This is a genomic window from Hyunsoonleella pacifica, assembly GCF_004310335.1.
In the GTDB taxonomy this organism is placed as follows: domain Bacteria; phylum Bacteroidota; class Bacteroidia; order Flavobacteriales; family Flavobacteriaceae; genus Jejuia; species Jejuia pacifica.
This window is the reverse complement of record NZ_SIRS01000002.1, coordinates 1-57,671: the sequence shown is the minus strand read 5'-3', so window position 1 is coordinate 57,671 and position 57,671 is coordinate 1. Positions and strand designations below refer to the sequence as shown.

The following is a 57,671-nucleotide window of genomic DNA, read 5'->3' as shown; positions in this document are numbered from 1 at the left end:
AAAAAGTGAAACAAATCATAATAGATCAGCAATGAAAAAAGCTATAATCCTTTTAATATTTAGTTTTAGTAACATATTACTATATGCTCAATCTAAAGATACAGAAAAAGATCCTGTCTACAGAGTCTCCTTAAGTGATTTAAAGTTAAATATTTATGAAAAAGATTCAACTGCAAACGCTCTAGTACTCTATGAATATGGAAAAAGTCATGTTGATAGAAATGATTATGATTTAAGAACCCACATTAAACGTAAGATTAAAATTTTTAACAAAGAAGGTTTTGATAATGCTAATGTTTCCATCTATTTATATAAAGGCAACAGCAATGATTATGAAAAAGTAGATGATATTTTTGGAGCTACCTATACGCTTGAAAATGGTAATGTAAAAACAACAAAATTAAAACCAGAAGACATTTATAGAGAGGAATATAACGAAAACTACACCATTGTAAAATTCACACTCCCAAACATTAAGGAAGGCGCTGTAATTACATATAGCTATAAACTACAGTCTCCTTATATGAGAAAGTATCATGGATGGGAGTTTCAAGACGATATACCAAAAAAACATAGTGAATATAATACAAGTATTCCAGCTAATTGGTTGTACCACATTAAACTCACTGGAGGCAAATCGCTAGCAACCAATGATGTAAGTCTAGAAAAAAAATGCTTAATAATGTATAGTGGCGCCAGTGCAGACTGTACTATTGCGAAATATGTCATGAAAGATATCCCTGCATTTATTGAAGAAGATTACATGACGGTAAAAGACGATTACCTTGCTAGAATAGACTATGAGTTAGAAACCTTCAAAGGAATGGATGGTAGAGTTGTAGATTACACGAAAACCTGGAGTGATGTAGACAAAGAATTAAGAACAGAAAAGGACATTGGAAAGCAATTAAAAAAATCTATCAATATTGAAGAACTGTTGCCTTTAGATTTGCAGAATGAAACTAACCTCTTAGAAAAAGCAAAAGGCATTTATAATTACGTGCAAACCAATTATACATGGGATGAGTCTTTTCATATTTTCAAAGACGTTTCAATTAAAAATATCTTAAAAAATAAATCTGGAAATGTTGGATCTATCAATATTTTACTGCATAATCTACTCAAAGAAAGTGGCATTGCGGTAAAGCCAGTATTTCTATCTACACGTGGTAATGGACTTGCTACAAAAATATATCCAGTAATTACAGATTTTAACTACCTTATTGTTCAAGCAACGATAGATGACAAAACTTATCTATTGGATGCGACTGATAAATATTTATCCTTTGGAGAAATACCATTTAGATGCCTCAATCAGTATGGGAGATTGGTTGATTTTAAAAAAGGGAGCACATGGATTGATATAAAACCCAAAGATAAATCATCAACACTTTATAGCCTTAAACTTCATTTTGATGATACAGAAAAGCTTTCAGGTTCTGTTAATACTAGAACAACAGGATATCACGCTTTAAGCTCCAGAAAATCATATTTCCCTAACCCAGACAGTTATGTTGATAGACTAGAAGACAGAAATAAAGATATTATGGTTTCAAATTATAACATAAAGAATTCAACAAAAACCAGTCCTCAATTTGCTGAAACTTACAGTATCGATTATGAAACTGAAAACATCTCAGAAACCATTTATTTAAACCCTTTTATATTTACTTACTTTAAAGAAAACCCATTCAAATTACAAGAGCGTACTTATCCTATAGATTTTGGATATAAAGACAATTATGTTTATATGCTTAATTTAGATTTAGGAGATGTTTATCAAGTTGCCGAACTACCTAAAAACACCAGATTAGCTTTACCCAATAAAACAGGTAACTTAAATTATGCTGTAAATGTAGTTGGCAATATCATAAATATGGTATTTAGCTTAAGTTTCAATAAAGCTGTATATGTGCCAGATTACTATCCTTACCTAAAAGAATTAATGAATCAAGTTGTAAATATCCAAAATAACTCACTAATCGTACTAAAAAAGAAATCATAAAACTTTAGTACTTTTGATACTATGAGTAAAACAGAATCTAACAATAATTGGAGACATAAACTTCATGATATTATCTATGAAGCAGATACCCGAGCAGGGAAAATCTTTGATGTTGTTTTATTCATAGCAATTATAGCTAGTATCATTTTTGTAATGCTGGAAAGCATTAAAAGTTTTGACGCTAAATACCATAAGTTTTTAAATATTGCAGAGTGGGTTATAACCATTTTATTTACCATAGAGTATATAGCTCGAATACTTACTGTAAAAAAGCCTTACAAATATATTTTTAGCTTTTATGGCATAATTGATTTTTTATCTACAATTCCAAAATATATTTCACTCCTGTTTGGTGGTATTCATGCCCTAGCTGCCCTAAGAGCACTTAGGTTATTACGTATTTTTAGAATATTAAAGTTAGCACGTTATTTAGGTGCTTCAAATTTATTGGCCTCAGCAATAAAATCAAGTAAAGCAAAAATTTCGGTATTTCTTTTTGCTGTGCTTATTTTATGTATCATTTTTGGTACCTTAATGTATCTCATAGAAGGAGAAGAAAGCGGTTTTACAAGTATTCCCGTAAGTGTGTATTGGTGTATAGTAACCCTAACCACAGTTGGTTTTGGTGATATTGCTCCAGTTACTCCGCTAGGCCAGTTTATAGCGGCCCTTATCATGATTTTAGGTTATGGCATAATAGCAGTTCCCACAGGAATAGTATCAGCAGAATATACAGCTCTAGGCAAAAAGAAAGACAATACACAAACACCACTCGTAAGTTTAAACTCCCAATCCTGCGAAAACTGTCTGGCTGAAGACCATAGGGATGGCGCAGAATATTGCTACAACTGTGGAGAAAAATTACATATTTAATTTTTGGGCGCAACCACAAGGGTCGGGCTATCACTAGTCGCTCCTCCTTAGGTCGGGAGCTCCAACATACAGTTCAATCCCTTGCGCAACAGTCAGCCAAAATCATTTTCAAATCCATAGTTTGGTGTAATTTATTTTAGGTAGTACCTTTACATTTCATTTTTTAAATCACTATTCAATAGAAATAAAACCTAAATATCTTATATCCATTGTTGGTCCCACAGCTATTGGTAAAACAGCTTTGAGTATTAAGCTGGCGCAGCATTTTAATACGGAAATAATCTCTGCCGATTCCCGTCAATTCTACAAAGAAATGCAAATAGGCACGGCAGCCCCCTCCACAAAAGAATTAGCAACTGCAAAACATCACTTTATTCATCATAAATCAATAAAAGACACTTATAATGTAGGTGCTTTCGAAAAAGATGCCATAACATGTTTAGACACGCTATTTAAAACTAAAGATATCATCATCATGGTTGGAGGCTCTGGCCTGTATGTTGATGCTATTACAAATGGATTAGATGATTTCCCTAAAACAGATCCATCAATAAGAGAGAACCTCAACACCCAACTAAAAGAACAAGGTTTAGAACACCTTCAACTTCAGCTAAAACAATTAGACGAAGCAAGTTATAAATCCATTGCCATAGATAATCCTCATCGTGTCATTCGTGCGTTAGAGGTTTGTATTGGTACAGGTAAACCTTATGCTTCATTTTTAAACAAGAAAAAGGATAAAAGACCATTTAAAACAATTCATATAGGATTAACAGCAGATAGAGAACTAATATATTCACGTATCAACCAACGTGTGGATATTATGATAAATGAAGGCTTATTAGATGAAGTTAAATCTTTAGCTAAATATAGTGATTTAAATGCCTTAAATACCGTAGGTTATAAAGAACTATTCAAATATTTTGATAATGAATGGACATTAGATTTAGCTATATCAGAAATTAAAAAAAACACAAGACGATTTGCTAAACGGCAACTCACTTGGTTCAGAAAAAATGAAGATATCATTTGGTTTAACTACAAGGACGATATCTCAAAAATAATTGAGGCAATAGAAATACACACAATATGACCACTGAAGATATATTAGCTAAACTCGTTTCTTTTCCTGTTTTGGGAGGAGATAGTAACTTATCCATTATCCAATGGATAAAAAACTATATTGAATCTTTTGGAATTACTTGTACTTTGGTTCCTAATAAAGAAAATACGAAAGCGTCATTACATTGTCGTATTGGTCCAGCAGAAGATGGTGGCATTATTCTATCCGGACATACAGATGTTGTTCCTGTTGAAGGACAAGATTGGGATACTCCCCCTTTTACACTTACCGATAAAAATGATGGGAAATTATATGGACGTGGCACATGCGACATGAAAGGGTTTTTGGCGTGTTGCTTAAGTATGCTTCCTAATTTAAAAGAAGCTAAACTTAAAAAACCTATCTATTTTGCATTCTCTTATGATGAAGAAATTGGCTGCTTATCTGCTCCTGAATTAGTTGCACATCTTAAAAATCATTATCCAGAAACACCAAAGTATGCTATAATTGGAGAACCCTCTTTATTACAACCCATTATTGGTCACAAAGGCATTTGTTTATATACCACCAGTGTAAATGGTTCTGCTGGGCATAGTAGTAGAATAAAACAAGAAGTAAGTGCTATACATGAAGCAGCAAAGTTAGTCCTGTGGTTAGAAGACAAAATGAATGCGTTTGTTAAACATGGAAATACTGATGAACGTTTTTCTCCACCATATTCCTCATTACATACAGGCATAATTCATGGAGGCATTGCCCCTAATGTTATTGCAGATAAAGCCTATATTTCATGGGATGCTAGGATGGTCCCTAATGATAGTTTAGATGAAGTTATTAAAGAGTTTAAATCGCATTGTAAAAATAGGATGCTAGAACTAAAGCCTATATTTCCAGATTTTAAAATTGAAACAGAAGAGATTCATCCTCCTGTGATACCTTTTGATAGCAAAGCTGACAGTGATATTGTAAAACTAATGTCAAAAATAAACTCTAATGAAAACATTGGCACAGTAGCCTATGCCTCAGAAGCAGGACAATACAACGAGGCTGGTTTACAAAGTATTATCTGTGGTCCTGGATCAATAAAACAAGCACATAGAGCCAATGAGTTTATTACAAAACAAGAATTGAAAAATTACGAGCAATTACTAAAAAACCTAATAGAATTATGTTCTTCGGATGATATAGATATACTGTTTTAAACCTTATAGTTTTATTTCAGCCAAAACAGGTTCATGATCGGATAGGTTGATGTTAAAGTTTTTATGACTAACAACTTCAAAAGTTTCGTCTACTAAAATATGATCTATTTTAAAAGGGTAATTAAAAAGCTCGTATGTAGAGCCAAAACCATTACCTGCTTCAACAAATGTATCTTTCCGTAAGTCTTTTAAAATAAGATATGCAGGGGTATATTGCGTACAATTAAAATCACCTAAAATGACAACATCACCATTATAATCGGCAATATGTTTTTTAACAATTTTTGCTTGAGAAATTCTCGTTTTATCTGCTTGAGAAACTATCTTCAATAAAGGCATAAAACTTCTTACACTATTTATATTATGTTGCAAAGTGGTTCTATAAGATTCTAAATGTACATTATATACCCTAATTACTTTTTTCGAAATTTCAACATCTACAAACATAGTATTGTTAAGACTGTTAGCAAACTCTACATAACCTTTGTCTACAATAGGGTATTTTGAAAAAATTGCTAAAACTGATTTTTGATTTGGTATCATCAAATTAGTTTTTACCCAATAAGGATATTCATCAACAAACAGCTTAAACTTAATGGCTGAAAACTCTTGAAAACAAACAATATCTGGATTATTTTCCCTTATAAAATCTACAACGTTTTCATCACTGTAATTTTGATTTCCATGACTTGGCTTAAATCCATGTACATTATAGGACAATAGTGAGATAGAATTTTCCTGAGTTCTTTTAGTTATATTAAAGTTGAATTGAAAAAAAGAGTCAAAAAAGAAAAAAAATAATATCAGGGATGCTATATTAAAAAGTATAAGGCTTTTCCGTTTTAGCATAAAAAACACTAATTGGATAATATTGATAACTACCAGAACAGGCATAGCAATTGAAAAAACAAAAGACAAGTCCCATTCATAAATTATGGTTAAGACTCCTATAAACAATAAAGCAGGAAATAATAAGGTAAAGAAGTATCTTAGCCCTGTGTAAAAACCTAATTGTTTCACTTAAAACAGAGTTATCTGTCCTTCATCATCAATTTCCTCATTAGAATCTTCAGTACTATTATTATTTTCATTACCATCAGATTTAGCTGGTAATTCTTTTTCATCAACAACTTCTAATTCGTCAGCATGTACTTCCTCAGGGGCTTGATATGGTAATGACTCTAGCAAGTTAATTTGATTAACCTTGTATTTTGTTAATTGATTACCTTGTGCAGCAATTCCCTTTATATCAATAAACTCTTCTAGGTTTATCTCAAAATTTTCTCTCCTTTCTTTCCCGCGTTCTTTGGCAAAAACAACCTCAGCCATGGGTTTCCAATCCGTAGAAATAATTTCTAATTGAGAATCTGGATGATCTGAGATAAACGATTCGTCTTTACCTTCTTGTTCTATGAGAAAACGCTTTACGTAATACAATTCTTTTTCGCCATTATAATAAATTGCTGAAATTGGTTTTTTGGGCACCCACTTTTCTAACACAATCATATCACTATCAAAATGCATAGTAACTTCTGGCGTAACAGTTTTAACCATACCCGACTGACTAATAATTAGCAATTTATCTTCGCCTCTAAATTCTCCTATAAGTTCGCCTCTACCATCAACATTTATACGCTGTACTGTTTCATCAAACCATATCTTACGCGGTTTTAATGTAGAAACACCTTTTTCCTTAAGCTCTACACGTTTTACAGGATACTTAGTTACTAAATTACCTTTTGAAGCACGTCCCTTAATTAAAATATCTGCAAAATCAATATCCCATTTTAGCTTTTTGATACTTCCAGCTTGACGTAAATTGATCGAAACAATTTCAGCTTCTCCATTAGGGTTTGCAGAAAAATACAGTGTTACCGAACCTTTGCTGCCATTAGTTAAATCGTATTCTCTATCTCTGGTAATGCTAGTAACCGCAAAACGCTTAATATAAGATGGTCCTTTTCTACCATCTCTATATATCATATTATAAATTGTGCGCTTATCTTTCTTCTTAAATACAGCAACATGTATGATATCTTTCCCAACAAAAGTTTTAGAGTCAACTTTAGTTACCATCATTTTACCTTCTTTAGTAAAAACAATAATATCATCAATATCACTACAGTCACACACATATTCATTTCTACGTAAGGAAGTCCCAACGAAGCCTTCTTCACGATTTACATAGAGTTTGGTATTTCTAATTACTACTTTCGTAGCGTCTACATCATCAAAAGTTCTTATTTCTGTTTTACGCTCCCTACCCTCTCCATATTCTTTTTTAAGCCTTTGGAAATAAGCAATAGCATAGGCTATCAAATGCTCTAAATGATGTTTTACCTCAGCAATTTGTGCTTCTAAAGCATCTATCTTTTGCTGTGCTTTATCTATATCAAATTTAGAAATACGTTTAATTCGGATTTCCGTTAATCGTACAATATCATCTTCTGTAACCGCTCGTTTTAGATGCTTAATATGTGGTTGCAATCCTTTATCTATGGCAGAAATAACACCTTCCCAGGTTTCTTCTTCTTCAATATCACGATAAATTCTGTTTTCTATAAAAATACGTTCTAAGGAAGCAAAATGCCACTGCTCTTCAAGCTCACCAAGCTTAATTTCAAGTTCTTGTTTTAATAGCTGAACAGTATTATCTGTAGAACGTCTCAACATTTCAGAAACGCCAATAAATAATGGTCTGTTATCTTCTATAACACAACCTAAAGGAGAAATAGAAGACTCACAACTTGTAAATGCATAAAGTGCATCAATGGTTTTATCAGGAGATAAGCCTGATGGTAAATGCACTAATATTTCTACTTCGGCAGCAGTGTTATCTTCAATCTTTTTTACTTTGATTTTCCCTTTGTCATTGGCCTTTAAAATTGAATCTATTAAAGACGATGTTGTTGTACCAAAAGGCAATTCTGTAATTACTAGTGTATTTTTGTCTAATTGAGAAATCTTTGCTCGAACCCGAACTTTTCCTCCTCTGTTACCATCGTTATAATTTGAGAAATCTGCAATACCTGCAGTTGGAAAATCTGGCACAATTGTAAAACGTTTTCCTTGTAAATGCTTTACAGAAGCATCAATAAGTTCTATAAAATTATGCGGTAATATTTTAGTGGATAAACCTACAGCAATACCTTCTCCTCCTTGAGCTAGAAGCAATGGAAACATTACTGGTAAATTTACTGGCTCTTTTCTACGCCCATCATAACTCGCTTGCCATTCTGTAATTTTTGGATTATAAACAACATCTAACGCAAACTTAGATAGACGTGCTTCTATGTAACGTGAGGCAGCTGCACTGTCTCCTGTTAATATGTTACCCCAGTTTCCTTGGGTATCAATTAACAAATCTTTCTGCCCTATTTGCACCATGGCATCTGCAATACTGGCATCGCCATGTGGATGGTATTGCATGGTATGCCCAACAATGTTTGCTACTTTGTTATAACGCCCATCATCCAAATCCTTCATGGAATGCATAATACGGCGTTGCACAGGCTTAAAACCATCTTCAATAGCTGGTACGGCGCGTTCTAGAATAACATAAGATGCATAGTCTAAAAACCAATCTTTGTACATGCCCGTAACCCGGGTTATGGTCTCTTGAGGCTCGTCGTTTTGTCCGTTTGTAAGGTCGTCGTTTTCTTCTTCAATCATATATAATACTTCCTAAAATTCAGGAATACATCTCTTATTTTTCCTCAATTAAATCAAGTTCTACCTTTAAGTTATCAATGATAAACTCTTGTCGTGTTGGTGTATTTTTGCCCATGTAAAATGATAATAATTCTTCAATAGACATATTATCATCTAACATTACAGGATCCAAACGAATATCATCTCCTATAAAATGTTTAAACTCATCTGGAGAAATCTCACCTAATCCTTTAAACCTCGTAATTTCAGGCTTTGGCTTTAATTTTTCAATTGCTGCTCTTCGTTCCTCTTCGGAGTAGCAATAAATCGTTTCTTTTTTGTTTCTTACCCTAAACAAAGGGGTTTGTAATATATACAAATGCCCTTCCCTAATAACTTCTGGAAAAAACTGTAAGAAAAACGTAATTAGCAACAATCGTATATGCATACCATCTACATCGGCATCAGTAGCTATTACAACATTATTATAGCGTAAGTCTTCAAGTGATTCTTCTATATTTAATGCCGCTTGTAACAAATTAAACTCTTCATTCTCGTATACTATCTTTTTACTTAGTCCGTAGGAGTTTAGAGGCTTTCCTTTAAGGCTAAAAACCGCCTGAGTATTCACATCTCTAGATTTTGTAATACTTCCTGAAGCTGAATCTCCCTCTGTAATAAACAGTGTTGTCTCAAGGTTTCTTTCATTTTTAGTATCTCCAAAATGCACGCGACAATCCCTAAGTTTTTTATTATGCAGACTCGCTTTTTTTGCTCTGTCTCTTGCTAGCTTTCTTATGCCTGATAATTCTTTACGTTCCCGCTCTGCTTGAAGAATTTTACGCTGTAACTTCTCGGCTGTATCAGGGTTTTTATGAAAAAAGTTATCGAGATTGGTTTTTACAAAATCGTTTATATACGTCCTTACAGTAGGATAATTGCCTCCCATTTCGGTAGACCCCAATTTTGTTTTTGTTTGACTTTCAAAAACAGGTTCCATCACTTTAATGGCGATAGCACTAACTATGGATTTTCTAACATCTGAAGCATCATAATTTTTGCCATAAAACTCTCTTACCGTTTTTACAATAGCTTCTCTAAATGCATTTAAATGCGTTCCGCCTTGGGTAGTATTCTGTCCGTTTACAAAACTATTATATTCTTCGCTATACTGAGTTTTACTATGTGTTAGCGCTATTTCAATATCATCTCCTCTTAAATGAACAATTGGATATAATAAGTCTGTATCGCTAATTTTTTCAGCTAATAAATCCTTTAAACCATTTTCACTATAATATTTCTCACCGTTAAAAACTATGGTCAATCCAGGATTTAGATACACATAATTCTTCAGCATTTTCACTACATATTCACTTCGGAATTTATAGTTTTTAAAAATAGTTTCATCAGGAATAAACGACACTTTTGTTCCTTTGCGCCTAGTGGTATCGTCTAGTAATTCTTGGTTAGTTAGGTTTCCCTGTTCAAATTCTGCTGAAGCAGATTTCCCATCTCTATTAGATTCAACTCTAAAATAATTAGAAAGTGCATTAACTGCCTTAGTACCAACTCCATTTAATCCAACTGACTTTTTAAACGCTTTAGAATCGTACTTCCCGCCAGTATTCATTTTGGAAACCACATCAACAACTTTTCCTAAAGGGATTCCCCTACCATAATCACGAACAATAACTTTACTGCCCTGAATAGATATTTCAATAGTCTTACCTGCTCCCATGACAAATTCGTCAATAGAATTGTCTAAAACTTCTTTTAAAAGAATGTAAATACCATCATCTGGAGAAGACCCATCACCAAGTTTCCCAATATACATTCCTGGTCGCATACGAATATGCTCTTTCCAATCTAACGAACGTATATTATCCTCAGTGTATTTTGTTTCTTCAGCCATAAATTAGGGTACAATGTTGTGATAGCACGCTAATATAGCATAACATATCAAAATATAAAACCACTGCCAAACAAAGTAATTAACAATAAAAGGGAAATATTGTTGAGAACGTTTCCTTATGTAGAATTTGATTTTTTAAGAGATACCCATAATATACCAACTATAACTATTAAAGTGCCAAATAGTTGCAAAACCGTAAGTGTTTCTCCTAAAAAAATTGCAGCCAAAATAATAGTTGAAATAGGCCCAATACCTGCTGCTATTGCAAAGTTTGACGAACTAATGATCTTTATAGATTCCGACACTAAAAACGAAGGAATTACCGTAGCAAAAATTGCAATTAAGAACCCTATTACATATACTTCCCATGAAAAACTCCACAAATCGACTTCACTAATTATACTATAATGCACAAATACACAAATACAAGACACTAACATAGCATAAGCTGTAAATTTCATTACTCCAAATTTTGGTATCAACCAACCACTACCTACTAAATAGGAAGCATAAGTTAAAGCACTTAAAAAAATGAAAAAACCACCTGTTAGCGTTCCTTTTCCTGAGATGCTTAACTCATCCCCAAAAGCCACTGCAATGCCTAGATAGGTCAATGCTACGGCAATACTTTGAGTTTTAGTAATTTTTTGCTTCAAGAAAACCCTGTTGAGTAATAATACTAATGTTGGATACACAAACAAAATAATACGCTCTAAGCTAGCTTTGATATATAAAAGCCCAACAAAATCAAAATAACTAGCTAAATAATACCCTATAAATCCAAAAAATACCAACCAACCATAATCTTTTAGCTGTATATTGTATTCTTGCTTTTTGTTTTTAATCAAAAATGCAATAAAAATATAAAATGGAAAAGAAAACAGCATGCGAAGTAGTAAAATACTAATAGCATCAACATTGTATTGATACGCTAGTTTTACCATGACTGCTTTTGATGAAAATAAGACAATGCCTAAAACACCTATAGCTATTCCATACCAAAATGATTTGTTCTTTTGCATGGTACGAAAGTAAAAATATAGCTTCTTGTCTTGAGAGAATTATTATAATGAATTACGATATTCAAAACCTTAATTACAACAACCAGGATAGAGAGAAAAACAGAGTAATTTAAAGTACTACCATCTCTTTTTTAGCAGAGGCCTTAGAAGCTAATGTCTTTTTACATAAACGTTCTGCTTCTTGTTTTAAAATTTTATTTCTGGTTTTCAGAAGTTTAGACATATAGCGTTTTAAAAATAGAACATTTGCTAAGTGACCTAAAAGTCCGTGTGGAGATTCAAAATAAAGCTTATCAGTCATTAATGTGCCTCCATTAAATTTTCTAAAAAAATGCTCATGCCTAAGGGATTTAAAAGCACCCAATACCATTTCGCCAACAAAGAAATTTGGCTTATCAAATTCAATTATTTTTGAAGTTAAATGTTGTACAAAGCCTAAATGTTTAGCCTCCCAACTTACCCATTCCCCAAGCTCTATAAGGCCTGTAGTTTTACCTGATATTGGTATTTCACTTGTATGCTGTAGAGATTTTTTATGAATATCAATACTTCTAGCTAGATCAAAGCAAGTCTTGATATCACAATTTATGTGAGTTTTAATCTCTATTGAAGGCATTTGACAAGATTTGTATTAAATTTTGGTCTACAAATAAATAAAACCTTACAATATTAGTCAAAAATACACATTACACAAAAAAATTACACATTAAATAAGAAATGCATCACATCGCCGTCTTTAACAATGTAGTTTTTTCCCTCCACTCTCATCTTGCCAGCTTCTTTTACTTTTGCTTCACTTCCGTAGGATACATAATCATCGTAAGCGATAACTTCTGCACGTATAAATCCTTTTTCAAAATCGGTATGTATAACTCCGGCAGCTTGTGGTGCAGTGGCACCAATATCCACAGTCCAAGCACGTACTTCTTTAACACCCGCAGTAAAATAGGTTTGTTGATTTAATAACTTGTAAGCACCACGAATTAATTTAGCAGATCCAGGTTCTTCTAATCCAATATCTTGTAAAAATAGTTGACGCTCTTCATAATCGTCCAACTCATTAATATCAGCTTCTGTACCTACTGCTAAAACTAAAACCTCAGCATTTTCGTCCTTAACAGTTTCTTTTACTTGCTCAACATAACTGTTGCCAGAAACAGCAGCTCCTTCATCCACATTACACACATACATCACAGGCTTATCGGTTATAAATTGTAGCGGCTTTACAAAGTCCAGATAATCTTCATCACTAAATCCCAAAGCTCTTACCGAAGTTCCTGCCTCTAAACCTTCTTTTATTTTTAATAAAATAGCTTCTTCGGCCTGTGCTTCTTTATTTCCAGTTTTAGCGGCTCGTTTTACTTTATCCAATTTCTTCTCTGCAGTTTCTAAGTCTTTTAACTGCAACTCCATATCAATAGTTTCCTTATCTCTTATAGGATCTACACTACCATCCACATGCACAATATTATCGTTATCAAAACAACGCAAAACATGTAAAATAGCATCAGTCTCTCTAATGTTTCCTAAAAACTGATTTCCTAATCCTTCCCCTTTACTTGCGCCTTTTACCAATCCTGCAATGTCTACAATCTCTACTGTAGCAGGAATTACTTTTTCTGGATTTACCAAGCTTTCTAATTTTTCTAATCTAGGGTCTGGTACATTTACCACACCTATATTAGGTTCTATAGTACAAAACGGGAAGTTGGCACTTTGCGCCTTGGCATTTGATAAACAATTAAATAAAGTGGATTTTCCAACATTGGGTAAGCCTACGATACCTGCTTTCATAACTAATTTTATTTTGTTATTCCTGTGAGACAGGAATATTTAGCGAGTGCAAATGTAGACAATAAATAAGAAATTTTTCATCTTAAAACTTTAAGAATATTTAATAAAAACAACCTGCTTTGTTATAATTAAACGTTAAATAGGTTTTCTGCTTATATGTTATGCTGTAACAATACCTAACTTGCATCGTTTTATAAAAAACACATCAATCATCACATCAAAATGAAATCCATTTCTTTTATTCTTTTTGTATGCTACTGCGCAACACTTACATCACAAAACGTAACAGTAAAGCTTCTTGATGAGCATACAAAACAACCTATTGCTTACGCTAATATTAAAACAGGGGAATATACTGGTGTTATTTCTAACGACGAAGGTTTTTTTACAATATCCACGAAAAATGACACAAAACCCATTACCATTTCCTGTATGGGTTACGAAAACAAAACACTTACCATTAAAGAGATTAAAGCGCTTAATTATGTTATTGAACTCACAGAAGCCATTAACCAATTAGATGAAGTATTTATTAGCACAAAAGCTCCAAATGCAGATACTATTATTGCGAAAGTAAAAGCTAAACTTACTGATAATTACAACTTTAAACTACAGCAATACCATATTTTTAAACGCACTACAGATCGTGTGGATTTTAAAAGTTTAGAGTTTGAAATCGATAAAGCATCAAACGTCAAAAAGAAACAATTAGAAAGCGTAAACAACAGCTTAACGGCTTTGGGTAACCAAATAAAACAAAGCAATATGGTACAGTTTGCTGACTTTAAAGGCATAGTATTTACTTTAGATAAGGATAGCATTAAACTAAAGGTTGAAAAAGCTACAGAATTATTGGATGCCAAAAACAATTTCTCTATAGATAACGTTCAGGAGAAAATGCAAACCATTATTCTTACCTATTTAGACACCACAAAAACATATAAGTTAAAAACCGGACTCTTTAAAATTGAAGATTCTTTAGCTCTAAATGATAGTAATTTTAAAGATGATGATAAAAATGAATACAAGGTTTCCCATTTAAATAACGATACGAAATCACTTTTAAAACATGCCCAGTTTTACGATGCTGCTTTTTTAAACAAGATATTAGATAACAATTTATACGAATACAATGTTGAGGATGTGGGCTACAATAATGGAGAACTTACCTATGTAATTGCATTTATCCCAAGAAAAGGAAAAGCAAAATATACGGGTAAACTTTATATCGCAGAGGATACCTATGCCATAACCCGAGTAGATTATAGCTACTACAACAATAGACGCGGACAAAAGTTTAACCTAAAATTACTATTAGGCATAAAATACATTGAAAATGTGAGCGAAGGCACTTTAATTTTTGAAAAAGACAACACTAGTCTCTACCACCCAAAATATATTAAACGTGTGTCTGGTAGTTATTTTTATGTAAGCCGCCCTTTAAAATTTATAGAAAATAGTAGCGAACGCCATAAAGTAGCTTTTGAGTTTACGCTAGAAGGTAACAACAACACTAAAGAAGAATTGCTAATTACTACAACAAAAAAATTAACATTCTTAGATTTTCAGGCTGAACGACAAGTAGAAAAAACACCCGTTACTAAACTAAGCACTTACCAAAAAACAATTTGGGATAACGAAGGGGTTTTGGAACCTTCTTTGGAGATGAAGACGTTTGATAGTGGAGATTGAGATTTGGATGTGTTTATCTTTTTAGGATATGCTCTAACAGATTTTCTCGGGTTGTCCCAAGTTCTTTTTGCCTTTCCGCTGATAATATATTTTCTTTTTTACTCTCAAATAAACCAACAGGGTTGTTTGCTGTAATTGTACCACTAAAATCTAGCTTGTAATCTGATATTTTTAGTGGTGACTTTTTTCCTGCAAATGTGAGAATCAAATCCATTTTATAATTATGGTTATCTGCTAAATCCTCCATGTTAAATACTAGTCTTTGAGTATTTCTATCGGGAGCACCAAAATGGAGAATATCATTTAAATCTTTATGAACATACATATGTCCTTCCATTGTATAGTATTTTGCAAGTTGAGAATTTCGACTACCTGCAAAAATTGCTGGACCACACATTAACCTATAAGTCAGATTATATTCATTTTGGAGTTCAGAAAAATTAATCATTAGAATTGATATGTCAAGAAAAGCTTCTCCTGTTGGTAGATACCCAAATCTGTCAAGATTGATATAACCTTCAATATTTGGATAAGATATTTTTTTAAATAGTGCTTCAACTAGATAATGTGGAGCAGGTTTGGTTTGTCCGTCAAGTCTAGTCCAATATGTATTTTTAAATTGGTGCGGGCTATAGTTACTGATTTGAGTTTCAAAAGCGTATAAATAATTACCTTCTTGTTCAATAATATTAACGTTAATATTTACAGGTAGGGGAGTAATTGAATCAGATATTTTACTAATTAGAGAATCTTTTTCTTTGAGTTCAGTAACAAGGGAAAGCTTTCCTTGAAAAACAACTCTTTCTTCTACTTTTCGTCCTAGTGGAGCTCCCCAAATCAATATTCCACCATTCGAATTTAGAAATGCACAAATTCCTCTGATTACACCCTCTAGGTTTTTATTGAAATTACCAAAATCAGGATGAAAAGCTTTGAATTCAATCTTATCTGATTCTTCTTTCTCTTCTATAAAGAAATTTAAAATGTCCTCATATGTAAGGTCATTCAAATCTTTTCCGAAGTATTGTTGTGAGTAGTTGGTCATAATGCACTATAACGTGTAGATAAACAAATTTCGTATTTTCCTACTAAAAAAGCTATACATACGCACAAACAATTATCAATAATTATAAACAAAAAACCCAAGTTTTCACTGAATATCATAACAATCCATTATTTTATTCATAAAAAGTATAAATGTATTTTTTATAAACCATAAATGAATATTTCGTAATTTTACACGTAAATAAATAACAATATTTAAATTATGAGAAAGATAATTAGATTATTCGCAATAATTGCGATTTTTTGGAGCACTACAGCTATTAATGCACAAGAAAACACTGCATTAGATAACAGTGACTTTTATGCAGAAACTTTAAAGGAAATGCCTTCTTTAGATTTTAATGGCGATTATAAGTATTACAGTGAAACAGATGTATTAGGTAAAACAATCTCACAAAAAAAGAATAACACTATAGGATCACAGTTTTACAGAGATTTATATGAGGAAATGCCGTCTCTTAACTTTTTTGGAGAAGATAAATCCATATCGCCTTTAAACAAAACACAGGCATCTACATTAAAAAAAGATAAAGCAACAGAAAAAAAGACTTTTCTAGATGAATTGACAGAAGAGCTACCTTCTATACGGTTTTAAGTAGATGTGCGTTATTAACATAAAAAAGTCTCAAATACGCTATTAACGTAATTGAGACTTTTTTGGTACTTACAAAAAACCCCAAGCTTTCACTCAGGATTTTAATATATTTTACTGTCGATTATCGCCTACCCATCAGGATGCATAAACTTCTGTTTTGCTAAAAGCTCCTCTTCGGTTTCTACAACATCTTCATCAGGCACACAACAATCTACAGGACATACCGCCGCACATTGTGGCTCATCATGAAACCCTTTACATTCCGTACACTTATCTGGTACAATGTAATATAACTCATCGCTTACAGGCTCTTGGGCTTCATCAGCATCTACTTCTCTTCCATCAGTAAGTACTACTGTTCCCTCTAAACTGGTACCATCTTTATAGCGCCAATCGTCTGCTCCTTCATATATTGCTGTGTTTGGGCATTCTGGCTCGCAAGCACCACAGTTTATACATTCGTCTGTTATTATAATTGCCATAGTAATTTTTATTTTTTAAAATTCAAGAACTCTATATGAGTTTCATTAAATTTGCAGTCGCAAAAATAAAGCCAAAACCATTCATAACCAAATTAAGGATGCAATTACAAGATAGAATTAACGCTTTTGTAAAATTAGGAGATTTTATACGGCAATTTTCTAACACAAACATCCAAAAAGACAATAAAGTTGAACATAACGATCTATTCTTTGACGGTTTTAAACACCAATTAAAATTAGCCGAGGAACACAACGGGTGGTTTACCACCGAAAACTTGCGTTATGCTCTAAACTCTTGGGCTATAGCTTTAACACAAGAGCAACTTACTAAATGGCTACAACCTTATAAAATTTCAGGATTAACCCCTAAAACAGTTGCTGTAATAATGGCAGGAAACATTCCACTAGTGGGGTTTCATGATTTTTTAGCGGTGCTTATTACAGGACATCAGGTTTTGGTTAAACAGTCCTCTAACGACAAACATTTGTTACCGTTTTTAGCCAAGTATTTAGAATATGTGGCACCAGAGTTTAAAGGATACATAAATTTTACCGAAAAGAGACTTGAAAATTTTGATGCAGTAATTGCTACTGGTAGTAATAATACAGCAAGGTACTTTGAATATTACTTTAAAGACAAGCCATCTATTATAAGAAACAATAGAAATTCTGTAGCAGTTTTAACAGGAAATGAATCTAGCGAGGACTTAAAAAACCTTTCAGAAGATATTTTTAGATATTATGGTTTGGGCTGTAGAAATGTATCTAAACTTTTTGTGCCAAACGGCTATGATTTTAAGGCCTTTTTTGAAGCCATGTATCACTGGCACCCCATTATAGAAAAGGCAAAATATGCCAATAATTACGATTACAACAAAGCCGTGTATTTAATGAGTGAATTTGATATGCTAGAAAACGGTTTCTTCATGATTAAAGAAGACAAAAACTATGCATCTCCAATAGCTACAGTGTTTTATGAATATTATGACACCGCCGAAAGTATAAAAACAAAATTAATCCAAGATCAAGACCAAATACAATGTATAGTTGCTAACGGATGTATTAAAAATGAAGTGCCCTTTGGAGCTACCCAAAAGCCACAACTTTGGGATTATGCCGATAGTGTAGATTCTGTTAAATTTTTATTATCGATTTGACGAAAAAATTATTGATTTTTTAGTGAAAAATATTGAATTAATTACCAACTTTGCATCTTTAAATTTCACCACATAAAAAGATGAAAAAACACAACTTTAGCGCAGGACCAAGTATTTTACCCCCAGAAGTATTATTAAAAGCCTCACAAGCACTAGTAGATCTAGATGGAAGCGGATTATCTTTAATAGAGATATCCCACAGAAGCAAGGCTTTTGTTGATATTATGGAAAACGCTAGAGCTTTAGCTTTAGAACTTTTAGGTCTTGAAGGTAAAGGTTATAAAGCATTATTTCTGCAAGGTGGAGCAAGCACCCAATTTTTAATGGTTGCATTAAACCTTTTAGAAAAAAGAGCGGGATATTTAAACTCTGGTTCTTGGTCTGCAAAGGCAATTAAAGAAGCAAAAATTTACGATGACATATACGAAGTTGGCTCCTCTAAAGATGCCAACTACAACTACATACCAAAAGGTTACGAGATTCCAGAAGATTACGATTATTTTCACTGTACCTCAAACAACACTATTTATGGTACACAAATGAAAGAGTTTCCAAACTTACCAGTGCCAATGGTTTGCGATATGAGTAGTGATATTTTTTCAAGAGTTATTGATTTCTCTAAATTCGATATCATTTATGCTGGAGCTCAAAAAAATATGGGACCAGCTGGAACAACTCTAGTGGTTGTTAAAGAAGATGTTTTAGGAAAAGTATCTCGTAAAATTCCGTCAATGATGGATTATAAAGTACATATCGATAAAGGCAGTATGTTTAATACACCACCTGTTTTCGCTGTGTACACTTCTATGTTAACTTTAGAATGGTTAAAAGAGCAAGGCGGAATAGCTGCTATAGAAAAGGAAAACGAAAAGAAAGCACGCTTAATGTACTCTGAAGTAGACTTAAACCCATTGTTTAAAGGGTTTGCTGCAAAACAAGATCGTTCTATGATGAACGCCACATTTACGCTAGAAAATGAAAATTTAAAAGAAACGTTTGATACGATGTTGAAAGAAGCTGGCGTTAGTGCCGTAAATGGACATAGAAGTGTTGGTGGATACAGAGCATCTATGTACAATGCATTACCAATAGATAGTGTAAAAGTATTGGTTGAAGTAATGAGTGAATTAGAAAGTAAAGCTTAAAATCAGTGTACAGTAAGTAGTAACAGTTTTCAGTACTTACTCAAAATAAATTTGTGGATTCCTGCGAAAGTAGGAATCCACAAAACAAACAAAACTTAAAAAAGATTCCTGCCTTCGGGGGAATGACTAAAAAAACTAAAAATGAACGTATTAGCAAACGACGGAATTTCTCAAAGTGGTATTGATGCTCTAGAAAAAGCAGGATATAATGTAAGTACAACTACTGTAGCTCAAGAACAGTTAATAAACTACATCAACGAAAAAGATATTGCTGTACTTTTGGTACGCAGTGCTACCACAGTACGTAAAGATTTAATCGATGCTTGCTCTGGACTTAAAATTATTGGTCGTGGTGGTGTTGGTATGGATAATATAGATGTAGATTACGCTAGAGAAAAAGGACTTCATGTAATTAATACCCCAGCTGCTTCATCACATTCAGTTGCAGAATTAGTCTTTGGGCATTTATATGGGTTAGCACGTTTTCTTCATAATTCTAACAGAGAAATGCCGCTTGAAGGCGACAGTAACTTTAAAGGTTTAAAGAAAGCTTACGCAAAAGGAACAGAATTAAAAGGTAAAACCATAGGTGTACTTGGTTTTGGTCGTATAGGGCAAGCCACTGCAAAAGTAGCTTTAGGTGCAGGAATGAAAGTAGTAGCATTTGATCCGTTTTTAGAAAAAGCCAATTTAGAATTAGAGTTTTTCGATGGACAGAAAGTAAACTTTGACATCAAAACTATATCTAAAGAAGAGGTTTTAAAACAATCCGATTTCATTACACTACATGTACCTGCTCAAAAAGATTACGTAATAGATGAAGCAGAGTTTAACATCATGAAAGATGGTGTAATTCTAGCAAATGCAGCGCGTGGAGGTGTGGTAAACGAAGTAGCATTAGTAAAAGCTATTGAAAGCGGAAAAGTAGCCAGAGCTGCACTTGATGTTTTTGAAAAAGAGCCTAAGCCAGAAATTCAATTATTAATGAACTCTGCATTATCATTAACGCCACATACTGGTGCTGCAACAAATGAAGCACAAGATAGAATTGGTACAGAACTAGCGTCACAAATCATAAGTATTTTAGGATAGTCGTCTTTGATGTGACCTAATCATAAAATTTGAGTCCTAACTATAACAGTTAGGGCTTTTTTTGTACATTATGCCTCCTTACACAAAACATTACTAATTAAAAAAACATATTATCATGTCTGGAATTTTAGATTTATTAAACAGTGACCTTGGAAAAACTATTATTAATGGTGTTTCTGGATCTACAGGAACCGATCAAAATAAAACAAGTAGCGTACTTACAATGGCGTTGCCTGTATTAATGAAAGCAATGCAACGCAATGCATCAACGCCACAAGGAGCAGAAGGATTAATGGGTGCTCTTAGCGGAAAGCATGACGGAAGCATTTTAGACAATCTAGGCGGTTTATTTGGTGGCGGTGTAGATGAAAATGTGAAAACCGATGGAGATAAAATTCTTGGACATGTTTTAGGTGCTAAAAGACAAGGTGTTGAACAAGTTATCGGACAAAAATCTGGACTTGATGCAGGCTCTGTTGGAAACATCCTAAAAGTTGCTGCACCTTTATTAATGGGTATGCTAGGAAAACAAACACGCCAAAACAATGTAAGTTCAGCTAACGGCTTAGGAGATATGCTTGGAGGGTTGCTAGGTGGTAGTTCAGCAAAACAAGAGCAAAGCTTTCTGGAATCTATATTAGATGCAGACGGGGATGGTAGTGTAGTAGATGATGTTGCCGGGATGTTATTAGGTGGTAGTAAAAAGTCAAGTGGTGGTATAGGTGGCTTACTTGGTGGCCTTTTTGGAAAATAAAATGTATTTGAACATACTTCTTAAAATGCCAAATCGAAAGATTTGGCATTTTTAATTAGTAACTAATGATAAATCATAAAATGTTAAGGAATGATTTTTGTATTTTTAGATAAAAAGCTATTTCACTAAACAAAAGGCTACTAACACTCATTCATACTTTTTTAATAGTGTACCCTAGCTATATATTTGAGATATAAAAACATAGATATCATGAAAAACAGTATTTACTTATTACTCATAGTTGCAAGTATTTTCTTTTTTAACTGCAATACTTCAAAAAAGCCTGTTTCAAAAAAAAATGAAAAACAAATTGCAACTACTCAAAATGATACCATACGAATTGCCAATGATGAGTTGGAATATGAAATCATCATCATCGATCCTGGATTTAATTTTTGGTTAGCATCTAATGCAAGACAAAGAGGATTCTATTCTCAACAATACATAGAAAACCGGAATAGAATATATGTTATTGAATGGAATCAACGTGTAATGCAACCACAACGTTTTAATCCTCAATTATACGAACTTCAAATAGATTATCAACAAAATATAGATTATGGATACGAAGTAAATTACATGTTATATAACTACTTTATTTACTTTCAATTGAAATATAATCAAAGATTAGGGCCTTTTGTACCACGAATTTAATTTCGTTTTCATAATTTTGCAACCAAATTGCAATTTTGAAGAAATTAAAAGAACGTTGGGGAATTGAATCCAATACACAAATCGTTTTGATATTGATTGTATTTGCGGTAACAGGTTCTACTGCTTCTTATATAGGCAAACCCATACTTGCTTTTTTTAATATTACCCCAGAAACATTCACAACATTTGGCTACTGGATTATTAGAATACTAATCCTTTTCGTGATGTACCAGTTTCTGCTAGTGTTTTTTGGCTGGATATTTGGTCAGTTTAAATTCTTTTGGAATTTTGAAAAGAAGATGCTTACTAGACTTGGGTTTAAACAATTTACAGAGTAATTGGAGGTAAATAGAAAACATATTGCCTTTAGAATAATATCTACTTTAATTGTGGTAACATTATTGTTTCCTACAATTATAAAACTCGTACATACTCTAGAAGAGCATCACGAACACACTTTTTGTGAAAAAAGAGATAGTGCCAATTTACATGAATGCGAAATTGATTGCCCTATCTTTAAATACAATCTTCAACAGTATTATATAAAATCTTCAAACTATAATGTAGATTTTTGCTTTAGTGATAATTTTGAGATTCCTTCTCTAGGATATCATTTCTTTAATAATTATCGCGTTTTATCCTTTTCTCTACGCGGTCCCCCTGCCCTAGTTTAATTCCCCTATTTAAACTAAAAACAATTACGATAAAAACATAACACAATGAAGCTCAATTTATTGATTGTGGTAATGTGTATTTTCAGCACTGTCCATACTCAAAATTGTAACTATACATTTATTGGCGAGGTAATAGATTTTCATGACAACACTCCAATGTCTGGTGCTACCGTGCACATAGAAACTCTAAATCGTTACACCGTGGCAGATATTAATGGGAAGTTTTCTATTAAAGACCTTTGTAATGGGAAACTAATACTTGTTATCTCTCATATTGGGTGTGAAACAAAACGTGTAGAGATACATATTATTGGCGATTCGTATGAAAAGATATTGATGGAGCACCATACAGAAGAGCTTGATGAAGTTTCAGTGAAATCTAATGCCGTTGCAAAGACCACAATTACTGGGCAAGAAACCGTTATTAAATCAGAAACACTAACACGGTATTCAAGCCTAAGCTTAGGCGATGCTTTGAAGGAAGTACCTGGTGTATCCTCAATAAATACTGGAAATACCATTGTAAAGCCTATTATTAACGGTATGCATAGTAGTAGAGTAATGATTCTCAACAATGGCGTACGTTTACAAGACCAAGAATGGGGTATTGAGCATGCTCCTAATATTGATATAAATAGTGCCAATCAAATTTCGGTAATTAAGGGTGCTGGAGCCTTAGCTTACGGTGGTGATGCTATAGGAGGTGTTGTGGTAATAAATCCTAGTAGAGCGCTAAGAAAAGACACACTTTATGGACGTACTATTTCTAGTTGGCAATCCAATGGATTAGGTTATAATACATCTTCAACCTTAAACAAAAATTACAAATCTGGGTGGTTTGCCCAAGTTCAAGGATCAATAAAGGGAAATGGTGATTTTAAAGCAGCAGATTATAATCTTACCAATACTGGTTCTCAATCTAAAGGTTTTACTGCTAGGTTTGGAAAAAATAAGTTTCAATCGGGGTTTGAAGCATATTATAGTTATTTGGATAATGAAATCGGAATCTTAAGATCTGCACATATTGGTAGTATAAAAAGTTTAGCGAACTCTATTAATGCCGCAAGACCACTGTTTGTAGAAGACTTTAGCTACAATATTAGCCAACCCAAACAAGAGGTAAGTCACCATCTTTTTAAGGCATCCTATTACAAACGATTTAAGAACTTTGGTAAAGTAGATGTGCAATACGACTATCAGAACAATCATCGATTTGAATTTGATATAAGAAGAGGCGGAAGGAGTATAAAACCAGCTATCGATTTACAATTACAAACGCACACCATATCGCTTAATGCAAAAAAAGACAATAATTTAGAACGTAAATACAGTTTTGGACTTTTAGCAAGGTATCAAGATCATTTTGCGAATCCTGATACAGGAGTGCGACGATTGATACCAGATTATGACAAATACGATTTTGGAGGCTATTTAGCTACAGAATGGAAGCTTAATGATCGTTTTATAGTAGATGCTGGTTTACGATATGACTTTAGTAGAATAGATGCAAAAAAATTCTACAGAACGTCTGCATGGGAAGATCGTGGGTACGACATCGAATTTCCAGAACTAGTAATTGAAGTTTTAAGAAATCAAGTACTTACTGATCCGACTTTTGATTACCATAATATTTCTGGCGCCTTAGGTGTTAAGTATAATTTCAATGCTAATAATTACTTTTTGGGAAATTATACGCGCTCCAGTAGAGCACCAAACCCTTCTGAATTGTTTAGTGATGGCTTACATCATTCTGCAGCAAGAATAGAAATAGGAGACCTTCGTATAGACAGTGAGCGTTCTAACCGGATTTCTGGGACTTATGGTTATGTGAGCTCAAAACTGAATTTTCAGTTGGAATCTTATTATAATCAAATCAATAATTTTATATATATAGTTCCTAGCCCACTAGGCATCGTTCCTTTAATTAGAGGACCATTTCCTATTTGGGAATATATACAAACAGATGCTTGGTTTTTTGGTATAGATATGAATTTAAACTATCAAATAGCTGCGCAATGGAATGCAAGCCATAAATCATCTTTTATTAAAGCCTATGATAAGATAGCAGATTTGCCATTAATTGACATTCCTCCATTTACCACTTTAAATAGCATTACATACTCCAATAAAAACTGGCATAAATTTAACGCTAGTTTAAACTCAGAATGGGCATTTGAGCAAAATGAATTTCCTTATGAATTTAATTATACTGTACCTATAGCCAATGAGGATGATATCGATGTTGATCTTAGTCCACCTCCTGGATATCATTTAATGCATTTTCAAAGTGAAATAACATTACCCGTTTTCAAACAATCTAGTTTAAATATTCGGTTTAGTGTCGATAATATATTTAATAAGAGCTACAGAAATTATTTAAACCGTTTACGATTTTTTGCCGACGATTTGGGAAGAAATTTTAGACTACAATTACAATTAAATTATTAATTATAAATTTTTAAATACAATTACTATGAACATCAATTTTTTAAACATTAAAACTATGAAAACAATTAAATTTTATGCTATGACAGTAATGGCAATAGCTATGTTAGCATCATGTTCAGATGATGACGATACCCCAGAGGTAGTTGAAGAAGAAGAGGCTATAACAAGAATAGTGCTCACTTTCATAAATCAAGCTGATGCTAATGATACTGTTGTATTAACTTGGGATGACACAAACGGAGATGAAGAAGTTGATGACAATGAAAAAACTGTTGTAGGCGAATTTACCGCAAATGGAACTTATGATGCTGAAATTGGATTATTTAATGAAGATGAAGATTTTCTTGATGAAGATATCTTAGCAGATCAGGCAGGAATAGATGCTCACTTTTTCGTTTATGCTTCTACTCTAGACTTTACCTCAATGATGAGAGCTAGTGACGATTATACCAGAACAGACAACAACAAACTAGGTGTAAAAACTGTTTGGACTGCTGGTGCTGCTGGAACAGGTAGTATCTCAATTGAATTACACCATGAGTCTCCAAATGTTGATGATAGTACTGGTTTTGGTACAGCAGCAGGAGATGATACAGATATTGATATCTCATTTAATGCTGAAATTCAGTAATCACAAATTATTTATTAAATAAAAAATCCCTTTCAAAAATGAAAGGGATTTTTTTGTGTTTCATTTTTAAAACCCAACTTTTTTTATAAAACACTAAATTGCAAATCCATAACCATATCATTTTATAGTGTTAAAGAAGTATTGTCTTTTTGTTATTTGTGTGTTTAAACTGTGTAACACTAATGCACAAAACCATGAATTCTTGAAAACACTTGATAGTATTCAAGAATTAAGAAAGCTATCCAAAAACCAAAATTTAGATACAAGTACTAGATTTTTTTATGCTAAAACTGCCAATGAGATTTCAGAAAAGACCAAAGTAGATTCTACTATTCTACTATCAAACAAAAATTTAGCTGTATTATATTTTGTGAGCGATAGTCTAAAGGCAGGAAGAAACATTAGCCATAAAACCTTAAAGATGGCCAAAAAATTAAACGACTCAACCAATATTGGATACTGCCAACACCTAATTGGGTGGAGTTATCTTATTGAAGATAAAGAAATTGATAGTTCATACATATTCTTTCGCAGAAGCATTAAAACTCTCAGAAAAACAGATGCTGCAAAATCCCTATCAGATGCATTAACTAGTTTAGCGTATTTGCAATACTTTAACTGCGATTATTCCAGTAGTGTTTCCAATCTATTGAGTGCGTCTAATATTTTACAAAAACTCCCTAAAGATGATATTGTAAATTCACAACTAACTAATCTATATATTACTTTAGCTTTGAATTCAAATGCGTTAAAAGATTTTAATAAGGCTGTAGAATATTATCAAAAAGCATTAGAAACAAACAAAAAAGTACGAAATTCTAAAAAAATACTACAAGTAAAAAGTAATTACAACCTAAAAGATTCCCATTACCTTGATATAAAAATTAATCTAGCAGAAGTTTACAAAGAAAAACAAGATTATGTATCTGCTATTGGCATCTATAAGGAGTTATTAAATGAAAACAGCATTTACAATAGCAAAAAACTATTAAACAATGACCCTTTATCATATATAGCTATATTAAACAATCTAGCTTACAATAAGTTTTTATCCAAAAACTATGATAAAAAAAGTATCTCACAATTGTTTAGCAAAGCTTATCAGCTTGCAGATAGTCTCAATGTTTCTTATATGATTGCAGCTTCCGGTAATGATATATCAGAATTCTATGCTTCAACTAATAAAAAAGACTCTGCTAAAACACTTGCCAAACGTTCTTATGTAATAGGAAAACAAATAAAAGATTATAAAGAGATTTCTAGAGCTCTACTCATGTTGTCTAAACTAGAAACTGGAGAAAAAGGCAAAGAATACCTTTACGAACTTATTAAATTAAACGATAGTCTTTTAGATGTTGAAAGAAATACTAGAGATAAATTTGCCAGAATTAAATTTGAAACAGACGAATATATTCATGAAAATAAAAAGTTAGCTACTCAAAACATACTAATTGTTATTATTGGATTAATAGTTATATTAATTATGATGTTAATACATATGGTTAGAATACAAATAGCAAAAAACGAAAAACTTAAACTAGAAGGAGAACAACAAAAAGTGAATGAGGATATCTATAGACTAATGTTACGTCAACAATCTAAAATAGAAGAAGGCATATTACAAGAACGTTTTAGAATCTCTGAGGAACTTCACGATGGTGTTATTAATAAACTTGTTGGTTCTAGATTAGGTATAGAATTTTTATCATTTGAAGAAACAGAAGATGTAAAGAAAAAATACAGCTTCTATATTAAAGAAATACAAAAAGCTGAGAAAGATATAAGAGATCTGTCTCACGGTCTTAGAAATACTAAACTTGATAACGACAAAGATTTTATGATGTTACTAAAAAGTTATCTTACCGAACAAAATAAAATTTATGATATAAATTGCCAAATACACCAAGAAAATCAGATAGAATGGCCTGAAATAAATGACCAAATAAAGATTAACTTGTTTAGGGTATTACAGGAAGCAATGCATAATATTATGAAACACGCCAAAGCCAACTTGGTAAATGTTAATTTCTCATGTAAACTGGGAGAGATTTATATGACAATTACAGATAACGGTTCTGGTTTCGATACCGAAACTAATGATAATACAGGAATTGGACTAAAAAATATAGCCGCCAGAGTGTCTAAACTAGGTGGAAAATTTATGATAGATTCAAAATTAAAACAAGGCACCATACTAACTGTTATAGTCCCAATAGAAAATAAGGGGTTATAATTTACACCTTAATAATGGTTTCTTTGCTTTTAAACACATAACTGTACAGCCACATTAAAGTAAATGTAGGTATCACATCTAACCCTGGTAGTGCCTCTTCAATAAAAGACACAGCCGCAGCAATTTTTCCTGTTCTACCTTTGTATAATTTTGTCATTATATAAGCAGAAAGTGGGGCCCAAGCTATATCAAAAGGTGGGAAAATAAACGAAATATACCCACAAGCATCCAATACTAAGCTTAAGGCTAATTTTTTGTATTTATTCATTCAATAATTAATTTAATAAACTGAAAGCAAGAAACATACCAAAATTTACTTCCCTATTAGTTTTAAAAATTCATTACGTGTTTCAATTTTTTCAAACTGTCCTCTAAAACCCGATGTTGTAGTTATAGAGTTCTGCTTTTGTACACCACGCATCATCATACACATGTGAGACGCTTCTATAACTACAGCTACACCTTGGGGCTTTAAGGTATCATTAATACAATCTAAAATTTGTTCTGTTAAGCGCTCTTGTACTTGTAATCGTCTTGCATAAACATCTACTATTCTTGGTAATTTGCTCAAGCCTACAATATACCCATTAGGTATATAAGCAATATGTACTTTACCAAAAAACGGCAAAATATGATGTTCGCAAAGTGAATACAATTCAATATCTTTTACAATTACCATTTCGTTATAAGATTCCTTGAACATAGCCCCCTTTAATATTGCAATAGGGTCTTGATCGTATCCTTGAGTTAAAAATTGCATTGCTTTTGCTGCACGCTCAGGGGTTTTTACTAAGCCTTCTCGTTCAGTATCCTCACCTAAATCCTCTATAATACTTTTGTATCTTGCCTTAACATCTTCAGTTACCTTAAGATTATATTCCTCTAAGTTCTTATATGCCATTTTAATTTTTTTGAGCTAAGGTAGCTCGTGCTTTATGCAATTTATAGTATTAATGCCTAAAATCATAAAAGAAATAAAACAAAATTGTGCAACACATTCTAAAATGGTAAATTCACACCTGTTATTTTATTTTGAATGATTACAGCAAAAAACATACATAAATATTACGGCGATTTAGAAGTACTCAAAGGCGTAGATATTGAAGTGGAAAAAGGAGAAATCGTTTCTATTGTTGGGGCATCTGGTGCTGGAAAAACAACCTTATTACAAATTTTAGGCACATTAGACAGAGCTTCTAAGACTAAAGATTTTAACCTACAAATTAATAATATTGAAGTAAAAGGCTTAAACGATAAAGCGCTTGCTAAATTTAGAAATGAACATATTGGTTTTATTTTTCAATTTCATCAATTGCTACCAGAATTTACTGCTCTAGAAAATATTTGTTTACCAGCATTCATTAAAGGCACAAAAAAAAGCGAAGCTGAAACTCGCGCCAAGGAATTACTAGACTTTTTAGGATTATCGCATCGTTACAATCATAAACCAAATGAGTTATCTGGAGGGGAACAACAACGCGTTGCTGTTGCTAGAGCTTTGATTAATAAACCAGATTTAATTTTTGCAGATGAACCATCAGGTAATTTAGATAGTGAATCGGCTGAACACCTCCATAATCTATTTTTTAAATTGAGAGATGAGTTTGGGCAAACGTTTGTAATTGTTACCCATAACGAAGAACTTGCAGATATGGCAGATAGAAAATTAGTAATGGTAGATGGTAATATTAAGGTTTAGCATAAGACTTGTAAAGTCCAATCAAGCCTATTATGGGACCAATAGCCAAAACCATAAAAAGAAACCTTACTTCTACAGTATTTTGAAGAGTATTTAGCAATTGAATACTTAATATAGTAATTGCAAAACCAATAGAGTTCACAATAGTTAAAGCAGTTCCTTTTGATGTGTTTGGTACATTTTGAGCCACTAATGTTGAAAACAAAGGTGAGTCTGCAATAACTACCATACCCCAAAATACAAGAAAACAAAGAAACACTATTTTAGACGCTACCATAAAAATTAATGGAGACATTAAACAACATATAGCTGATAAAGACAAACCTATGATCGCAACTTTTTTAGGAGTAAATCTTTGAGATAGATAACCTGAAAGTACACAGCTTATAGCACCTGATGCAATAATAATAAAACTATATAAAGGCACATTAAATTGAATATCTTCATGAAAGTTTATATAACCATGTAAAACTATAGGAACAAATGCCCAAAATGCATAAAGCTCCCACATGTGCCCAAAGTAGCCAAAAGCAGCAGTTCTAAAATCTCTAATTTTAAAGACACTGTAAAATAAGCTAATATTAAACTTTTCAAGTTTAGCTTTGTATGGTCCATCACCTACAAAAAACATAATCATACTACCTCCAATAAAAGCAATACCCGAAGTAAGGTAAACAATAGCTGTCCATGATATGCTTTGGTTGTAAAAATTTAAAAGATGAGGAAATGCAGTACCCAGAACCAAAGCACCTACCAAAAACCCAAGTGATTTCCCAAGTCCTTCTTTAAAATAATCTGAAGCTATCTTCATACCTACTGGATAAATACCTGCTAAGAAAAACCCTGTACCCAAACGGATAAAAAACAAACTTTGTAAGGTATTAGTTTCTAGTATGGTTAAGGAATTTAATAATGCAGCTATTAAAGCACAAACAAAAAATACTTTTGATGGCGAAAACCTATCCGCTACAGTCAAAATAGCAAATACAAAAGTACCTATGATAAATCCAAATTGAACTGCTGAGGTTAAATGTGCTAGTGCAGAATCTTCAAGTCCAAAATTTGATATTAAATCGGCAATAATAGCATTACCTGCAAACCATAACGATGTACAACAAAACTGAGAGAAAACAATAATAGAAAGAATATAGTTTTTATTAGGCATTAATGCATATTAGTTATTAAAACGTTAAGTCTACTTTTTGTTTAGCTAATTACAAGTATTTTTGCTGAACTACGAAAATTAATATGAAAAAATTGCCAAAGGCTGAATTGAAAGAATTTCTAGATGCTAAAACTATTCAATATAACAACATTACGTTTATTGAAAGCGATCCTATACAAATACCGCATTTGTTTTCTAAAAAAGAAGATATTGAAATCTCTGGTTTTTTAACAGCCACCATAGCATGGGGCAATAGAAAAAGTATCATAAACAATGCGAAGCGGTTGATAGAATTATTAGATAATACCCCTTATGATTTTATACTAAACCACAAAGACACAGATTTAGAAAAATTACAACCTTTTGTACATCGTACATTTAATGGAACGGATTGTATTCAATTTATAAAGTCATTACAGTATATTTATAAAAATCATGGTGGGCTAGAAACACTATTTGCGCTACATGCCGAAACAAACTCCTTACAAAAGGCTATTTCAAAATTTAAATCCACTTTTTTCGAAATTGAACATTTGCAAAGAACACAGAAACATGTAAGTGATCCGTTAAAAAATTCAGCAGCCAAACGTATCAATATGTTTTTACGGTGGATGGTAAGGCAAGATAATGCTGGTGTTGATTTTGGAATTTGGGAACGCCTCTCCCCAAGCCAATTGTCATGTCCTTTAGATGTACATTCAGGAAACGTAGCCAGGAAATTAGGTTTATTAAAACGTAAGCAAAATGACGCCAAGGCATTAGCTGAACTTGATAAAAGCCTAAGAACATTAGACGCTAAAGATCCTGTGAAATATGATTTTGCATTGTTTGGACTTGGAGTTTTTGAAAAATTTTAACAATAGATTTCATTATCTTTAAACAAAAAAATAAATAGTTATGATGAAACAACTTCTTTATGCATTACTATTAAGTGTTACACTTTTTGGCTTTTCTCAAAAAAGAATGATTCCTGTGGATACAACAGTAGTAACTACTCATTCTGCAACCATAAAAGGACAATCTATAACTTATAAAGCTACAACAGGCACGCAGCCAGTTTGGAATACAAAAGGAGACCCAATAGCTACTTTGTTTTACACCTATTACGAACGTAATAATATTAAAAACAAAGCCGAAAGACCGTTGGTTATCTCTTTTAATGGCGGACCTGGTTCAGCTTCTGTCTGGATGCATATAGCCTACACAGGTCCAAAAGTACTTAAGATTGATGATGAAGGTTATCCTGTACAGCCTTATGGTGTTAAGGACAATCCAAATTCTATTCTAGATGTAGCGGATATTGTATATGTAAATCCTGTAAACACAGGGTATTCTAGAATGATTGAAGATAAGGACGGTAAATTACCAGAACGTAAAACTTTTTTTGGTATAAATGCCGATATAAAATATTTAGCAGAATGGATTAACACCTTTGTAACAAGAAACAACCGATGGGAATCGCCAAAGTATATTATAGGAGAAAGCTATGGTGGCACTAGAGTAATGGGATTAGCTAAAGAACTACAAGAAAACCAATGGATGTATTTAAACGGTGTTATTTTAGTAAGTCCTGCTGATTATAAATTATACAATACAAATCAGCCTGTATATTCTGCATTAAACTTACCCTATTTTACAGCAGCTGCTTGGTACCAAAAAGCATTACCAAATACGCTACAGCAGAAAGATTTATTGGATATTTTACCAGAAGCTGAAGATTTTGCCATTAATTCACTCATGCCAACTTTGGCCAAGGGAGGTTTTGTCTCTCAAAAAGAAAAGCAAGAGGTAGCTGAAAGAATAGCGTACTATTCTGGATTAAGTAAAGCATCCGTTTTACAAAATAATTTAGATGTACCTACACGTTTTTTTTGGAAAGACTTGCTACGTAACAAAACTGGACAAATAATTGGGCGTTTAGATTCAAGATACTTAGGTATAGATAAAAAAGAGGCTGGAGATAGTCCTGACTATAATCCAGAGTTAACATCCTGGTTGCACTCCTTTACACCAGCCATAAATTACTATTTAAGAGAGCATTTAAATTTTAAAACAGATGTGAAGTACAACATGTTTGGAGATGTACACCCTTGGGACAGACGTAACGACAATGTACGCGAAGGTTTAAGACAAGCCATGGCACAAAACCCCTACTTAAAGGTGTTGATACAATCTGGTTATTATGATGGAGCTACCACCTATTTTGCGGCTAAATATACCATGTGGCAGGTAGACCCTAGCGGTAAACTAAAAGATCGCTTTACTTTTAAAGGGTATCGAAGTGGCCACATGATGTATTTACGTAATGACGATTTGATAAAGGCTAATGATGATTTGAGAGATTTCATAAAGGGGTCACTAGCTAAAGGGAAGGCTGCTAAATATTAATATTGGAGTTAGAGTTTCACTTAACTTTGTGAAAAATTTCTTCTAAATTCGTTTACCGGCGGATATAAGCCATTAAAACGGCACACGTTACCTGCAAACAAAAACAATAAAAATGAATAATTTAATAGCTCTATTTAACTCTATTCTACCTCTATCAAAAAAAGAAGAGCTGATAATAAACAAGTATCTAACCTTAGATAATTATTCAAAAAAGGATTGTTATAATGAAGAGGGGAAAATCTGTAACAAATTAGGATTTGTTGAATGCGGCGTATTCAAAGTTTCTAGTTTTAAAAATAATGGAGACGAATATATTAAGTATTTCGTTAGTGAAGGTCACTTTTTAATTGACTTAGATAGTTTTTTTCATAAAACTATTTCTACCGAAAACATCGTAGCTCTAACAGACAGTGAGATTTTTACTATTTCACGTTCTTCATTTAACATATTAAAAAATGAAGTTTCTAATTTTTCGGAAATAATTAGCGAATTAAAACAAAGAGCATTATTAGAAAAGCTTTCAATAAAAAATGAAATGTTAGTTGATGATGCATTAACTAAATACACAAAATTTATTCAAAGATATCCAACTGTAGCTCAACGAATTTCTCAGAGACATATCGCATTACATCTGGGTATATCCGAGTACACTTTAAGCAGAATCAGAGCAAAAAAAACATTTCTTGCCTTATAGCAAACTTTTCTACAATTGAGTCATTTACATTTGTTGAAATGTTAAATATCAATTATGAAAAAATTAGATGATAAAGTAGTTTTAATTACGGGAGCATCAAAAGGCATAGGTGCTGAAATTGCTAAAAATATGGCAAAAGAAGGTGCTAAAGTTATTGTCAATTACAATAATGATAAAGTTGGAGCTGAAAGAGTAGTATTAGAAATTGAAAAACAAGGAGGTAAAGCAATAGCTATAAATGCAGATGTAACAAATAAAGAGCATATTGAAGTTCTTTTTAAAAAAACGAAAAGCATATTCGGCGAGATTACCACTTTAGTAAATAATGCTGGCGTATATAAATTTGAACCAATAGAAACAATTACCAAAGATGAATTTCATAATCATTTTAATACTAATGTTTTAAGTGTGTTTTTATTAATTCAAGAAGCCATTAAGCATTTTGATAATAACGGTGGAAATATTATTAATATTAGTTCTATTGCAACTGTCAAATCTACCCCTTTTACTTCACTTTATTCTGCTTCCAAAGGTGCTATTGATTCTATTACTAATGTATTATCTCAAGAACTTGGACCAAAAAACATCAGAATTAATTCCATATTACCAGGCCCTACAGAAACCGAAGGAAATCAAATGAGTCAAGAAATAAAATCATTCGTTACAAGTAATACACCATTAGGTAAAATTGGTAGAACAACTGATATTGCTCAATTAGCTGTATTTCTAGCTTCTAATGATGCTTCATTTATTACTGGTCAAAAAATTGGAGTTTCTGGAGGATTTGAATAGCTCAAATGGTAAATCAGTTATGAAGAAGCCAGCAGGTAACAACGTATAAAAACAATGTGGGTTTTGTGGATAAGTTCGAAGTTTAGTTTTCTTTAGTATATCTGTTCATACTTATTTACTATTTCGGTTACTGATAAATAACAAAACTTAAACAAGTATAAGCTCAGTTTGGGATTTGAAAATTCTTGATTTCCTAATCCCAAACTGTTCTTATGCAAACCCAATTAAACGAACCTCTCCAAAAAAAGCAAAACTCTTAAGCTTAAACCTATGCCAGCAAACACACCCGCGTTAAGGATTGCAGAGGAAAGCCCACAGCGCCCCACTAAAAGGATGCGAGGACTTGCAACGTAAAGCCTGACCCCTTGTGGGTAACGCCCAAATAAAAAATAAATTATTAATTGTGCATTGTTAATTATTAATTATATTTGCAGCCAATTTCGGGTTAACCTCTGGCGAGAATCGTGAATGTTGTTTCGAATCAACTATTTTTAATTAAAAAGAAATGGAATCTTTAGTAAAATTTGTTCAAGACGAATTTGTAACAAAAAAAGACTTACCAGAATTTAGTGCTGGTGATACAATAACGGTTTATTACGAAATTAAAGAGGGTAACAAAACAAGAACCCAGTTTTTTAGAGGCGTAGTAATACAAAGAAGAGGTTCTGGGACTTCTGAGACATTTACCATTAGAAAAATGTCTGGTTCTGTAGGTGTAGAACGTATTTTCCCAGTAAATTTACCTGCTTTACAAAAAATTGAGATTAATAAGCGTGGTAAAGTACGTCGCGCACGTATTTATTACTTTAGAGGGCTTACTGGTAAAAAAGCTAGAATTAAAGAAGAAAGAAGAAAATAATTCTTCATTTAAAATAATTGAAAAGCCTTGGATATTCTCCAAGGCTTTTTTTATTAACAAAAGTTAATAAGTGTAGTTTATAACCAGTTGATATATAATTTATTATAAACTTTGAAACTTGAGTCGTTTTATTTTATCTTTAGAGAAAGAATAAGTAGAGGTGTTAACACGTTTAACTTAATTCTGTTAAAGTAACGTTCTTTACATATTGTTGTTTTTTAAAGGTTTAGAGTTTTAAATATTCTCATTAAAAATAATAAACCGAGAGGTAGCAAAAATATTCGATTCAATGTAAATTGCTTGAGTAAATATGCTATCGTCAACTTTGGTTACACCTAAAGTGTTTCGATAAAGTAATGTTTGGTCGAAGTAAATACACCTAGTGTATATACAGTCAAATGCAAAGAAAAACAACCCACTGAAGCAATGAGTGATAGGTCAATACATTTTGAAAATCACAATAGTATGCTTCATTGAAGTAACCAAATTTGGGTTTAAAAAATTTAGGATTAGTTCTTAGATGGTTTTTGATTATATAATCAAAATTAAATCACGTGAGGTTATTTCAAAAAAGCCATGTCATATTAGATTAAGTTCTACAGTGATATGGCTTTTGTTTTTTTAATACTTTCAGCCTGTAATTCTTAAAAAATTCGTATTCTACAAAGCATTTATTAAAAGAATCCTAAATGTGTAATAATAGTGCACTTTTCGGTTAAACATGAGCCTTAAATAAATTCCAATTTTTGTATATTCGCAGTCGCTAAAAACGAATCGTCTTTTTTCTACTGTTTTTAGTTATACTGGTACTAAAAAAATTACTACACACATGTCTAAAATAATTTATACTAAAACCGATGAGGCTCCTGCCCTAGCAACACGTTCTTTCTTACCTATTGTTAAGGCTTTTGTAAAATCTTCTGGTATTCAAATCGAAACTAAAGATATCTCTTTAGCCGCAAGGATTTTAGCAATTTTCCCTGATTTTTTAACTGAAGACCAACGTGTTTCTGATGATTTGGCTATACTTGGCGAAATGGCAAAAAAACCCGAAACTAATATTATAAAGCTACCCAATATTAGTGCTTCTGTTCCTCAACTTAAAGCTGCTATAAAAGAATTGCAGGCTAAGGGGTTTGATATTCCTGATTACCCTAACGATCCAGAAAATGACACTGAAAAAGATATTAAAGCCCGTTATGATAAAATTAAAGGTAGTGCGGTAAATCCTGTTTTACGTGAAGGTAATAGTGATAGACGTGCACCAAAAGCAGTAAAAAATTATGCGAAGAAGAATCCGCATTCTATGGGAGAATGGACAAGTGATTCTAAAACGCATGTAGCTACTATGAGTGATGATGATTTTGCGCATAATGAAAAGTCAGTAACACTAAGTGATACAACAACTATTACTATTGAGCATACAGATGATAATGGTAATACTACAATACTAAAAAATAGTTTTCCTTTACTTAAAGGAGAAATTATCGACGCTACTGTAATGCGTAAAAAAGCACTAATTAGCTTTTTTGAAGAACAAGTTGAAGATGCTAGAGATAAAGGTATCCTGTTTTCATTACACATGAAAGGTACTATGATGAAAGTTAGCGACCCTATTATTTTTGGTCATGCTGTAAAAGTATTTTTTAAAGATGTGTTTTCAAAGCATGGTGCTGTTATAGAAGAACTTGGTGTTAATGTTAATTCTGGTCTTGGAAACTTATTAGAACGTATTCAAGAATTACCTGAAGATAAGCGTACAGAAATTGAAGCTGATATTGCAGCAACTTACAAAAAAGGGCCTGGTATTGCCATGGTAAATTCTGATAAAGGCATAACCAATTTACATGTGCCAAGTGATGTTATTATTGATGCTTCTATGCCAGCAATGATTCGGACTTCTGGAAAAATGTGGAATGCTGATGGGGCACTACAAGAAACTAAAGCTGTAATTCCAGATAGTAGTTATGCAGGTGTATATGCAGCAACTATAGATTTTTGTAAAACAAACGGTGCTTTTGATCCTACTACTATGGGAACTGTACCAAATGTTGGCTTGATGGCTCAAAAGGCTGAAGAATACGGAAGTCATGATAAAACCTTCGAAATCCCTTCTAAAGGTGTTGTAAAAGTGGTTGATGCTTCTGGAAATGTTTTAACACAACATGATGTAGAGGAAGGCGATATTTGGCGTATGTGTCAAACTAAAGATGCGCCTATTCAAGATTGGGTAAAATTAGCTGTTACAAGGGCTAGAGCATCACAAACACCAGCTGTATTTTGGTTGGATGAAAATAGAGCCCATGATGCTGAATTAATTAAAAAAGTTAATACTTACCTTAAAGACCACGATACTAAAGGTTTAGATTTAAGAATTTTAGCGCCAATTGATGCTACCTTATTTACTTGCGAAAGATTAAAAGCAGGAAAAGATACTATATCTGTTTCTGGAAACGTATTACGTGATTATTTAACAGATTTGTTCCCAATTTTAGAAGTTGGTACAAGTGCAAAAATGTTATCTATTGTACCTTTAATGAATGGTGGTGGTTTATTTGAAACTGGTGCTGGTGGATCTGCTCCTAAACATGTACAACAATTACTTGAAGAAAATCACTTACGTTGGGATTCTTTAGGTGAATTTTTAGCTTTAGCAGTATCTCTAGAACATTATTCTGAGGTAAATGATAATGCAAAAGCAAAAATTCTTGGGGAAACTTTAGATGATGCTACTGAGAAACTTTTGGAAAACAAAAAAGGACCTTCTAGAAAAGTAAATGAATTAGATAATAGAGGAAGTCATTTTTATTTAGCTATGTATTGGGCACAAGAGTTAGCTAATCAAGCTAAAGATGCTGAATTAAAAGCAGAATTTGCCACAATTGCTAAAGCCCTGGCTGACAATGAAGACACTATTGTAAACGAGTTAATAGATATTCAAGGAGTGTCGACAGACTTAGGAGGCTATTATGAACCTACCGATGCTGCCGATGCTATTATGAGGCCCAGTACTACTTTTAATGCTATCATTAAATAGGTTCTCAAACTTTATAATTACAAAAAAGCTCCTTTATCAGGAGCTTTTTTTATTCATAAAACTTACTTATTCAAATAGATAGCCTAAAATATAATTTTAAGTTAAATTTTACGTTGCCTATATTGTATCCATAAGAATTTAACTACTCCTTAAGAGTTTTATTTATTTTAATATCTACATTTGAATAATCATCCATCAAAAAACCAAACCAAATATGTCTAAAAAAAGACTGATTATAGTTGGCGCTATAATTCTTACCTTAATTGTTGCATACGCCCTTTTAGGCAACGAAAATGATGAAAATGCACCAGTAACTACCAAAGTAACAAAAGGCAACTTTTTAAATGAAGTGATTATCTCTGGAGAAGCACAGTCTACCAGCTCAAAAAAAATTATGGGCCCTGCTGGAGCAAGAAGGTATCGCATATACCAACTAAAAGTTCAGGATTTAGTTCCAGAAGGCACAATAGTAAAGAAAGGAGATTATATTGGGAAATTAGACCCATCTGAAATCAATGCAAAAATTTTAGATGCTCAATTAAACTTAGAAAAAGCACAGTCCAAATATACCCAAGAACAGTTGGACACTACGCTTACCCTAAAGCAAGAACGAAATAAAATTAAAGATTTACAATTCAAGATAGAAGAAGACAGCTTAGAACTAGAAAGGTCAATTTATGAACCACCAGCGACAATAAGATCGCTACAGATAGGTATCGAAAAAACACAACGCGATCTACGTGAAAAAAAAGCGGACTACTATATTAGAAAAAAACAAGCAAATGCTAAAATGATAGAAGTTGGCACAGAGGTATCAAAAATTAAGAAAGAAATAGAATCCTTGGCTGAATTACAAGGTCAATTTACTATTCGCTCTCATGATGACGGTATGGTAACTTATATTAAAGACTGGGGCGGCAATAAGATTAAGGTTGGCGCAAATATTTCTACATGGGATCCTGCAGTAGCAAGTTTGCCAGACCTTACAAAAATGGAATCGAAAACCTATAGTAATGAGGTTGATATAAGGAAAATTAAAAAAGGGCTAAAGGTTAAGGTTGGTTTTGATGCTTTTCCAAAAATTCAATTAGATGGTGTTGTAACAGGTGTAGCCAATGTTGGCGAGAATAAAAAAGGTTCAGATATTAAATTGTTCCAAGTGCTAATAAAACTTAATGATACCGATAGTAATATAAGGCCAGGAATGACAACTTCAAATAGAATTATTACTCATGAAATAGAAGATGTCTTAATAGTTCCTCTTGAAGCAGTATTCTCAAAGGATTCTATCAGTTTTGCATATTTAAAATCTGGATATTCCATTGCAAAAAAAGAGATAAAATTAGGAATATCTAATAACAATAGTGTTATTATTGAAGAAGGGCTTAATGAGGGAGACATTGTTTATTTAAACAAACCTGAAGGTCTAGAAGAAAAGGATATAACACCTCTAAAATAAGATGATAGACAAGCTATTTTTAGAAAAGCTCAAATCTACCTTTAGTGAGGCGTTTTGGTTTATTAAGACCAACAAAGTTAGAACCTTTTTAACTGCACTGGGTATCATTTTTGGAGTAGCTTCAGTTATTACCATGCTGGCTATTGGTAATGGTGCTGAAAAGGAGATTTTGGCACAACTAGAACTTGTAGGTGTAAACAATATAGTAGTTACTCCAATATCTGATGAAGGTAAAGACGAATCCGAAAATGATGAGGAGAACACCAAAAAAGAAACTAAAAAATTCTCTAAAGGTCTTGATATTTTAGATGCAAAAAGTATTGAGTCTCATATTCCTTCGGTAAAATCGGTTAGCCCAGAAATTATTTTGGATACTTATGTCATCAATAATGGAAAACAAAATTCAGTTAAGCTTGTAGGTGTATCTTCAACCTTTTTTGATGTTTCAAATATACAAATTGAAAAAGGCTCAAAGTTTAACAGTTATCAAATAGAAAATGCACTACCTGTTTGTATCATTGGTAAAAAAGTAGAAAAAAAGTTATTCACTGGAGAGACTGCAATTGGGAAATATATTAAAGTCAAAGATGTTTGGTTGCAAGTGATTGGAGTTATTGAAGAAAAACTAATTTCTGATAAAGCACAAGAAAATCTTGGAATACGAGATTTAAATCAAGATGTTTATATACCAATACAAACCTTTTTAGTAAGATATAGAGACAGAAAAATCATTACAGATAAGATACAAGAAAGTACGGGAGGCTTTGTAGTAGTTAATGGAGGTAATCAAGGTGGGCCTAAAGAGCGAATTCCTAGAGGCAACTACCATCAAATAGATAAATTAACTGTTCAGGTTTCAAATTCGTCTATGCTAAAAGCTTCAGCAGAAGTACTTAGCAAAATGTTGAAGCGAAGGCATAATGATGTATTAGACTTTGAAATTGAAATCCCAATTCAACTTCTTAAACAACAACAAAAAACAAAGCAAATATTTAATATCGTACTAAGCATTATAGCTGGAATATCGCTACTTATAGGTGGCATAGGTATTATGAATATAATGCTAGCCTCAGTACTTGAACGCACAAAAGAAATAGGTATAATTCGTGCAATTGGAGCTACTGAAGAAGATGTAATATTACAGTTCCTATCTGAATCAATTTTAATTAGTGTTGGTGGTGGCATTGTAGGTATTATTCTTGGTATAGTTGGAGCTTACATTATTGAAATCGTATCTGGTATAGAAACTGTTTTGTCCTTAAATTCAATATTAATCTCATTTGTTATTGCAGTAATAATTGGATTAGTATTTGGAATATTTCCCGCTAAATCTGCTGCAAATAAACGGCCTATTGAAGCATTGCGCTCAGAATAAAAAAAATCAAAATAGTCATCAATCATAAATCTCATCTTTTGAAACACACAATCTATTTTAATTTAATTGTTGTTATTTTTCCTTTACTCCTGTTTTCACAATCAAAAAAAATAACTTTAAGCGAAGCTATAAGTATAGCACAACAAAAATCGCCCGATTACAAAATAAACCTTAATCAAAATCAGCGTAATTATTGGCGGTATAGAAATTATAAAGCTAGTTTTCTACCAGAATTAAGACTTCAAGCTACTCTACCAGACTATCGAAATCAAGTACGAAGAATTACTAATGATGCTGGTCAGGATATTTTTGTAAATCAAAATCAACTACTAGTTGAAGGTGGATTGTCTATCTCACAAAGTATACCTTATACAGGAGGAACACTTTCAATAAACACAAATTTAGAACGTGTTGAATTATTTGGGTTAGATGACAATGTAGGGTATTCTATTATCCCTTTTACAGTAAGATACTTTCAAAATTCTTTATTATTTAACCCTTTTAAATGGGATAAAAGAATTGAACCTTTAGTTTATGAGGAATCAAAAAGAGAATTTGTCGAAAATATGGAACAGATTTCGGTGAGTACTTCAAGACGATATTTTCAGTTGCTAAGAGCACAAAAGCAATTAGAAATTGCTGAGACAAATCTCTCAAACCAAGACACCCTGTATCAAATTGCTAAAGGTAGATTTAAAGTGGGAAAAATTGCTGAAAATGACTTATTGCAAATGGAGCTTACACTCTTAAACTCCAGAAACGATGTTACTACAAACGAAGTTGAATTAAAAAGAACCTCTCAAAATTTATCTAGATATTTAGGTTTAGATAACGAAAACATTGAGCTATTGGTTCCTGAAGAATTACCCCTTTTTGATGTTGAAATAGATAAAGCATTAGAAGAAGCACAACAAAATAGGAAAGCAGTAATAGAATTTAGAAGAAGACGTTTAGAGGCTGAACGCGAAGTGGCCGAACAAAAAGGGAATAACAGATTAAACATTGGGATTATAGCTAATTTTGGAATTTCAAACAACGGTAATGATTTTAATAACCTATTCAATAACTTTAATAGACAACAAAATGTATCTGTTTCTTTGGGTATTCCAATATTTGATTGGGGTGTTTCCAAATCGCGTATAAGAATGGCGCAAGCAGATTTAGATTTAACAAAAACTAATATTGACCAAGACCAGCAGGAATTTGAACAAGAGATCTATTTGCATGTACTAAACTGGTCCAACCAAAGAGAATTTTTATTGACAGCTGAAAAAGCTAAAGAAGTAGCACAAAAACGATATAATATATCTAAAAAAAGATATATCCTTGGAAAGATTACAATTACTGATTTAAATATTGCGCTTCAGGAAAAAGACCGAGCATTTGTACAATATCTCAACTCACTCCAAAAGTTTTGGCAAGATTATTACATACTTAGGCGACTAACTTTATATGATTTTATCAATGATAAAAAAATAGAGGTTGAAGACATTCTTTATGATTATAAACCTTGATACATTAGCACGGTTATTATTCAAAAATCATGTATTTTTGAAACATGACCTTCATTAAAACCACCGAACAAGATTCTAATCACAATCATCTGGAAAAGATGAGTGTTTCAGAGCTTCTTACAAATATTAATGCAGAAGATAAAACAGTTCCCAAAGCTGTGGAGCAAGCGCTACCACAAATTGAAACGTTGGTAGTTCAAATCGTAAAGAAACTAAAAGAAGGCGGACGCTTATTTTATGTGGGTGCAGGTACTAGTGGCAGATTGGGTATTGTTGATGCTTCCGAATGTCCCCCAACATTTGGTGTACCGCACGAATTAGTTATTGGTTTAATTGCTGGTGGAGATACCGCCATAAGAAAAGCTGTAGAATTTGCTGAAGATTCTACAACCCAAGGTTGGAAAGATTTACAGGAATACAATATAAATTCAAAAGACGTTGTAATTGGTATCGCTGCATCTGGTACTACGCCTTATGTTATTTCTGCTTTAGAACAATGTAATGAAACTAACATCATTACAGGGTGTATTACATGCAACCATAATAGTCCTTTATCCTTAACAGCTAAATATCCAATAGAAGTTATTGTAGGTCCAGAATTTGTTACAGGAAGTTCTAGAATGAAAGCAGGTACAGCTCAAAAATTAGTATTGAATATGATTACCACATCAACTATGATTCAACTAGGACATGTAAAAGGTAATAAAATGGTAGATATGCAATTGAGTAATAATAAGCTCGTTGATCGAGGCACAAAAATGATAATGAAAGAAATAAATGTTTCTGAGGAAGAAGCTTTACATTTGCTAAACCAACATAAAAGTGTGCGCAACGCCATAAAACAGTATAATAATGGAAGAAAATAGAACAGATAAACAAGTATTATTTAAAGGTATAAAAATTCTTGTTTTTGCTTTACTAAGTTTATTTATGGGACCAATACTATTAAGCTTTGCATTTAGTAAACCTGATGATAAATTATATTACCCTTTACTTATTGTTGGTTGTGCAATTTCTGCTTTGGCTGTTGTAATGTTATTTAAAGGCATACGCACTATTATGAATAGTATGTTTAAAAAGAAGCAATAATTCAGATAGATTAATTCTCATTGTTAAGCTAAATACAGCCTAGTCTAAGAACTTATAAAATTATTCAGCAGAGATCTGTTTTGGTGTTGTAGGATTATATCCAAACTCATCATCATTAATCACAATACCCAAACTATCAAAAATGTAATTAATAATAGCGTAATGATGAATGGTATGGCTATTAGCCTGAGCCAACAACGCTCCGCAAGTATAAGGAATCTCCGTTTTTCCTAATCCTAAATCATCAGTTACTAAAACAGTATCATTAATATTGAAAGTAGCTGTATTTAATTTGCCAATAATGTCAACTAAATAATCTGAAGCACACCCACAATCACATTCTACAGCTTTATTTCTACTTCTAGCTGTTAAATCAACTTTACCTTCTTCAGCATTAAAAATACAATCGTAAAAATCTAAAATATGTCTGATGTGACACCCAATACTAGAATAATAAGGAGAAACTGAAGCATCACTCAACTGAGCGTTGGATAAATTATCTAGTAAAATTTGGGATTTGCGAAGTGTTTTAAGCGTGGATTGGATAATTAAGTTCATGGACACTAATTTAACTAAATATTTTGAATTTCAAACAAGACGTCGTTTTAGTCCAATCTCTAACAAATCCTTACATAAAATTAATAGCTTTTTAGATATTGAGCGTTGGATGTTGGGTATTGGGTTTTGGGATTTAGGTGTTAGGTTTTGGAATTTGGATTTTGAGGTGTTGGTAGAACTAGAACTAATGACTACCTACTACCTACCACCCAACGCATCAACTACCAAACGTAACTCCCCATAACTATACTTATCATCTAGCTGGTGTTTTAAATCTGATAAATTCTCAAAGGTAGTCTGAGGTATTAATACCTTCAATTCTTGATAATGCACTTCAGATATTAAGTCTGTAATCTTCACTTCTCCAGAAGACATAAAACTTGCCAAATGTCCAATAATAGTATTTGTATTCAACTCTCTAGCATCAGCAATTTCGGCTACTGACTTCCCAGATTGAAACAATCTTAGAGATTCACGTTTCGTATCCCCTTTTTTGCGCTTAGGTTTAGGCGCATCAAAAATTTCAACTTCTGCAGAAGTTTCAATATCATTTTCTTCGCAGTAAGCTCGAATTACCTTTAAAATAGCAGTACCATATTTTTCAACACGCGTTTTCCCCATCCCGTTTACCTTGAGTAATTCTGCTGTATTAGTAGGTAATGTCTCGCACATTTCATACAAGGTTTTTTGAGCAAAAATTTGATAATGAATCAAATCCTTTTCCTGTGCAATATCATTTCGCAGCATCCGTAGTTTCTCAAAGAGCTCCACATTACTTGTACCCTCAACAACTGCTTTTCTAGGTTTCTTAGGTTTTTCTTTGCCAGAAAACACCGATTTAGCACGTAACTCCAAGAATTGCTTCGCATTAAATCCAATGCCTAACGCTTTAAAATACAATACTTTTACCCGAAGTAAATCCTCAAAAGCATCCAACTGTTTGGTTATATCGCCACCTATCGCCTGGTTATCCGTAGTAAACACAAACGTTTTTAAAGGCTCCAAAATCTTGGTATCAGTTTCCACTTTAAAATAGGCAATCGCCTTTTTAAAACGCTCCTGTATTACAGTGCTATCTTCTGGTAAACTATCAGCATCAGAAAGCTGTTTTAGCTGTGTATTAAACCCATTAGCAACTTTTAAGAAATTGGTAATACAATCTTTTATAGGTATAAAAGTCTCCTCAATCTTTCCTTCCACTACGCTTCTATTCTTATAATACACATCTAAAATTCTATTCAACGGATACAAAGCACCGTAAAACTCAAATACTTCAGCAATCAAATCCAATTGAAATTGCTTTTGCGAATCTGCCAATACGGTTTCATCTGGAGCATTCTCTTCAGCAGCTTCATTGAAACTAGTCACATTACCATCACTAATAATCTGGTTAGCATGTATTTTGCTTTTCAATACCAAACCTTCCAAACTCTTACACCTACTTAGCGCCACATAGGTTTGCCCATGTGCAAACGCACCAGCAGCATCAATAATAGCTTTTTCAAAGGTTAAACCTTGGCTTTTATGTATGGTAATACTCCAAGCTAAACGTAATGGTATTTGGGTGTAACTGCCTATTTTCTCCTCAGTAATAGCCTTGGTATCTGCATCTACTGTATAATTAATATTCTCCCAAGTTTCTGGTGTTACGTTAATATTAAAATCATCCTCAGGGCAATGTACCACAACCTCGTCCCGCTCCAATAAAATTACTTTTCCAATCTTACCATTAAAATAACGCTTAGCAGGGTCGCTATCGTTCTTTACAAACATAACCTGCGCTCCTACTTTTAATTCTAACTTCACAGCATTAGGATAAGCGCATTCAGGGAATTTCCCATCCACTTCGGCCATATAAGTGAATGGTTTGGTAGTTAATTTTGCTAGTTCATTATTATTTGTTGCCTCTGCCTTATTGTTATGTGTTGTTAAACTAATATAACCTGCGTCAGGCTCTGGCGTAAAATCAGGTATAAACCGTTTGTTCAAAGTTGCAGCACCAGCCTGTGTTAAAGTATTAGTTCTAATCTCATTTAAAATATTGATAAACTTAGGATTTTCCTGCCTGTAAATATGCTTCAATTCAATAGTAATGGCATTGCATTGCTTAAACGCTAAACTGCTAAAAAAGAATCCATTGGGGTATACATGCTTTAACAACTCCCACTCATTTTCTTTAATTACAGGGGATAGTTGTTGTAAATCACCAATCATTAATACCTGTACCCCGCCAAACACCTTATTACGGTTTCTAAAGCGGCGCAACGTGCGATCAATCCCATCCAATAAATCGGCACGCACCATACTAATCTCATCAATTATCAAAAGATCCATGCTCTTGATAATATTGATTTTAGTTTTGCTAAATTTTCTATTAAAACCCTTGCCCGCACTCAAGTTAGTATCAGGTAAAATAGGACCAAAAGGCATCTGAAAAAAGGAATGTATCGTTACTCCCTTAGCATTAATAGCCGCCACACCCGTAGGCGCTACAACTACAAGACGCTTTAAACTATGCATCTTTAATCGGTGTAAAAACGTGGTTTTACCAGTCCCCGCCTTACCCGTTAAAAAAATAGAACGGTTGGTATTATTTACAAAGGCCCATGCCAAATCCAGCTCTTTATTCTCAGTCATTAATCCAAAGAAAAATTAAAAATTGAAGATACTAATTTGAAAAATCTTTAGGGCGGGTTTTTACCGAAAAAAAGTAAAAACTGCGCTATCCGCTATATCTTTTTATGGCGTCATTGCGAGAAGCGCAGCGACGAAGCAATCTGTTAAATCTATTTTCTATACCAAAACCAGTTTACACTAACCCATAAAAAGGATGCCACTACTATCGCTCCCGCGGGGCTTATCTGCTAAAGCCTTTATTAAAACAAACACCAACCCTATTTACCACCGTCATTGCGAGGTACGACGTGGTAATCTCATAAATAGAATCGTCATTGCGTTTTTACTGTCATTGCGAACGCAGTGAAGCAATCTCTCTATTGTTTAATCTTGTCGTTTTCCTTAATGAGACTGCTTTGCTTCGTTCCTCGCAACTCATCGCAGTGACGATAAAACTTAATCCAAAAAAGTGATATAATTCTGATAAAGATTTATATTTTTAGTGTTTACAAAAACTAACCAATGTCCGAAGCACAAAAAAAACTCCTAGAAACTCAATTATGGAATATTGCCAACGAGTTACGTGGCAAAATGGATGCCGATGAGTTTAGAGATTATATATTAGGTTTTATATTCTACAAATACCTTTCAGAAAAACAATATTTATACGCCAATAAGTTATTAGAAACAGAAACAGTTAAGGATTATTTAAAACTAACCGATGCAGAAGATCTGGAAGCAATTAAAGAAGAATCCTTAATCAAATTAGGCTATTTTTTAAAACCAGAGGAATTATTTAGTTCTATAGCAAAAAAAGGAAATGCCAATACCGAAAACGAAAGCAATTTTATTTTAGAAGATTTAGAAAGCATTCTAAACGGTATTGAGCAAAGCACTATGGGAACAGAAAGCGAAGACGATTTTAATAAGCTTTTTGAAGATTTAGACCTAAACAGTACCAAATTAGGTAGAAGCACCGAAGCAAGAAATGAGTTGATTGCAAAAGTATTATCACATTTAGATAAAATTGATTTTGCTTTGGACGATGCCGATGCTGATGTATTGGGTGATGCTTACGAGTATTTAATAGGGCAATTTGCAAGCGGCGCAGGTAAAAAAGCAGGAGAATTCTATACCCCACAGCAAGTCTCTAAAATATTAGCAAAAATTGTTACAACAGGTAAAAAACGATTAAAAAGTGTGTACGATCCTGCTTGTGGAAGTGGTTCGTTATTATTGCGTGTAGCCAGAGAGGTGGAAGTTGATGATTTTTTTGGGCAAGAGCTAAATAGAACCACCTATAATTTGGCACGTATGAACATGATTTTGCACGATGTGCATTATCGCCATTTTGATATTAAGCAAGAAGATACCTTATCGCATCCGCAGCATATCGATAAAAAGTTTGAGGCGGTAGTAGCAAACCCGCCATTTTCCGCAAAGTGGAAAGGAAAAGATAACCCACTTAATGAAAACGATGAACGTTTTAGCCAATACGGAAAGTTAGCACCAACAAGTAAAGCCGATTTTGCCTTTTTACAACACATGCTATACCAATTGGCAGATAATGGTACTATGGCTTGCGTATTACCACATGGTGTATTATTTAGAGGCGCAGCAGAAGGCATTATACGAAAGTATTTAATAAACGATTTAAACTATTTGGATGCCGTTATAGGTTTGCCACCAAATATTTTCTTTGGTACAGGCATACCAACCTCTATATTGGTATTAAGTAAATGTCGTGTAAACGATGATAACATTTTATTTATTGATGCCTCAAAGGAATTTGAAAAAGATGGTAATAAAAATAAGTTGTTGGATGAACATATAGACAACATAGTTAATACTTACAGGGAGCGGAAAACCATTGATAAATTTAGTTATGTAGCAAATTTAGATGAAATTGCAGAAAATGATTACAATCTTAACATACCGCGTTATGTGGATACGTTTGAGGAAGAAGAACCTGTTGATTTAAATTTGGTTTCTAATGAATTACAAGCATTAGAAAAAGATATTGCTGAAACAGATACTATCATAGCAGACTTTTGTGAGCAACTCAATATTAAAACACCATTTTAATATGAGTGAAGTGAAACAAGTACCAAAGTTAAGATTTAAAGAATTTTTAGATGAATGGAAAGTTAACCCATTTAAGAATTTGGTTAAAATCAGTCAAGGCTTACAAATAAGTATTTCAGATAGATTAACACAGCAAGAAAAAGGAAGTCTTTTTTATATTACAAATGAATTTTTAAGAGAAAAATCCGAAAAGAAATACTTTATAAAAGATGCTCCAAAATCTGTAATCTGTGATGAAGATGATATCTTAATGACTAGAACAGGGAATACAGGTAAAGTTGTTACTAATGTTGAAGGAGCCTTTCATAATAATTTTTTTAAAATTGCTTATCCAAAGAATATAAACAAGAACTTTTTAGTAAATTATCTGAATCTATATAAAACTCAAAATAGAATCTTAAGATTAGCAGGTACTTCAACAATTCCAGATTTAAATCATTCAGATTTTTATAAAATAAATTTCGTTTTTCCAACATTTGAAGAACAACAAAAAATAGCCAAATTCCTTTCCTCAGTAGATAAAAAAATAGAACAACTACAACAAAAAAAAAGCGGTTTAGAGCAATACAAAAAAGGCGTAATGCAACAATTATTTTCTCAAAAGTTACGATTTAAAGATGATAGTGGGAATGATTATCCGGAATGGGATAAGAAGAAGTTGGGGGAAGTTCTCAAAATAGGAAGTGGTAAGGATTACAAACATTTAAGAGAAGGAGAAATTCCTGTTTACGGAACAGGTGGGCTAATGACTTATGTTAATGATTTTTTATTTGATGGAGAAAGTGTTGGAATTGGAAGAAAAGGAACAATAGACAAACCTGTATTTCTTAAAGGTAAATTTTGGACGGTTGACACTTTGTTTTATACTCATTCGTTTAATGAAGTATTACCAAAATTTATTTACTTTCTTTTCTTGTTAATAAATTGGAAGAAATATAATGAGGCATCAGGAGTACCAAGTTTATCAAAAGCAACAATCGAAAACATAGACGTTTCAATTCCAAGCATACAAGAACAAACCAAAATAGCCAATTTCTTATCGGCTATTGATGCTAAAATACAATTAGTAACTACCCAAATAGAACAAACGCAACAGTTTAAAAAAGGATTGTTGCAACAGATGTTTATGTAAATTAATACCTAGTATTGGGTATGGTTTTAATTAGTGCAAATTATTTCTTTTATATTTATAAAAAGTTCTCGCCAAGATTAATTAATAGCATAACATTAATCACTAATTAACCAAACATTATGAGAACTCAAAAAATCTTATTTTTACTATGCTTTACCTTAATGAGTATTGCCGCAGTAAATGCTCAAAACAATCTTAAAAAGAAGATCGAAGAAGCTAAGGATACAATTAAATACTCTACTAAAGCTTATGAAGAAGATATTGAGAAACAAAAAACTTATTGGCAAAATCTAATTATTGAAGAACAACAAGGTAGAAACAGACAAAACAGAATAGATTATTATAGTGGTAGACAGCAATATGCAGAATTTAATAGCAAAATGAAAAATTTGTTTGTAGCCTCAGAAATTTCTAGTTTTTTCAATAATTCTGCTGATGTGTCTTTGCAACGGTATTTTGCTAATTACAATTCTACTAATAAAACCATCAATTTAGGTGTAAACTTTGATGGTAAAAACAGGGGAGAATTAGATAAGTTAAATGCCATTTTTACTTTTGGTGCCATTTTAAAAACATCTGAATCTTTTGGTACTATTTTTAAAGATGGTGATTTTGAAAAAGATAATCTTGCACTTACTTTTAAATACTCTAATTTTTCAAGTGGTTTTGTAAGCTTTGAAGGGTGGAGACGGCATAATGGCACGAGAAAAGAAAGGGTAGAAATAGTAAAAGCAAATAGAAATAGACTAAAAAATAATTATGACACAAAAAACACTACTTTTATAAAATCCCAATTTTCTGATGATATTAAATCATTAGAAATACTTCATGATTACGACGAAAACGAATTAATAAAACATATTGATGAATACGCTAAAAATAAAAGCAAAGATGTTTATGAAGAAATTGCAAAAGAAGAGGTTGCATATCTAAAAAAAAATAAGTTATACAAGTCGTTCCAGACCAGTTGGTATTCTTTTGATATTGTAATTCCTGCTGGTAGCGAATCTATATTAACTTCAGATTCAGAAAATAATACAGCAACAGTTGAAAATAGATTTTGGGCACTAAAGACCAGTGCTTCTTTGGGATATTTAATTAAGTATAGTAATGCTGCTTCATTTTATATAAGTCCAAAATTTTCATTTCAAAATAACAATAATATAAATTCTACCAACTCTAACGCTAAAGAATTTCAAACTTTTATAACACAATCAAATAACGAACGCGTAGTTACTGGATCTAAACAAGTACATATAATAGAATACGATGAGTTTTATACACCATCATTATCATTAGAAATTGCTAGTTTGTTCTTAGGAAAAGGATTTGCTGGCTTAAGTTTAAATCTAGAGAAAAATTTTGGAAAATACGATGATTTTAATTGGAAGATTGGTGTACCATTGAGTATTAAAGACAATAATGGAAAGCCTTCAATAAATATTGAAGTTCAATATAGACAAATTAATAGTATTAGAGAATTAGGCTTTTCTACTAGTATTTTATTAGGTAAATTAATAAACTAATAATATTAAATGACCAAACAACCCGAATATATTTTAGAAGAAAACCTAGTAAATCAACTTCAAGAATTAGGCTATAAAAAAGTAGTTATAAAAGATGAAGATGCTCTTATTAATAACTTAAAAATACAACTCGAAAAACACAATAAAGCATCTTATTCTGATACTGAATTTAAACAAATTTTAAATCATTTATCTAAAGGTAATATTTACGAGAAGGCAAAAACGTTGCGTGATAGAATTACGTACACTAAAGATAATGGAGACACGGGTTATGTAGAGCTTATTAATCAAATTCATTGGTGTAAGAACCAATACCAAGTTACCCACCAAATAACCATGGAGGGGAAATATAAAAACCGTTATGATGTAACCATATTAATAAATGGTTTACCCTTGGTACAAATAGAACTAAAACGCCGTGGTTTAGAGCTTAAAGAAGCTTTTAATCAAACCAATCGTTATGAAAGACATTCGTTTGGCTCTGGAAAAGGGTTATTTCAGTTTATACAACTTTTTGTAATAAGTAATGGAGTTAATACCAAATACTATGCAAATAATCCCGTTAAGGCGCGTTCATTCAAACAAACATTTTATTGGGCAGATGTTAATAATAAAATTATAACCCAGTTAAGTGAGTTTTCTAAATATTTTTTAGAGCCTTGTCATTTGTCAAAAATGATAACTAAATATGTTGTTTTAAATACTGCTAATACATTAATGGTACTACGTCCTTATCAATATTATGCCACTGAGGCTATTGTTGATCGTGTTAAAAAGAGTAATAAGTTTGGTTATATATGGCATACTACAGGTTCTGGTAAAACGTTAACCTCATTTAAAACAGCACAAATACTTACCAATTTAGAAGGCGTTCATAAAGTGGTTTTCGTTGTAGATAGAAAAGATCTAGATTATCAAACCATAAAAGAGTTTAATAGTTTTAGTGAAGGTAGTATTGATGCTACTAATAATACCAATGCTTTAGTAAAGCAATTATCTAATGATACTAAACTAATCGTTACCACCATTCAAAAACTGAATACTGCAATAAGCAAAACAAAACATTTTGAAAAAATGGAAAACCTTCAAAATGAAAAAGTGGTTTTTATTTTTGATGAATGTCATCGAAGTCAGTTTGGAGATACGCACAATCGTATTAAAGCTTTTTTCAATAAGTCACAAATGTTTGGTTTTACGGGAACGCCAATTTTTAAGGATAACTCAGTAAAAAATGCTTTAGGTAAACGTACCACCAAAGATCTATTTGATGAGTGTTTGCATAAATACGTCATTACGGATGCTATTCGAGATAGAAATGTATTAAAGTTTTCTATTGAATATATGAGTACACTTAAAGTAAAAGATGGTGTTACCGATATTAAAGTTGAAGACATAAATACTACAGAGGTTTTTGAAGACCCTACCCGATTAAATAATAATGTTGATTATGTAATTAACAATCACAGTCGCAAAACACACAACAAAAAGTTTACTGCTATTTTTTGCGTTCATAATGTGAAGACTTTAATAGCTTATTATGAATTATTCAAATCTAAAAAAGAAGCTGGTTTACACGATTTAAAAGTTGGTACTATTTTTTCTTACCAAGCTAATCAATTAGATGAAGATGCAAATGGGTTTATACCAGATGAAGATTATGAGGATTTTGTTGCTGAACCTGCATCACAATACGACACAAAACATACAAGAGAAAAATTAGAAGATTTTATTGTGGATTACAATACGATGTTTCAAACCAATTATTCAACCAACGAATTTTATGGGTATTATAAAGATATAGGGAAGCGTGTTAAAAATAGACAGGTAGATGTATTGCTAGTAGTAAATATGTTTTTAACCGGTTTTGATAGTAAATTACTTAATACTATCTACGTTGACAAAAATCTAAAATATCACGGTTTAATACAGGCATATTCGCGCACAAACAGGATTTTAGATGAAGTTAAATCGCAGGGGAATGTAGTTTGTTTTAGAAATCTTAAAGAAGCCACAGATGAAGCAATAACACTTTTTTCTAACAAAGATGCCATTGAAGATATAATTATTCAACCCTATGAAGATTATATAAAAAGTTTTAATGAGGCAGTAGCCCGTGTCACATCCATCACACCAACATTTGAAAGTGTTAATGATTTAATTTCTGAAGCTGAAGAATTAGAGTTTGTAAAGGCATTTAGAGAGTTAATGAGAGTTAAGAATGTACTAAGCACCTTTACAGAATTTAATTATGAAGATTTGCAAATGGATGAACAAACTTTTGAAAATTACAAAAGTAAGTACCTCGATTTGTATGACGCTATAAAATCAGAAACTCAAAAAGAGAAAGTTTCCATACTTAATGACATAGATTTTGAATTAGAATTAATAAGGAGGGACGAAATAAACGTAACCTACATATTAACACTATTGGCAAAATTAGCAGACTCTAAGAAACCAAAAGATAAAGAACAGCAGAAAAAACAAATTTCTGAAATGTTAGATTCTGAAATTCAATTAAGAAGTAAAAAGGAACTTATTGAGAAATTTATTGAAGAGAATTTACCTCTAGTTACAGACTCACATTTAATTCCCAATGCTTTTGAATCATTTTGGACGGAAGAAAAGAAAAATGCTATTGTAAATTTAAGTAAAGAAGAAAACTTAGATTTTAAAAAGTTAGTTGACGTTGTAAGTAACTATCTATTTACCGAAAAAGAACCACTTAGAGATGAGGTAATTGCAGTTATGAATAAACGCCCAAGTCTTAAAGAAAGAGCCAATTCATCAAAACGAATAATTACTAAAATAAAAGACTTCATTGAAACTTTTATTAATGGAATGGGGTAAAAACTATATCAGAACCTGTAAACTCACACCAAATAATCAGATATTATTGAGGGCTTTTACAACTGTAAAGAACAGCTTTTCCCTAACAGTTTCGGGAAAGCAATCTCATGAATACGACTGTCACTGCGAGGAACGAAGCAGTCTCTTAAAGAGAAACGTAAACAATAAACAGATTACGTCGTGCCTCGCAATGACATAGACAGATTGCTTCGTGCCTCGCAATGACAGTAAAACCGCAATGACGTATAAACATGAAACCAGGATACATTTACATACTAACCAATAAAAACAACACCACACTTTATGTTGGTGTAACTGCCTATTTAAAAGAGCGTATCATTCAGCATAAAGAAAAGCGTTATAAAAAGTCATTTTCAGCACGCTATAACTTAAACAAATTGGTGTATTACGAATCATTTCAAATGATTGGTGAAGCTATTGGCAGAGAAAAACAATTAAAAGCAGGAAGTAGAGCCAAAAAAATAGCACTAATAGAAAGCTTAAACCCAGATTGGGAGGATTTGTTTGATTCATTGTAACGTTAGCTCCTCCATAACGTCATTGCGAACGCAGTGAAGCAATCTCATGAAAAAAACGTTACTGCGAATCCTTACCGAAATGTCACTGCGAGGCACGAAGCAGTCTCATGAACAAAACGCTATAATAAACAGATTGCCACGTCGTTCCTCCTCGCAATGACAGTTCAATTTTTGCATTCGCGATGACGGTTCAATTATTACATTTTCACATCTCAACCAACACCCGCTTAATAATCTTTTGCACATCACTATTATCCTGTTGCCGTATTAAAAAGGTTTCAAAATCTTCGGTAGTGTTAATCTGTTCGGTTTTATCAATAAAACCATAACCTATTATTTTAATTATTCCATATTCCAATACAGAATATAAATCTAAAAACATTTGTTTTTCGACATATGATTCATGACGAAAGGCTACCCATTTTAATAGACAAAATCGAAAAAATAATTGTTATATAGTTGATGTCTCTTTTATTAACACCCGCCTAATAATCTTCTGCACATCACTATTATCCTGTTGCCGTATTAAAAAAGCTTCAAAATCTTCGATAGTGTTAATCTGTTCAGTTTTATCAATAAAACCATAACCTAGATACGTACCCTGTTCAATCATAATAAAGGCATCTTCATGGGCGTAGCGTCCCTTTTGTTTCAAAATAATATCTTTTTTATGTTGTTGTAAGCTTTCTAAAGCTTGTAAAGCACGTTGGTTATATACTTCTGGCGGTTCTTCATCTTTACAAATCCCTTTACAGGTATGTATTTTAAAATGATTACAGCTAGCAGCCGCTTCTTGTAAATGACAATATTTTGGGCACAAATAAAACTGACTGCAAATACGTTCTATTTCATGCCTACATTCGGTAATGGTATCTAAAATTAACACAGGATTTGGTGCCGCTTTAAGCGTATTATACGCCATATGAACAATACCTTTTCTATCGGTATAACTAAAAATAGCATAGCGCTTCTTAGAACGTTTTGCTACCTGATTATATTCTGGATAATGCTGTTTAATAGCCGCGTCTTCCATAAGCAACGCAATCAATTCGCTACCAGAAAGTTCAAAGTCGATATCGGCAGTCTCTCTGCACATGGCCAAAGACTTCTTAGTTTTACTGTAAAAATGACTTAAGACCCGCTTTTTAATGTCTTTAGCTTTCCCTACATAAATAATTTTCCCTTTTTTATTTTTAAAATAATACACACCGGGTGTGCTAGGTAAATTATTAAATACCGAAGTTGGTAAATGCGAAGGCAATGTGGCTTCTTTAGACGATTTTTTTAAGAAATCGCTAAATACAGCTTCGGCATTGTCTTGCTGCAATAAAAGCTCGAATAAAATAACGGTAGCTTCAGCATCTCCCCTAGCCCTATGTCTATCGGTAATATGTATATGTAAAGCATTACAAAGTTTCCCTAAACTATAGGATTTATGCCCAGGTATCAATTGTCGCGACAACCGAATGGTACACAGCTTCTTTCTGTTAAAATCAATTCCGATTGCTTTAAATTCGTTCCGAATGGCGTTATAATCGAAGTTCACATTATGCGCCACAAAAATGCAGTTATCAGTAAACGCTAGAATTGTTTCAGCTATTTCAGCAAACGTAGGCGCATCAGCTACCATGCCATTATCAATTCCCGTAAGTGCTGTAATATAATCTGGAATCCATTGCTCCGGATTAATTAAAGAGGTATACTCATCAACAACCTGTGTACCATCATATTTAAAAATAGATATCTCGGTAAGCTTATTGCTTTTCCCTGTGGTTTCAACATCTATAATAGTATACATCATACTGTGGACTAAATCTGGAGCTTTTTAAAGGAGAATAAAGATATTAATTATAATCTAAGAACTAAAAGAGAACAATTAGTCATTTCGAGAGAGTGAGGAACGAACGACGAGAAATCACATAAAGTATTGAATAACTCAAGTCATGTCGAACCTATAAAGACATTACATAATACTTTGCTATACTTTTAGTTTAAAACAAGTAGTATTTGACGAAGTGTAAAGTTTACTTCAAAAAAAAGAGTCTAACTACAATTGTAATTAGACTCTTCAAAAAAGGCGGCGACCTACTCTTCCACAAGTGTAGTACCATCGGCGCTAATGGGCTTAACTTCTCTGTTCGGAATGGTAAGAG

General features: G+C 32.6%; 49 protein-coding genes and 1 rRNA gene (1 of these 50 running past the window's edge). 34 read left to right on the top strand and 16 right to left on the bottom strand.

Features of this window, described 5'->3' with window-relative positions; translation table 11 throughout:
* The 5 genes from EYD46_RS03665 to argE all read left to right on the top strand — a co-directional run.
* A protein-coding gene (locus EYD46_RS03665; RefSeq protein ID WP_130935716.1) for an exonuclease domain-containing protein crosses the window boundary here: on the top strand, positions 1-35 show its final stretch. Its footprint begins 1,336 nt before the window's first position; 35 of the gene's 1,371 nt are visible here — the last part of the coding sequence; the start codon falls outside the window, past its left edge; its stop codon occupies positions 33-35.
* Positions 32-2,005, top strand: a complete 1,974-nt coding sequence (locus EYD46_RS03660) for a DUF3857 domain-containing protein (protein ID WP_130935715.1) — start codon at positions 32-34, stop codon at positions 2,003-2,005. The genes EYD46_RS03665 and EYD46_RS03660 overlap by 4 nt, the downstream gene beginning before the upstream one ends.
* Positions 2,006-2,026: 21 nt before the next feature.
* Positions 2,027-2,878: an ion transporter gene (locus EYD46_RS03655; protein ID WP_130935714.1), complete on the top strand. Its 852-nt coding sequence runs from the start codon at positions 2,027-2,029 to the stop codon at positions 2,876-2,878.
* A gap of 184 nt (positions 2,879-3,062) precedes the next feature.
* Positions 3,063-3,971, top strand: coding sequence for a tRNA (adenosine(37)-N6)-dimethylallyltransferase MiaA (gene miaA / locus EYD46_RS03650; protein WP_130935713.1), 909 nt, complete (start codon positions 3,063-3,065; stop codon positions 3,969-3,971).
* Positions 3,968-5,143, top strand: coding sequence for an acetylornithine deacetylase (gene argE, locus EYD46_RS03645; protein ID WP_130935712.1), 1,176 nt, complete (start codon positions 3,968-3,970; stop codon positions 5,141-5,143). The genes miaA and argE overlap by 4 nt, the downstream gene beginning before the upstream one ends.
* Before the next feature lie 3 nt (positions 5,144-5,146).
* On the opposite strand, the gene EYD46_RS03640 is transcribed toward argE, so the two are convergent.
* The 6 genes from EYD46_RS03640 to ychF all read right to left on the bottom strand — a co-directional run bounded on the left by EYD46_RS03640 (position 5,147) and on the right by ychF (position 13,522).
* Entirely contained in the window at positions 5,147-6,163 is a 1,017-nt protein-coding gene (locus EYD46_RS03640; protein ID WP_130935711.1) for an endonuclease/exonuclease/phosphatase family protein, read from the bottom strand.
* Positions 6,164-8,815 carry a DNA gyrase/topoisomerase IV subunit A gene (locus EYD46_RS03635; protein WP_130935710.1) on the bottom strand — a complete coding sequence of 884 codons (2,652 nt, stop codon included), beginning with the start codon at positions 8,813-8,815 and terminating at the stop codon, positions 6,164-6,166.
* 34 nt (positions 8,816-8,849) lie between these two features.
* Complete coding sequence (locus tag EYD46_RS03630) at positions 8,850-10,706, bottom strand: DNA topoisomerase IV subunit B (protein WP_130935709.1); 1,857 nt, start codon at positions 10,704-10,706, stop codon at positions 8,850-8,852.
* Positions 10,707-10,822: 116 nt separating this feature from the next.
* Positions 10,823-11,728, bottom strand: coding sequence for a DMT family transporter (locus tag EYD46_RS03625; RefSeq protein ID WP_130935708.1), 906 nt, complete (start codon positions 11,726-11,728; stop codon positions 10,823-10,825).
* 109 nt (positions 11,729-11,837) lie between these two features.
* Positions 11,838-12,344, bottom strand: coding sequence for an SRPBCC family protein (locus tag EYD46_RS03620; RefSeq protein ID WP_130935707.1), 507 nt, complete (start codon positions 12,342-12,344; stop codon positions 11,838-11,840).
* A gap of 83 nt (positions 12,345-12,427) precedes the next feature.
* The gene (gene ychF / locus EYD46_RS03615) at positions 12,428-13,522 is read right to left on the bottom strand and encodes a redox-regulated ATPase YchF (protein ID WP_130935706.1); all 1,095 of its coding nucleotides are present in this window, start codon (positions 13,520-13,522) and stop codon (positions 12,428-12,430) included.
* 222 nt (positions 13,523-13,744) lie between these two features.
* Between ychF and EYD46_RS03610 the strand changes: the two genes are divergently transcribed.
* A complete protein-coding gene (locus EYD46_RS03610) occupies positions 13,745-15,214 on the top strand; it encodes a carboxypeptidase-like regulatory domain-containing protein (protein ID WP_130935705.1) in 1,470 nt (489 codons plus the stop codon).
* A 13-nt stretch (positions 15,215-15,227) separates the two neighbouring features.
* Here the strand turns inward: EYD46_RS03610 and EYD46_RS03605 are convergent, their stop codons facing one another.
* Positions 15,228-16,259, bottom strand: a complete 1,032-nt coding sequence (locus EYD46_RS03605; protein WP_130935704.1) for an ATP-binding protein — start codon at positions 16,257-16,259, stop codon at positions 15,228-15,230.
* A 222-nt stretch (positions 16,260-16,481) separates the two neighbouring features.
* Here EYD46_RS03605 and EYD46_RS03600 point away from each other — a divergent pair, with 222 nt between their 5' ends.
* Positions 16,482-16,874 carry a hypothetical protein gene (locus EYD46_RS03600; RefSeq protein WP_130935703.1) on the top strand — a complete coding sequence of 131 codons (393 nt, stop codon included), beginning with the start codon at positions 16,482-16,484 and terminating at the stop codon, positions 16,872-16,874.
* Positions 16,875-17,002: 128 nt separating this feature from the next.
* Here the strand turns inward: EYD46_RS03600 and EYD46_RS03595 are convergent, their stop codons facing one another.
* Entirely contained in the window at positions 17,003-17,356 is a 354-nt protein-coding gene (locus EYD46_RS03595; RefSeq protein WP_130935702.1) for a 4Fe-4S dicluster domain-containing protein, read from the bottom strand.
* Between the two features lie 98 nt (positions 17,357-17,454).
* On the opposite strand from EYD46_RS03595, the gene EYD46_RS03590 reads away from it, so the two are divergent.
* The 9 genes from EYD46_RS03590 (at position 17,455) to EYD46_RS03550 (ending at position 28,144) form a co-directional block, all read left to right on the top strand.
* Complete coding sequence (locus tag EYD46_RS03590; protein WP_130936224.1) at positions 17,455-18,513, top strand: acyl-CoA reductase; 1,059 nt, start codon at positions 17,455-17,457, stop codon at positions 18,511-18,513.
* Between the two features lie 80 nt (positions 18,514-18,593).
* On the top strand, positions 18,594-19,658 hold the full coding sequence (serC, locus tag EYD46_RS03585) for a 3-phosphoserine/phosphohydroxythreonine transaminase (protein ID WP_130935701.1): 1,065 nt from the start codon (positions 18,594-18,596) through the stop codon (positions 19,656-19,658).
* A 141-nt stretch (positions 19,659-19,799) separates the two neighbouring features.
* Entirely contained in the window at positions 19,800-20,750 is a 951-nt protein-coding gene (locus EYD46_RS03580) for a D-2-hydroxyacid dehydrogenase (protein WP_130935700.1), read from the top strand.
* Positions 20,751-20,865: 115 nt separating this feature from the next.
* Complete coding sequence (locus EYD46_RS03575; RefSeq protein WP_130935699.1) at positions 20,866-21,504, top strand: DUF937 domain-containing protein; 639 nt, start codon at positions 20,866-20,868, stop codon at positions 21,502-21,504.
* 210 nt (positions 21,505-21,714) lie between these two features.
* A complete protein-coding gene (locus EYD46_RS03570; RefSeq protein ID WP_130935698.1) occupies positions 21,715-22,158 on the top strand; it encodes a DUF6146 family protein in 444 nt (147 codons plus the stop codon).
* 35 nt (positions 22,159-22,193) lie between these two features.
* A complete protein-coding gene (locus EYD46_RS03565) occupies positions 22,194-22,496 on the top strand; it encodes a DUF6787 family protein (RefSeq protein ID WP_130935697.1) in 303 nt (100 codons plus the stop codon).
* A 381-nt stretch (positions 22,497-22,877) separates the two neighbouring features.
* Positions 22,878-25,280 (top strand): TonB-dependent receptor, encoded by a 2,403-nt coding sequence (locus tag EYD46_RS03560; RefSeq protein ID WP_130935696.1) that lies wholly within the window; start codon positions 22,878-22,880, stop codon positions 25,278-25,280.
* 55 nt (positions 25,281-25,335) lie between these two features.
* Positions 25,336-25,911: a hypothetical protein gene (locus EYD46_RS03555; RefSeq protein ID WP_130935695.1), complete on the top strand. Its 576-nt coding sequence runs from the start codon at positions 25,336-25,338 to the stop codon at positions 25,909-25,911.
* 202 nt (positions 25,912-26,113) lie between these two features.
* Positions 26,114-28,144 (top strand): tetratricopeptide repeat-containing sensor histidine kinase, encoded by a 2,031-nt coding sequence (locus EYD46_RS03550; RefSeq protein WP_130935694.1) that lies wholly within the window; start codon positions 26,114-26,116, stop codon positions 28,142-28,144.
* Between the two features lies 1 nt (position 28,145).
* On the opposite strand, the gene EYD46_RS03545 is transcribed toward EYD46_RS03550, so the two are convergent.
* Positions 28,146-28,412, bottom strand: a complete 267-nt coding sequence (locus EYD46_RS03545) for a hypothetical protein (protein WP_130935693.1) — start codon at positions 28,410-28,412, stop codon at positions 28,146-28,148.
* A 45-nt stretch (positions 28,413-28,457) separates the two neighbouring features.
* A complete protein-coding gene (gene folE / locus EYD46_RS03540) occupies positions 28,458-29,045 on the bottom strand; it encodes a GTP cyclohydrolase I FolE (protein WP_130935692.1) in 588 nt (195 codons plus the stop codon).
* A gap of 135 nt (positions 29,046-29,180) precedes the next feature.
* On the opposite strand from folE, the gene EYD46_RS03535 reads away from it, so the two are divergent.
* Positions 29,181-29,843 (top strand): ABC transporter ATP-binding protein, encoded by a 663-nt coding sequence (locus tag EYD46_RS03535; RefSeq protein ID WP_130935691.1) that lies wholly within the window; start codon positions 29,181-29,183, stop codon positions 29,841-29,843.
* Here the strand turns inward: EYD46_RS03535 and EYD46_RS03530 are convergent.
* Positions 29,833-31,008: an MFS transporter gene (locus tag EYD46_RS03530; RefSeq protein WP_130935690.1), complete on the bottom strand. Its 1,176-nt coding sequence runs from the start codon at positions 31,006-31,008 to the stop codon at positions 29,833-29,835. The two genes, EYD46_RS03535 and EYD46_RS03530, sit on opposite strands and share 11 nt — an antisense overlap.
* 92 nt (positions 31,009-31,100) lie before the next feature.
* Here EYD46_RS03530 and EYD46_RS03525 point away from each other — a divergent pair, with 92 nt between their 5' ends.
* The 11 genes from EYD46_RS03525 (at position 31,101) to EYD46_RS03475 (ending at position 44,215) form a co-directional block, all read left to right on the top strand.
* On the top strand, positions 31,101-31,865 hold the full coding sequence (locus EYD46_RS03525; RefSeq protein ID WP_130936223.1) for a TIGR02757 family protein: 765 nt from the start codon (positions 31,101-31,103) through the stop codon (positions 31,863-31,865).
* A 43-nt stretch (positions 31,866-31,908) separates the two neighbouring features.
* On the top strand, positions 31,909-33,396 hold the full coding sequence (locus EYD46_RS03520) for a S10 family peptidase (protein ID WP_130936222.1): 1,488 nt from the start codon (positions 31,909-31,911) through the stop codon (positions 33,394-33,396).
* 112 nt (positions 33,397-33,508) lie between these two features.
* Positions 33,509-34,090: a Crp/Fnr family transcriptional regulator gene (locus tag EYD46_RS03515; protein ID WP_130935689.1), complete on the top strand. Its 582-nt coding sequence runs from the start codon at positions 33,509-33,511 to the stop codon at positions 34,088-34,090.
* A gap of 54 nt (positions 34,091-34,144) precedes the next feature.
* The gene (locus EYD46_RS03510; RefSeq protein WP_130935688.1) at positions 34,145-34,882 is read left to right on the top strand and encodes an SDR family NAD(P)-dependent oxidoreductase; all 738 of its coding nucleotides are present in this window, start codon (positions 34,145-34,147) and stop codon (positions 34,880-34,882) included.
* Positions 34,883-35,387: 505 nt separating this feature from the next.
* A complete protein-coding gene (rplS, locus tag EYD46_RS03505) occupies positions 35,388-35,741 on the top strand; it encodes a 50S ribosomal protein L19 (RefSeq protein ID WP_130935687.1) in 354 nt (117 codons plus the stop codon).
* Between the two features lie 829 nt (positions 35,742-36,570).
* Positions 36,571-38,778, top strand: a complete 2,208-nt coding sequence (locus EYD46_RS03500) for an NADP-dependent isocitrate dehydrogenase (RefSeq protein ID WP_130935686.1) — start codon at positions 36,571-36,573, stop codon at positions 38,776-38,778.
* Between the two features lie 214 nt (positions 38,779-38,992).
* Positions 38,993-40,237 carry an efflux RND transporter periplasmic adaptor subunit gene (locus EYD46_RS03495; protein ID WP_130935685.1) on the top strand — a complete coding sequence of 415 codons (1,245 nt, stop codon included), beginning with the start codon at positions 38,993-38,995 and terminating at the stop codon, positions 40,235-40,237.
* Position 40,238: 1 nt separating this feature from the next.
* Complete coding sequence (locus tag EYD46_RS03490) at positions 40,239-41,612, top strand: ABC transporter permease (protein ID WP_130935684.1); 1,374 nt, start codon at positions 40,239-40,241, stop codon at positions 41,610-41,612.
* A gap of 38 nt (positions 41,613-41,650) precedes the next feature.
* Positions 41,651-43,126: a TolC family protein gene (locus EYD46_RS03485; protein ID WP_229731289.1), complete on the top strand. Its 1,476-nt coding sequence runs from the start codon at positions 41,651-41,653 to the stop codon at positions 43,124-43,126.
* A 44-nt stretch (positions 43,127-43,170) separates the two neighbouring features.
* Entirely contained in the window at positions 43,171-43,992 is an 822-nt protein-coding gene (gene murQ / locus EYD46_RS03480) for an N-acetylmuramic acid 6-phosphate etherase (RefSeq protein WP_130935683.1), read from the top strand.
* Complete coding sequence (locus EYD46_RS03475; protein WP_229731290.1) at positions 43,979-44,215, top strand: DUF6095 family protein; 237 nt, start codon at positions 43,979-43,981, stop codon at positions 44,213-44,215. The genes murQ and EYD46_RS03475 overlap by 14 nt, the downstream gene beginning before the upstream one ends.
* 60 nt (positions 44,216-44,275) lie before the next feature.
* On the opposite strand, the gene EYD46_RS03470 is transcribed toward EYD46_RS03475, so the two are convergent.
* Positions 44,276-44,773, bottom strand: coding sequence for a hypothetical protein (locus EYD46_RS03470; RefSeq protein WP_130935681.1), 498 nt, complete (start codon positions 44,771-44,773; stop codon positions 44,276-44,278).
* Here EYD46_RS03470 and EYD46_RS03465 point away from each other — a divergent pair.
* Complete coding sequence (locus EYD46_RS03465; RefSeq protein ID WP_130935680.1) at positions 44,772-45,017, top strand: hypothetical protein; 246 nt, start codon at positions 44,772-44,774, stop codon at positions 45,015-45,017. The genes EYD46_RS03470 and EYD46_RS03465 overlap by 2 nt on opposite strands.
* Here the strand turns inward: EYD46_RS03465 and EYD46_RS03460 are convergent.
* Positions 44,972-47,410: a helix-turn-helix domain-containing protein gene (locus tag EYD46_RS03460; protein WP_130935679.1), complete on the bottom strand. Its 2,439-nt coding sequence runs from the start codon at positions 47,408-47,410 to the stop codon at positions 44,972-44,974. The two genes, EYD46_RS03465 and EYD46_RS03460, sit on opposite strands and share 46 nt — an antisense overlap.
* 501 nt (positions 47,411-47,911) lie before the next feature.
* Here EYD46_RS03460 and EYD46_RS03455 point away from each other — a divergent pair.
* The 5 genes from EYD46_RS03455 (at position 47,912) to EYD46_RS03435 (ending at position 55,518) form a co-directional block, all read left to right on the top strand.
* Positions 47,912-49,474: a type I restriction-modification system subunit M gene (locus EYD46_RS03455; RefSeq protein ID WP_130935678.1), complete on the top strand. Its 1,563-nt coding sequence runs from the start codon at positions 47,912-47,914 to the stop codon at positions 49,472-49,474.
* Position 49,475: 1 nt separating this feature from the next.
* On the top strand, positions 49,476-50,606 hold the full coding sequence (locus EYD46_RS03450; protein ID WP_130935677.1) for a restriction endonuclease subunit S: 1,131 nt from the start codon (positions 49,476-49,478) through the stop codon (positions 50,604-50,606).
* 119 nt (positions 50,607-50,725) lie between these two features.
* Positions 50,726-52,132, top strand: coding sequence for a hypothetical protein (locus EYD46_RS03445; protein ID WP_130935676.1), 1,407 nt, complete (start codon positions 50,726-50,728; stop codon positions 52,130-52,132).
* 9 nt (positions 52,133-52,141) lie between these two features.
* The gene (locus EYD46_RS03440; RefSeq protein ID WP_130935675.1) at positions 52,142-54,979 is read left to right on the top strand and encodes a type I restriction endonuclease subunit R; all 2,838 of its coding nucleotides are present in this window, start codon (positions 52,142-52,144) and stop codon (positions 54,977-54,979) included.
* Positions 54,980-55,230: 251 nt separating this feature from the next.
* Complete coding sequence (locus tag EYD46_RS03435; protein ID WP_130935674.1) at positions 55,231-55,518, top strand: GIY-YIG nuclease family protein; 288 nt, start codon at positions 55,231-55,233, stop codon at positions 55,516-55,518.
* A gap of 205 nt (positions 55,519-55,723) precedes the next feature.
* Here the strand turns inward: EYD46_RS03435 and EYD46_RS17680 are convergent, their stop codons facing one another.
* From EYD46_RS17680 to rrf, 3 genes are all read right to left on the bottom strand, one after another.
* Entirely contained in the window at positions 55,724-55,900 is a 177-nt protein-coding gene (locus tag EYD46_RS17680) for a hypothetical protein (RefSeq protein ID WP_165454330.1), read from the bottom strand.
* A 69-nt stretch (positions 55,901-55,969) separates the two neighbouring features.
* Positions 55,970-57,319 carry an exonuclease domain-containing protein gene (locus EYD46_RS03430; RefSeq protein ID WP_130935673.1) on the bottom strand — a complete coding sequence of 450 codons (1,350 nt, stop codon included), beginning with the start codon at positions 57,317-57,319 and terminating at the stop codon, positions 55,970-55,972.
* Between the two features lie 271 nt (positions 57,320-57,590).
* A 5S ribosomal RNA gene (gene rrf / locus EYD46_RS03425) occupies positions 57,591-57,671 on the bottom strand; the annotation flags it as partial.

Coding starts and splice junctions, on each gene's coding strand:
- EYD46_RS03660 (WP_130935715.1), top strand. CDS start 32: ATGAAAAAAGCTATAATCCTTTTAATATTTAGTTTTAGTAACATATTA.
- EYD46_RS03655 (WP_130935714.1), top strand. CDS start 2,027: ATGAGTAAAACAGAATCTAACAATAATTGGAGACATAAACTTCATGAT.
- argE (WP_130935712.1), top strand. CDS start 3,968: ATGACCACTGAAGATATATTAGCTAAACTCGTTTCTTTTCCTGTTTTG.
- EYD46_RS03635 (WP_130935710.1), bottom strand. CDS start 8,815: ATGATTGAAGAAGAAAACGACGACCTTACAAACGGACAAAACGACGAG.
- EYD46_RS03630 (WP_130935709.1), bottom strand. CDS start 10,706: ATGGCTGAAGAAACAAAATACACTGAGGATAATATACGTTCGTTAGAT.
- EYD46_RS03625 (WP_130935708.1), bottom strand. CDS start 11,728: ATGCAAAAGAACAAATCATTTTGGTATGGAATAGCTATAGGTGTTTTA.
- EYD46_RS03620 (WP_130935707.1), bottom strand. CDS start 12,344: ATGCCTTCAATAGAGATTAAAACTCACATAAATTGTGATATCAAGACT.
- ychF (WP_130935706.1), bottom strand. CDS start 13,522: ATGAAAGCAGGTATCGTAGGCTTACCCAATGTTGGAAAATCCACTTTA.
- EYD46_RS03610 (WP_130935705.1), top strand. CDS start 13,745: ATGAAATCCATTTCTTTTATTCTTTTTGTATGCTACTGCGCAACACTT.
- EYD46_RS03605 (WP_130935704.1), bottom strand. CDS start 16,259: ATGACCAACTACTCACAACAATACTTCGGAAAAGATTTGAATGACCTT.
- EYD46_RS03600 (WP_130935703.1), top strand. CDS start 16,482: ATGAGAAAGATAATTAGATTATTCGCAATAATTGCGATTTTTTGGAGC.
- EYD46_RS03595 (WP_130935702.1), bottom strand. CDS start 17,356: ATGGCAATTATAATAACAGACGAATGTATAAACTGTGGTGCTTGCGAG.
- EYD46_RS03590 (WP_130936224.1), top strand. CDS start 17,455: ATGCAATTACAAGATAGAATTAACGCTTTTGTAAAATTAGGAGATTTT.
- serC (WP_130935701.1), top strand. CDS start 18,594: ATGAAAAAACACAACTTTAGCGCAGGACCAAGTATTTTACCCCCAGAA.
- EYD46_RS03580 (WP_130935700.1), top strand. CDS start 19,800: ATGAACGTATTAGCAAACGACGGAATTTCTCAAAGTGGTATTGATGCT.
- EYD46_RS03575 (WP_130935699.1), top strand. CDS start 20,866: ATGTCTGGAATTTTAGATTTATTAAACAGTGACCTTGGAAAAACTATT.
- EYD46_RS03570 (WP_130935698.1), top strand. CDS start 21,715: ATGAAAAACAGTATTTACTTATTACTCATAGTTGCAAGTATTTTCTTT.
- EYD46_RS03560 (WP_130935696.1), top strand. CDS start 22,878: ATGAAGCTCAATTTATTGATTGTGGTAATGTGTATTTTCAGCACTGTC.
- EYD46_RS03555 (WP_130935695.1), top strand. CDS start 25,336: ATGAAAACAATTAAATTTTATGCTATGACAGTAATGGCAATAGCTATG.
- EYD46_RS03545 (WP_130935693.1), bottom strand. CDS start 28,412: ATGAATAAATACAAAAAATTAGCCTTAAGCTTAGTATTGGATGCTTGT.
- folE (WP_130935692.1), bottom strand. CDS start 29,045: ATGGCATATAAGAACTTAGAGGAATATAATCTTAAGGTAACTGAAGAT.
- EYD46_RS03535 (WP_130935691.1), top strand. CDS start 29,181: ATGATTACAGCAAAAAACATACATAAATATTACGGCGATTTAGAAGTA.
- EYD46_RS03530 (WP_130935690.1), bottom strand. CDS start 31,008: ATGCCTAATAAAAACTATATTCTTTCTATTATTGTTTTCTCTCAGTTT.
- EYD46_RS03520 (WP_130936222.1), top strand. CDS start 31,909: ATGAAACAACTTCTTTATGCATTACTATTAAGTGTTACACTTTTTGGC.
- EYD46_RS03515 (WP_130935689.1), top strand. CDS start 33,509: ATGAATAATTTAATAGCTCTATTTAACTCTATTCTACCTCTATCAAAA.
- EYD46_RS03510 (WP_130935688.1), top strand. CDS start 34,145: ATGAAAAAATTAGATGATAAAGTAGTTTTAATTACGGGAGCATCAAAA.
- rplS (WP_130935687.1), top strand. CDS start 35,388: ATGGAATCTTTAGTAAAATTTGTTCAAGACGAATTTGTAACAAAAAAA.
- EYD46_RS03500 (WP_130935686.1), top strand. CDS start 36,571: ATGTCTAAAATAATTTATACTAAAACCGATGAGGCTCCTGCCCTAGCA.
- EYD46_RS03495 (WP_130935685.1), top strand. CDS start 38,993: ATGTCTAAAAAAAGACTGATTATAGTTGGCGCTATAATTCTTACCTTA.
- EYD46_RS03490 (WP_130935684.1), top strand. CDS start 40,239: ATGATAGACAAGCTATTTTTAGAAAAGCTCAAATCTACCTTTAGTGAG.
- murQ (WP_130935683.1), top strand. CDS start 43,171: ATGACCTTCATTAAAACCACCGAACAAGATTCTAATCACAATCATCTG.
- EYD46_RS03475 (WP_229731290.1), top strand. CDS start 43,979: ATGGAAGAAAATAGAACAGATAAACAAGTATTATTTAAAGGTATAAAA.
- EYD46_RS03465 (WP_130935680.1), top strand. CDS start 44,772: ATGGACACTAATTTAACTAAATATTTTGAATTTCAAACAAGACGTCGT.
- EYD46_RS03470 (WP_130935681.1), bottom strand. CDS start 44,773: ATGAACTTAATTATCCAATCCACGCTTAAAACACTTCGCAAATCCCAA.
- EYD46_RS03460 (WP_130935679.1), bottom strand. CDS start 47,410: ATGACTGAGAATAAAGAGCTGGATTTGGCATGGGCCTTTGTAAATAAT.
- EYD46_RS03455 (WP_130935678.1), top strand. CDS start 47,912: ATGTCCGAAGCACAAAAAAAACTCCTAGAAACTCAATTATGGAATATT.
- EYD46_RS03450 (WP_130935677.1), top strand. CDS start 49,476: ATGAGTGAAGTGAAACAAGTACCAAAGTTAAGATTTAAAGAATTTTTA.
- EYD46_RS03445 (WP_130935676.1), top strand. CDS start 50,726: ATGAGAACTCAAAAAATCTTATTTTTACTATGCTTTACCTTAATGAGT.
- EYD46_RS03440 (WP_130935675.1), top strand. CDS start 52,142: ATGACCAAACAACCCGAATATATTTTAGAAGAAAACCTAGTAAATCAA.
- EYD46_RS03435 (WP_130935674.1), top strand. CDS start 55,231: ATGAAACCAGGATACATTTACATACTAACCAATAAAAACAACACCACA.
- EYD46_RS17680 (WP_165454330.1), bottom strand. CDS start 55,900: ATGTTTTTAGATTTATATTCTGTATTGGAATATGGAATAATTAAAATA.
- EYD46_RS03430 (WP_130935673.1), bottom strand. CDS start 57,319: ATGATGTATACTATTATAGATGTTGAAACCACAGGGAAAAGCAATAAG.